At 66.6% G+C, this 56,365-nt stretch carries 53 protein-coding genes (1 of these 53 only partly in view); 23 read left to right on the forward strand and 30 right to left on the reverse strand.

The genetic code is table 11. From position 1 onward, the window contains the following. The 4 genes from ACO6D5_RS05570 to ACO6D5_RS05585 form a co-directional block, all read left to right on the forward strand. Positions 1–1,371, forward strand: a 1,371-nt coding sequence (locus ACO6D5_RS05570; protein ID WP_485824818.1) for an aminotransferase-like domain-containing protein, incomplete at its 5' end; no start/stop codon positions are given. 75 nt (positions 1,372–1,446) lie between these two features. Beyond that, positions 1,447–1,959 (forward strand): sigma-70 family RNA polymerase sigma factor, encoded by a 513-nt coding sequence (locus ACO6D5_RS05575; protein ID WP_315526215.1) that lies wholly within the window; start codon positions 1,447–1,449, stop codon positions 1,957–1,959. Further along, positions 1,956–2,921 (forward strand): DUF4880 domain-containing protein, encoded by a 966-nt coding sequence (locus tag ACO6D5_RS05580; protein WP_485824819.1) that lies wholly within the window; start codon positions 1,956–1,958, stop codon positions 2,919–2,921. Before ACO6D5_RS05575 ends, ACO6D5_RS05580 begins: the two co-directional genes overlap by 4 nt. A 105-nt stretch (positions 2,922–3,026) precedes the next feature. Further along, on the forward strand, positions 3,027–5,474 hold the full coding sequence (locus tag ACO6D5_RS05585; RefSeq protein WP_485824820.1) for a TonB-dependent siderophore receptor: 2,448 nt from the start codon (positions 3,027–3,029) through the stop codon (positions 5,472–5,474). Positions 5,475–5,481: 7 nt separating this feature from the next. Here the strand turns inward: ACO6D5_RS05585 and ACO6D5_RS05590 are convergent, their stop codons facing one another. The 9 genes from ACO6D5_RS05590 to ACO6D5_RS05630 all read right to left on the reverse strand — a co-directional run bounded on the left by ACO6D5_RS05590 (position 5,482) and on the right by ACO6D5_RS05630 (position 14,614). Then, positions 5,482–6,072 carry a hypothetical protein gene (locus tag ACO6D5_RS05590; protein ID WP_485824821.1) on the reverse strand — a complete coding sequence of 197 codons (591 nt, stop codon included), beginning with the start codon at positions 6,070–6,072 and terminating at the stop codon, positions 5,482–5,484. 63 nt (positions 6,073–6,135) lie between these two features. Further along, a complete protein-coding gene (locus ACO6D5_RS05595) occupies positions 6,136–7,113 on the reverse strand; it encodes a Bug family tripartite tricarboxylate transporter substrate binding protein (protein WP_485824822.1) in 978 nt (325 codons plus the stop codon). A gap of 73 nt (positions 7,114–7,186) precedes the next feature. After that, a complete protein-coding gene (gene tcuB, locus ACO6D5_RS05600; protein WP_485824823.1) occupies positions 7,187–8,416 on the reverse strand; it encodes a tricarballylate utilization 4Fe-4S protein TcuB in 1,230 nt (409 codons plus the stop codon). Next, positions 8,413–9,819, reverse strand: a complete 1,407-nt coding sequence (tcuA, locus tag ACO6D5_RS05605) for an FAD-dependent tricarballylate dehydrogenase TcuA (protein ID WP_485824824.1) — start codon at positions 9,817–9,819, stop codon at positions 8,413–8,415. The genes tcuB and tcuA overlap by 4 nt, the downstream gene beginning before the upstream one ends. A 77-nt stretch (positions 9,820–9,896) precedes the next feature. After that, positions 9,897–10,823 carry a LysR family transcriptional regulator gene (locus tag ACO6D5_RS05610; RefSeq protein ID WP_485824825.1) on the reverse strand — a complete coding sequence of 309 codons (927 nt, stop codon included), beginning with the start codon at positions 10,821–10,823 and terminating at the stop codon, positions 9,897–9,899. A 46-nt stretch (positions 10,824–10,869) separates the two neighbouring features. Continuing rightward, a complete protein-coding gene (locus ACO6D5_RS05615) occupies positions 10,870–11,790 on the reverse strand; it encodes a c-type cytochrome (protein ID WP_485824826.1) in 921 nt (306 codons plus the stop codon). After that, entirely contained in the window at positions 11,783–13,132 is a 1,350-nt protein-coding gene (locus ACO6D5_RS05620) for a c-type cytochrome (protein ID WP_485824827.1), read from the reverse strand. Before ACO6D5_RS05620 ends, ACO6D5_RS05615 begins: the two co-directional genes overlap by 8 nt. Positions 13,133–13,349: 217 nt before the next feature. Further along, positions 13,350–14,051, reverse strand: coding sequence for a glutathione S-transferase N-terminal domain-containing protein (locus ACO6D5_RS05625; protein WP_315526188.1), 702 nt, complete (start codon positions 14,049–14,051; stop codon positions 13,350–13,352). A gap of 119 nt (positions 14,052–14,170) precedes the next feature. Further along, the gene (locus tag ACO6D5_RS05630; protein ID WP_485824828.1) at positions 14,171–14,614 is read right to left on the reverse strand and encodes a hypothetical protein; all 444 of its coding nucleotides are present in this window, start codon (positions 14,612–14,614) and stop codon (positions 14,171–14,173) included. Between the two features lie 137 nt (positions 14,615–14,751). On the opposite strand from ACO6D5_RS05630, the gene ACO6D5_RS05635 reads away from it, so the two are divergent. After that, positions 14,752–15,579, forward strand: coding sequence for an alpha/beta hydrolase (locus ACO6D5_RS05635; RefSeq protein ID WP_485824829.1), 828 nt, complete (start codon positions 14,752–14,754; stop codon positions 15,577–15,579). Positions 15,580–15,660: 81 nt separating this feature from the next. Then, positions 15,661–17,082: a tetratricopeptide repeat protein gene (locus ACO6D5_RS05640; RefSeq protein ID WP_485824830.1), complete on the forward strand. Its 1,422-nt coding sequence runs from the start codon at positions 15,661–15,663 to the stop codon at positions 17,080–17,082. Here the strand turns inward: ACO6D5_RS05640 and ACO6D5_RS05645 are convergent. After that, positions 17,079–18,029: a LysR family transcriptional regulator gene (locus tag ACO6D5_RS05645; protein WP_485824831.1), complete on the reverse strand. Its 951-nt coding sequence runs from the start codon at positions 18,027–18,029 to the stop codon at positions 17,079–17,081. The two genes, ACO6D5_RS05640 and ACO6D5_RS05645, sit on opposite strands and share 4 nt — an antisense overlap. Before the next feature lie 79 nt (positions 18,030–18,108). Between ACO6D5_RS05645 and ACO6D5_RS05650 the strand changes: the two genes are divergently transcribed. From ACO6D5_RS05650 to ACO6D5_RS05665, 4 genes are all read left to right on the forward strand, one after another. After that, on the forward strand, positions 18,109–19,266 hold the full coding sequence (locus tag ACO6D5_RS05650) for an ABC transporter substrate-binding protein (RefSeq protein ID WP_485824832.1): 1,158 nt from the start codon (positions 18,109–18,111) through the stop codon (positions 19,264–19,266). A 10-nt stretch (positions 19,267–19,276) separates the two neighbouring features. Then, positions 19,277–20,341 (forward strand): aromatic ring-hydroxylating dioxygenase subunit alpha, encoded by a 1,065-nt coding sequence (locus ACO6D5_RS05655; protein WP_485824833.1) that lies wholly within the window; start codon positions 19,277–19,279, stop codon positions 20,339–20,341. Between the two features lies 1 nt (position 20,342). Further along, on the forward strand, positions 20,343–21,293 hold the full coding sequence (locus ACO6D5_RS05660; protein ID WP_485824834.1) for a PDR/VanB family oxidoreductase: 951 nt from the start codon (positions 20,343–20,345) through the stop codon (positions 21,291–21,293). Between the two features lie 72 nt (positions 21,294–21,365). Continuing rightward, the gene (locus ACO6D5_RS05665) at positions 21,366–21,530 is read left to right on the forward strand and encodes a hypothetical protein (protein WP_088590680.1); all 165 of its coding nucleotides are present in this window, start codon (positions 21,366–21,368) and stop codon (positions 21,528–21,530) included. Positions 21,531–21,539: 9 nt separating this feature from the next. Here the strand turns inward: ACO6D5_RS05665 and ACO6D5_RS05670 are convergent, their stop codons facing one another. Continuing rightward, a complete protein-coding gene (locus ACO6D5_RS05670) occupies positions 21,540–22,724 on the reverse strand; it encodes a serine hydrolase domain-containing protein (RefSeq protein ID WP_485824835.1) in 1,185 nt (394 codons plus the stop codon). 64 nt (positions 22,725–22,788) lie between these two features. Then, complete coding sequence (locus ACO6D5_RS05675; protein WP_485824836.1) at positions 22,789–23,823, reverse strand: Bug family tripartite tricarboxylate transporter substrate binding protein; 1,035 nt, start codon at positions 23,821–23,823, stop codon at positions 22,789–22,791. A gap of 129 nt (positions 23,824–23,952) precedes the next feature. Here ACO6D5_RS05675 and ACO6D5_RS05680 point away from each other — a divergent pair, with 129 nt between their 5' ends. Further along, a complete protein-coding gene (locus ACO6D5_RS05680) occupies positions 23,953–24,855 on the forward strand; it encodes a LysR substrate-binding domain-containing protein (protein WP_315526159.1) in 903 nt (300 codons plus the stop codon). 8 nt (positions 24,856–24,863) lie between these two features. Here ACO6D5_RS05680 and ACO6D5_RS05685 read toward each other — a convergent pair whose 3' ends face one another. Both ACO6D5_RS05685 and ACO6D5_RS05690 read right to left on the reverse strand, forming a co-directional pair. Further along, positions 24,864–25,400, reverse strand: coding sequence for a thioredoxin family protein (locus tag ACO6D5_RS05685; protein ID WP_315526156.1), 537 nt, complete (start codon positions 25,398–25,400; stop codon positions 24,864–24,866). A 45-nt stretch (positions 25,401–25,445) separates the two neighbouring features. Continuing rightward, positions 25,446–26,135: a cytochrome c biogenesis CcdA family protein gene (locus ACO6D5_RS05690; protein ID WP_485824837.1), complete on the reverse strand. Its 690-nt coding sequence runs from the start codon at positions 26,133–26,135 to the stop codon at positions 25,446–25,448. 173 nt (positions 26,136–26,308) lie between these two features. On the opposite strand from ACO6D5_RS05690, the gene ACO6D5_RS05695 reads away from it, so the two are divergent. From ACO6D5_RS05695 to ACO6D5_RS05710, 4 genes are read left to right on the forward strand one after another with little or no spacing between them, the layout of a single operon-like run. Further along, on the forward strand, positions 26,309–26,437 hold the full coding sequence (locus tag ACO6D5_RS05695) for a hypothetical protein (RefSeq protein ID WP_272938472.1): 129 nt from the start codon (positions 26,309–26,311) through the stop codon (positions 26,435–26,437). Positions 26,438–26,473: 36 nt separating this feature from the next. Next, positions 26,474–27,214 (forward strand): response regulator, encoded by a 741-nt coding sequence (locus tag ACO6D5_RS05700; protein ID WP_485824838.1) that lies wholly within the window; start codon positions 26,474–26,476, stop codon positions 27,212–27,214. Further along, positions 27,211–28,527: a sensor histidine kinase gene (locus ACO6D5_RS05705; RefSeq protein WP_485824839.1), complete on the forward strand. Its 1,317-nt coding sequence runs from the start codon at positions 27,211–27,213 to the stop codon at positions 28,525–28,527. The genes ACO6D5_RS05700 and ACO6D5_RS05705 overlap by 4 nt, the downstream gene beginning before the upstream one ends. A 25-nt stretch (positions 28,528–28,552) precedes the next feature. Next, positions 28,553–29,452 (forward strand): SMP-30/gluconolactonase/LRE family protein, encoded by a 900-nt coding sequence (locus ACO6D5_RS05710; RefSeq protein WP_485824840.1) that lies wholly within the window; start codon positions 28,553–28,555, stop codon positions 29,450–29,452. Here ACO6D5_RS05710 and ACO6D5_RS05715 read toward each other — a convergent pair. Beyond that, positions 29,441–30,202, reverse strand: coding sequence for a 5'-methylthioadenosine/adenosylhomocysteine nucleosidase (locus ACO6D5_RS05715; protein ID WP_485824841.1), 762 nt, complete (start codon positions 30,200–30,202; stop codon positions 29,441–29,443). The two genes, ACO6D5_RS05710 and ACO6D5_RS05715, sit on opposite strands and share 12 nt — an antisense overlap. A gap of 289 nt (positions 30,203–30,491) precedes the next feature. Between ACO6D5_RS05715 and ACO6D5_RS05720 the strand changes: the two genes are divergently transcribed. Further along, positions 30,492–30,917, forward strand: a complete 426-nt coding sequence (locus tag ACO6D5_RS05720) for an organic hydroperoxide resistance protein (RefSeq protein ID WP_485824842.1) — start codon at positions 30,492–30,494, stop codon at positions 30,915–30,917. Between the two features lie 60 nt (positions 30,918–30,977). On the opposite strand, the gene ACO6D5_RS05725 is transcribed toward ACO6D5_RS05720, so the two are convergent. The 14 genes from ACO6D5_RS05725 to ACO6D5_RS05790 all read right to left on the reverse strand — a co-directional run bounded on the left by ACO6D5_RS05725 (position 30,978) and on the right by ACO6D5_RS05790 (position 47,700). After that, a complete protein-coding gene (locus ACO6D5_RS05725; RefSeq protein WP_315526139.1) occupies positions 30,978–32,282 on the reverse strand; it encodes an ABC transporter substrate-binding protein in 1,305 nt (434 codons plus the stop codon). 36 nt (positions 32,283–32,318) lie between these two features. Continuing rightward, positions 32,319–33,443 carry a zinc-dependent alcohol dehydrogenase family protein gene (locus ACO6D5_RS05730; protein ID WP_485824843.1) on the reverse strand — a complete coding sequence of 375 codons (1,125 nt, stop codon included), beginning with the start codon at positions 33,441–33,443 and terminating at the stop codon, positions 32,319–32,321. Positions 33,444–33,504: 61 nt separating this feature from the next. Further along, positions 33,505–34,257: a glucose 1-dehydrogenase gene (locus ACO6D5_RS05735; protein ID WP_485824844.1), complete on the reverse strand. Its 753-nt coding sequence runs from the start codon at positions 34,255–34,257 to the stop codon at positions 33,505–33,507. A 25-nt stretch (positions 34,258–34,282) separates the two neighbouring features. Beyond that, a complete protein-coding gene (locus ACO6D5_RS05740) occupies positions 34,283–35,719 on the reverse strand; it encodes an aldehyde dehydrogenase family protein (RefSeq protein ID WP_485824845.1) in 1,437 nt (478 codons plus the stop codon). Between the two features lie 17 nt (positions 35,720–35,736). After that, positions 35,737–36,393, reverse strand: coding sequence for an ABC transporter ATP-binding protein (locus ACO6D5_RS05745; RefSeq protein ID WP_315526128.1), 657 nt, complete (start codon positions 36,391–36,393; stop codon positions 35,737–35,739). A gap of 3 nt (positions 36,394–36,396) precedes the next feature. Continuing rightward, the gene (locus ACO6D5_RS05750) at positions 36,397–37,137 is read right to left on the reverse strand and encodes an ABC transporter ATP-binding protein (RefSeq protein WP_006222332.1); all 741 of its coding nucleotides are present in this window, start codon (positions 37,135–37,137) and stop codon (positions 36,397–36,399) included. A 2-nt stretch (positions 37,138–37,139) separates the two neighbouring features. Further along, positions 37,140–38,156: a branched-chain amino acid ABC transporter permease gene (locus ACO6D5_RS05755; protein WP_485824846.1), complete on the reverse strand. Its 1,017-nt coding sequence runs from the start codon at positions 38,154–38,156 to the stop codon at positions 37,140–37,142. Continuing rightward, positions 38,156–39,061, reverse strand: a complete 906-nt coding sequence (locus tag ACO6D5_RS05760) for a branched-chain amino acid ABC transporter permease (protein ID WP_006222334.1) — start codon at positions 39,059–39,061, stop codon at positions 38,156–38,158. The genes ACO6D5_RS05755 and ACO6D5_RS05760 overlap by 1 nt, the downstream gene beginning before the upstream one ends. Positions 39,062–39,380: 319 nt before the next feature. Beyond that, a complete protein-coding gene (locus tag ACO6D5_RS05765; RefSeq protein WP_485824847.1) occupies positions 39,381–39,935 on the reverse strand; it encodes an electron transporter SenC in 555 nt (184 codons plus the stop codon). Then, a complete protein-coding gene (locus ACO6D5_RS05770) occupies positions 39,932–41,317 on the reverse strand; it encodes a GldG family protein (RefSeq protein WP_485824848.1) in 1,386 nt (461 codons plus the stop codon). Before ACO6D5_RS05770 ends, ACO6D5_RS05765 begins: the two co-directional genes overlap by 4 nt. Continuing rightward, the gene (locus ACO6D5_RS05775; RefSeq protein ID WP_485824849.1) at positions 41,314–42,027 is read right to left on the reverse strand and encodes an ABC transporter permease; all 714 of its coding nucleotides are present in this window, start codon (positions 42,025–42,027) and stop codon (positions 41,314–41,316) included. The genes ACO6D5_RS05770 and ACO6D5_RS05775 overlap by 4 nt, the downstream gene beginning before the upstream one ends. Further along, a complete protein-coding gene (locus ACO6D5_RS05780) occupies positions 42,024–42,980 on the reverse strand; it encodes an ABC transporter ATP-binding protein (RefSeq protein ID WP_485824850.1) in 957 nt (318 codons plus the stop codon). The genes ACO6D5_RS05775 and ACO6D5_RS05780 overlap by 4 nt, the downstream gene beginning before the upstream one ends. An 11-nt stretch (positions 42,981–42,991) precedes the next feature. After that, positions 42,992–43,858, reverse strand: a complete 867-nt coding sequence (locus ACO6D5_RS05785) for an N-acyl homoserine lactonase family protein (RefSeq protein WP_485824851.1) — start codon at positions 43,856–43,858, stop codon at positions 42,992–42,994. Between the two features lie 296 nt (positions 43,859–44,154). Next, on the reverse strand, positions 44,155–47,700 hold the full coding sequence (locus ACO6D5_RS05790; protein WP_485824852.1) for an indolepyruvate ferredoxin oxidoreductase family protein: 3,546 nt from the start codon (positions 47,698–47,700) through the stop codon (positions 44,155–44,157). Positions 47,701–47,805: 105 nt separating this feature from the next. On the opposite strand from ACO6D5_RS05790, the gene ACO6D5_RS05795 reads away from it, so the two are divergent. Beyond that, a complete protein-coding gene (locus ACO6D5_RS05795) occupies positions 47,806–48,711 on the forward strand; it encodes a LysR substrate-binding domain-containing protein (RefSeq protein ID WP_315526105.1) in 906 nt (301 codons plus the stop codon). 29 nt (positions 48,712–48,740) lie between these two features. Here the strand turns inward: ACO6D5_RS05795 and ACO6D5_RS05800 are convergent, their stop codons facing one another. Next, positions 48,741–49,649, reverse strand: a complete 909-nt coding sequence (locus ACO6D5_RS05800; RefSeq protein WP_485824853.1) for a LysR family transcriptional regulator — start codon at positions 49,647–49,649, stop codon at positions 48,741–48,743. 122 nt (positions 49,650–49,771) lie between these two features. On the opposite strand from ACO6D5_RS05800, the gene ACO6D5_RS05805 reads away from it, so the two are divergent. The 6 genes from ACO6D5_RS05805 to ACO6D5_RS05830 form a co-directional block, all read left to right on the forward strand. After that, entirely contained in the window at positions 49,772–50,365 is a 594-nt protein-coding gene (locus ACO6D5_RS05805; RefSeq protein WP_315526099.1) for an amino acid synthesis family protein, read from the forward strand. Further along, complete coding sequence (locus ACO6D5_RS05810) at positions 50,362–51,147, forward strand: alpha/beta fold hydrolase (protein WP_485824854.1); 786 nt, start codon at positions 50,362–50,364, stop codon at positions 51,145–51,147. Before ACO6D5_RS05805 ends, ACO6D5_RS05810 begins: the two co-directional genes overlap by 4 nt. A gap of 50 nt (positions 51,148–51,197) precedes the next feature. After that, positions 51,198–52,169, forward strand: coding sequence for a Bug family tripartite tricarboxylate transporter substrate binding protein (locus ACO6D5_RS05815; RefSeq protein ID WP_485824855.1), 972 nt, complete (start codon positions 51,198–51,200; stop codon positions 52,167–52,169). A gap of 87 nt (positions 52,170–52,256) precedes the next feature. Beyond that, positions 52,257–53,111, forward strand: coding sequence for a PA3715 family protein (locus ACO6D5_RS05820; RefSeq protein WP_315526090.1), 855 nt, complete (start codon positions 52,257–52,259; stop codon positions 53,109–53,111). A 79-nt stretch (positions 53,112–53,190) separates the two neighbouring features. Further along, positions 53,191–55,083, forward strand: a complete 1,893-nt coding sequence (locus ACO6D5_RS05825; RefSeq protein ID WP_315526088.1) for a sigma 54-interacting transcriptional regulator — start codon at positions 53,191–53,193, stop codon at positions 55,081–55,083. A 211-nt stretch (positions 55,084–55,294) separates the two neighbouring features. Next, on the forward strand, positions 55,295–56,365 hold the 5' portion of the coding sequence (locus ACO6D5_RS05830) for an NAD(P)/FAD-dependent oxidoreductase (RefSeq protein ID WP_485824856.1). It continues 732 nt past the right edge of the window; 1,071 of the gene's 1,803 nt are visible here — the first part of the coding sequence; it begins with the start codon at positions 55,295–55,297; the stop codon falls past the right edge of the window.

Raw genomic sequence — 56,365 nt, forward strand, 5'->3', positions numbered from 1 at the left:
ATCCGATCGGGCCTGCTGCAAGTGGGCGACCGCTTGCCCTCGGTGCGGCAGACCAGCACCAGCCGCGGGGTCAGCCCGTCTACGGTGTTCAAGGCCTATTACCTGCTGGAAGCGCGCGGGCTGATCCGCGCGCGCGACCGCTCGGGCTATTACGTGCTGCGCGACCCGCATGGCGCCCTGCCCGAACCCGACGCGCTGTCGGCCGCCAGCGCGGGGCGCCACCCCGTGGACGTCAGCGACAACGTGCTGCAGGTGCTGAACGCCACCTTGCGCCGCGACATGATCCCCTTCGGCTCGGCCTTCCCCAGCCCGTCGCTGCTGCCCTACGGACGGTTGGCCAAGTTCATGGCGTCCACCGTGCAGCGGCTGGATCCGTGGGGCTCGATCGACGACCTCAGCCCCGGCGACCCCGCGCTGCGCCGCGCCATCGCGCTGCGCTACCTGGCCGACGGCGTGTCCGTGCCGGTGGACGACATCATCATCACCAACGGCGCGCTCGACGCGCTGAACCTGAGCCTGGCAGCGGTCACGAACCCGGGCGACGCGGTGATCGTGGAATCCCCCACGTTCTACGCCGCGCTGCAATCGCTGGAACGCAATCAACTGCACGCCATCGAAGTCGCCACGCATCCGCGCGAAGGCATCGACCTGCAGGCACTGGAGCAGGCCATCCTGCAGCACCGCCCGCGCGCCTGCTGGCTGATGACGACTTTCCAGAATCCGTTGGGCAGCCTGATGCCCGACAGCAAGAAGGAAGCGCTGGTCAAGCTGTTGACCAAGCATGGCGTGGCGCTGATCGAAGACGACGTCTACGGCGAACTCTACTTCGGCGAAACGCGGCCACGCCCGGCCAAAGCGTTCGACAAGGAAGGCATCGTGATGCACTGCTCGTCTTTTTCGAAGACGCTGGCGCCAGGCTATCGCGTGGGCTGGGTAGCGGCCGGGCGCTACACGCGCAAGATCATGCGCAATAAGCTGACCACCAGCCTGGCCACCGCCGCCCCCACGCAAGCCGCCATCGCGGCCTACCTGGAAAAAGGCGGCTTCGACCGCCACCTGCGCCAATTCCGGCAGGCGCTGGCGTTGCAGCAGGGCGAACTGCTGCAAGCCGTGGCCCGCTATTTTCCCAAAGGCACGCGCGCGACCCGGCCGTCGGGCGGCTACTTCGTGTGGGTGGAACTGCCCGCGCATATCGACACGCTGAAAGTGCACCGCGCCGCGCTGGACCATGGCATCAGCATCGCGCCGGGCCCCCTGTTCTCGTCGTCGGGCGCGTTCGGGAATTTCCTGCGGCTGAACCACGGCCACCCATGGAGCGTGGACCTGGAACAGGGGATGGCGACGCTGGGCAAACTGTTGGCGAGCGGATAGCCGCGATTGTCTAGAAGGGCGTTCCAAGTTATAAATGAGTGTTATTCCCATCAACACCCATTTCCTCGCCCGTCCATGGACTCCCCCGCGTACCAGAACGTCCAACGGCTTTACGCGGAACACCACGATTGGCTGCTGGGCTGGTTGAACCGGCGCGTGAACAACCGCGCCGACGCCGCCGACCTGACGCAAGACACGTTCTGCCGGGTGCTGACGTCGCCCGCCGCCACGCCCATCGCCGAGCCCCGCGCCTACCTGCTGACGCTGGCGCGACGCCTGACAATCGATCTATGGCGCGCCCGCGATGTTGAAGCGCGCTACCTGCAAGCGTTGGCGCACGAACAAGAACCCGTCGCCGCCTCGCCCGAGACCCTGGCCATGCTGAAGCAAGCCGTCATGGAAATAGACAGCTTGCTGGACGGCCTGCCCGTGCCGGTCAAGCACGCCTTCCTGCTGAATCGGCTGGACGGCTTGACGCACCCCGCCATCGCCCAGGCCCTGGGCCTGTCGCTCGCGACGGTGGAACGGCATGTGAAGCGCGCCTACCTGCACTGCCTGGCCGCGCGCCGCGGATCCGGCGCCGCATGAGTGCGCCCTCCGCCGACGACGTGTTGATGGAACGGGCGGTCGACTGGATCGTGCTGTTGACCTCGGGACAGGCGTCCGATCAAGACCGCCAGCGTTTTGAACACTGGCTGGCCAGCCATCCCGAACACGCACGCGCGTGGGCCGACGTCGATGGCCTGATGCGCCAGCCGCTGTCGCGCTTGCGTGGCGCCTCGGCGGATGCGCCTGGCCCCGCGCGCGCCGCCCGCGCCGCCCTGCTGCAGACCAGCGGCCTGGACCGCAGACGCGTGCTGAAGCTGGCCATGTTGATGGGTGGGGTCGGCATTGGCGCGCTGGTCACCGACCGCTATGTTCCGCTGGCGGGCCTTTCCGCCACCTACTCCACCCGCATGGGCGAACGCCATACCTATACGCTGGAAGATGGCAGCCTGCTGACCCTGAACGCCCGTTCCGCCGCCGACGTCAGGTTTGACGACACGCAGCGCACCATCGTGCTGCGTCAGGGCGGCTTGTATGCCGAGACAAAGCCCGACCTCAGGCCGTTTATCGTACGGACCCGCTATGGCGATGTGGCGGCAGGCCCGTCGCGCCTGGCCGTCAACCAATTCGACGCCTATGCGGTCGCCAGCGCCATCGAGAACGCGCTGACGTTGCGTACCGCGCATGGCCGGACGCTGGCGGTGCCCCCCGCCAGTTCGGCGGCGTTCGACATGGACCATGCCTGGGCACGCGACGACGCGGCCGACGCAAGTTGGCGCAACGGGATCCTGAGCGTGCGCGACGCCCGCCTGGACGAGGTCATCACGCAACTGCGCGCCTACCAGCCCGGCCTGATCCGCCTGTCGTCCCAAGCCGCCGCGCTGCGGGTTTTCGGCGTCTTCCCACTGGACGACCCGCGCCGGACCTTGCAGGCGATGGCCGAGACGCTGCCGATCCGCGTGCAACGCTACGGGCCCTGGTTGACGGTGGTGGACGTGGCCTGAAGCGGCGGCGAAACATTTTTTCCCGGTAATGAGGGGATTGCAGGCAGGGATCCGTCATGACTGATGACGCAACCGAAATCCTCTTTCTGCCGGACCTCCTCAACCATGAATTTCCCCTTGACCCGTGGCGCCGCGCTTGTCGCAGGCGCCCTCGGCGCCAGCCTGCTGATGCAGCCCGCACATGCCCAGGACTTGCCCGCTGCCGCACAGCAAGCCGTCCTGGCTTTCGACCTTCCCGCCGCACCGCTACACGACACCCTGAGCCGGATATCGCTGCAAAGCGGCCGCACCATCTCGGCCAGCGCCGAACTGGTCTCGGGCAAGCAAGCCGCGCCGGTACGCGGCGCGCTGGACGCCGAAGCGGCGGCGCGGCAGGCCCTGGCCGGCACGGGGCTGGAACTGGTCGTGACGCGGGCCGGCGCGCTGACGGTGCGACCGTTGCCGCCAGCGGGCGCGGTCACGTCGTTGGAGCCAGTGCTGGTCACCGGCTCCACCGTGATTCCAGCCAGCGAAGGCACGGGCTCCTACACCGTGCCCGAGTCCGCTTCCGCCACGCGCTTGCGGCTGTCGCTGCGAGAAACGCCGCAGTCCGTGACGGTCATCACGCGTCAACAGATGGACGACCAAGGCATCACCACGGTGGCCGGCGCGCTGGAGCAAGCGCCAGGCATCGTGGTCGCACGCGGAAATTCGGAAGGCTACAGCTTCTATTCGCGCGGCTTCCAGTTGCAGAACTTCCAGTTCGACGGCCTGCCCAGCCTGTCCAGCGACGGCGGCAACGTGCGCGACAACTACAGCATCACCAGTTCGGTCATCTATGACCGGGTCGAGATCCTGAAAGGCGCAACGGGCCTGGTCAACGGCGCGGGGTATCCGTCCGGCGTCATCAACCTGATCCGCAAGCGGCCCACCCGGGAATTCCAAGGCAGCGTCACCGCCGGCGCGGGGTCGTGGGACCAGTATCGCGGCGAACTCGACCTGAGCGGCCCGCTTGCCGAGAACGGCCGGATCCGAGGCCGCATGGTCGCGGCGGTCAACGACGCCAACAGTTTCATCGACTACACGAAGACGCGCGAAGACGTGCTGTACGGCATCCTGGAAGCCGACATCACGCCGCGCACCACGGCATCGCTGGGCATCGAATATCAAAAGAACAAGAACAACGCGTCGTCCAACATCCATCTGCCCGCGTTCTACACGGACGGCACCCAGGCCAGCTTTCCGCGTTCGACGAACCCGGCCGACAAGTGGACGTGGCGCACGCATGAAACCACGCGCTATTTCGCCGACATCACCCATACGTTCGAGAACGACTGGCAATTGAAGGTCGCTGCGGGGCATCGGGGCTATCAGTCGCGCGAACTCATGGCCGGCATGGGCAGTTCGTTCATCGACGTCGACACGCACAGCATCAGCCACAGCTTGGGCCAGGCCAGCCTGTTCGACACGGACTCGCGCGAGAACAGCATCGACGTGCAGGCATCCGGCATGTTCTCGTTGCTGGGCAGACGGCACGATCTGGTCTTCGGTTACAACGCCGCGCGCACCCATTCGACATCGGCGCGCGACGACGGGCTAAGCGACCTGCGAATCCCCGACGCCTTCAATTGGGACAACAACAGCTTCAAACCCACCGTCTACAAGCACTTGCTGGACTTTGACGTCGAGGCGTCGCAGAAGATCCTCTACGGCGCGACGGTGCTCCGGCCCACGGACAGCTTCGCGGTGATCCTGGGCGGACGGTTGACCGACTACAGCTGGGAGCAGAAATCCGCGTTCAGCAGCGGATCGCGCGCCGGCTACGGCACGACGGTGGACGACAAGTTCATTCCCTATGCGGGGGTGACGTTCGACGTGGATGCCCATCACACGGTCTACGCCAGCTACACAGATGTCTTCAAGCCGCAAGCCTTCAATTTCGATGCGAGCAATCGACAGCTGGATCCGTTGACCGGAAAGAGCATGGAAGTGGGGGCCAAAGGCGAGTATTGGGATGGCAAGCTGAATACCAGCATCGCCCTCTTCCAGCTCAAGCAGGAAAACGTGGCGGAGCTGGATCCCAGCGGTGCCACGCTTCCTAACGGCAGCGTGGCCTACGTGGCGGTGCCCGGGGTGACCACGCGCGGCATCGAGCTGGAAGTTTCAGGAGAGCTGCTGCCTGGCTGGCAGCTCCATGCCGGCTACACCTACAGCCGGTCGCGAGACCGTGCCGGTGAACGTGTCAGCACCACGCAACCCGAACAGATGTTCAAACTTGCCACAACCTACCGCATGCCAGGGGATTGGCACCGGCTGACGGTGGGCGGCAACGTGCACTGGCAAAGCGGGACTTATTTTGCGCAGACCGTAAACGGCGCCAGCCGCCGCTTCATCCAGGACGGCTATGGCGTCCTGGGGTTGATGGCCGCCTACGATTTCAATAAGGATCTTCGGCTGACGGTGAACGTGAACAACGTGCTGGACAAGACCTATTACTCTGGCATCGGCACCTACAACTCTGTCTACTACGGCGCCCCTCGCAACATGCTGGCGCAGTTGCGGTACAAATTCTAGGCCCGGTTTATCGTGCCGTGGACGGGGCGGCAGTGCGCGCCGCCTCGACCTCGCGCAGCAGGGACGCCGCGTCCGGCCGCAGCGGCAGGACAAGCCGGCCCTGACGGTCGATCGCGCCCCACTCGCCGCCCGACATGAAGCTGTGTTCGCCGTCCGGCGTGAACGTCTTGCGGCAGCCTTCGCACACCACGGCCAGGCCGCCGCTGTAGCGGTCGACCCATTCAAACGGCGTGGTCAGCACGCGGTTCAGATCGGTGTCGTAGTAGGCCATGCCGCCGGACCACGGCCCGCGCGTGAGGCCGGCTTCGAAGTCGTCGGCGAAGTTGTCGTAGGTCAGCACCGGCACCGACTTGCCGTCCGGCCGTACCCAGTGCCAGGAACGGTGTGCGAACACCGGCGACAAGCCATCGTCGTTGAAATCCATCACGCGCAGGATGTCGGGCTGGAACACCAGTCCATCGCCCTCCACGCGGGCGCAATGCTCGGCGGATTCGATCATTCCGCCGGCATCTTTCTGGGCGTAGTGGCAGGGCAGGTCGAACGTGGTGCCGCCGCCCGGGGCGGCCGCCAGCAGTGAAAACAGCAAGGTCGTCAGCATGCCGGGAATCCTAGCATGCAGCAGTCACGGCCCGAGGTGGGCCGCATGCAAGCCCGCCTGTCCTCAGTTCGCCGTCGCGCCCGAGTCCTTGACGGCTTGCGCCCACGTCGCGATTTCCGACTGGATGAACGTGCCGAATGCCGCCGTGTGCACGCTGGATGCCTGCGCGCCCTCTTCCATCAGGCGTTGCTTGACGGCCGGCGCGGCCAAGGCGCCGCCCAGCGCCGCATTCAGCGTGGCGACCACCGCGTCCGGCGTGCCCGCGGGCGCCACGATGCCGTGCCAAGATACCGCCTGGAAGCCGGGCAAACCGGACTCGGCCATGGTCGGCACGTCGGGCATGGCCGGCGACCGCTGGGGCGAGGTCACGGCCAACGCGCGCAAGGTGCCCGCCTTCACGTGCGGCAACACGCCGGGAATGGTGGTGAACATGAAATCGATCTGGCCGCCGATCAGATCGGTGATGGCCGGGCTGCCGCCCTTGTACGGCACGTGCGTGAACTGCAGCTTGGCCGCGCTCTTGAACATCTCGCCGGCCAGATGGCCCGGTGTGCCGGCGCCCGCCGATCCCATGTTGGTCTTGTCGCCCTGCGAACGGATGTACGCGATCAGTTCCTGCACATTGGCGGCTTTGACATTGGGGCCGATGACCAGCACGTTCGGCACGGTCGCCAACAGCGTGACGGGCTTGAAGTCCTTCACCGCATCGTAAGAAATGCGCGAGTACAGCGAAGGATTGATGCCGTGCGTGCTGGCGGTGGCCAGCAGCAGCGTGTAGCCGTCCGGCGCGGAGGACGCCACCTGCTTGGCGGCGATGGTGCCGTTGGCCCCGCCCTTGTTGTCGATGACGATGGTCTGGCCCAGCGTCTTGGCGGCTTCAGCCGCGACCGTTCTTGCCAGGATGTCGGACGTGCCGCCAGCTGAATGCGGCACCACGAGCGTGATGGGCTTGGTGGGGAAGGATTGCGCGTGCGCCGCCGGCAATGCCGGCGACAGACAGGCGGCCAGCGCAACGCGCGCCAGCAGTCGGGTACGGAACATGGAAGTCTCCTGGGTTGTTGTTGAATGCGGCGCCTTCAAAGGACGCCGTCATGCCCGCGCGGGACGGGTCCGGTCAATCGGACCCCAGTTGCAGCTTGTTGGGCTGGCGCTTTTCAATGGACCACTTGAGCAGCGCCGCAGACCGGTAGATGCCGTGCGCGAACTTGCCGTAGGGCAGCGTCAGGAACAGCGCCATCACCACCCCCAGGTGTATCGCCAGCAGCAAGGCCATCGCACTGCCGTCGCGTCCGGCCAGCAATGCCAGGCCCGTGGCGCTGGTCAGGAACAGCAGCAGGATGAAGCCGCGGTCCATCGGCTTTTGCGCCGCGTCGCCTTGTTGCGGGTGCCGCTTGACGTTCAGCCACAGCAGGCCCGCCGGCCCGATCAGAAGGCCGATGCCGCCCGCCGTGCCCAACAGCACCGGCGCGCTCCAGAACGGATATGGCGCCTGCTGGCCCAACAGGTAGTGGTAGAGCGTCGCCACGCAGGTGGCCGCGAAACACAGCATGAAGCCGTAGAACGTGAAGTGGTGGAAGCGTCGGCGCCACAGGGTGAAGGCGTCATCCGCGTTGTTGCAGCCTTTGCCGTGCCCGCCGTCCAGATAGCGCAGGCGCAGCGCGTCGTGCGCCGCTTCCGCCACCGCGGCGCCGGACGCCGCCCCCGGACTGACGTCGCGCCAGAAACGTGTGACCCCTACGCCCAGCGCCAGCATCGAAAAACCAAACACCACGCCAAACATCAGCGCCAGCGTGTTGTGCGGGAACACGGCGTAGAAGTTACCCGCCATCGGCGCGTGGAACAGGCCACCCGCCATCAGCACCGCCAGCACCAGGAACAGCGCCAGGCCACCTGCCGTGGCCAAGGACAAGGCCAGGCCGTTGCGCTTGTACAGCGCGCCCAGGGCGGCGGGCCAGGCATAGTCGGTATAGGTCTGCACCCGGACGCGGGCCATGGCCTGCGGCACGTTCACCGCGAATTCATGCGGCGGCGCGTACTGGCAGGCGTGCAGACAGGCGCCGCAGTTGTGGCACAGGTTGGCCAGGTAGTTCAGGTCGGCCTTGCCGAATTCCAGGCGGCGGGTCATGGCCGGGAACACGGCACAGAAGCCTTCGCAATAGCGGCAGGCGTTGCAGATCTGCATGACGCGGGCGACTTCGGTTTCGTCGTCGGTCAGCAGGTCCGGTTGGGGCTTTGCCTGCTTGCCCAGCCAGCGTACCGGCTGCTCGGTCATGGCGGACGCGGCCTCGGCATGCGGTGTGGAGAAAGACTGCGCCTCGCGGGCCAGGGCTTCAAGCTGCTTCATGGGGTGCTCTTCGCAAGGGTCTGGGCGCGCGCGGCCGCGGCGGCCCGGGTGCCGGCAATGCGGCCGAACGCCGTGCCGATGGACATGCCCACCCCGGCCGTGTAGCCCTTGCCCAGCACGTTGCCGGCCATCATTTCGCCGGCCACGAACAGGTTGTCGCTGGGCACGTCGTTGAACCGGACCGCGGCGGTGTCATCCACTTTCAGGCCCAGGTAGGTAAACGTGATGCCCGGGCGCAGCGCGTAACCGTAGAACGGCGCGGTGTCGATGGGCCGCGCCCAGTGCGTCTTGGCGGGCGTGACGCCCTCGGTATGGCAATCGTCCAGCGCGGTGTGGTCGAACGTGCCGACCCGGCAGGACGCGTTGTAATCTGCCAGGGTCCGCGCGAACGTGGCCGGGTCCAGGCCCAGCTTTTCGGCCAGTTCGGGCAGGGTATCGGCCTGCACCCCCGGAAACACCGGCGGCATGAAACGGCCGATGGCCTTGGCATCGATGATGGAATAGGCGATCTGACCGGGCTGCATGGCGGTCAGGCGCCCCCAGATGGCGTAGCGCTTGGGCCAGAAGTCCTCGCCTTCGTCGTAGAAGCGCACGGCGTCGCGGTTGACCACCACGCCCAGCGATACGCAATCGATGCGGGTACAGATGCCGCCGTCGTACAGCGGCGCGCGCGCATCGATTGCCACGCAATGCGATTGGGACGGGTCGCCGATACTATCGGCGCCCGCGTCCAGCATGAATTTCAACAGCACACCCATGTTGAAGCGCGTGCCACGGATCAGGAAATTGTCTGCCGGCCATTCACCGCGCTCGTTCTGGCCCCATGCTTCGCGCAGCCATTGCCGGTTGGACTCGAAGCCGCCCGCGGCCAGCACACAGGCGCGCGCCTCGATGCGTTCGTCGCCGATGCGCGCCGCCTTGAAACGGCCGTCTTCAAGCTCCAGCGCGTCGACCGGGGCGTTGTAGCGGATCTGCACGCCCAGCGCCTCGGCGCTGCGGTAATAGGCGTTCACCAGCGCCTTGCCGCCGCCCATGAAGAAAGCGTTGGTGCGCGCCACATGCAACGCGCCCGACAGCGGCGGCTGGAAGTTCACGCCATGGCGGCGCATCCAGTCGCGGCAAGTCGCCGATTCGCGGATGACCAGACGCGCCAGATGCTCATTGGTCAGCCCGCCGGTGACCTTCAGCAGGTCCTGCCAGTATTCCTCTTCGGGATAAGCGTCGGTCAGCACGTCCTGCGGCGCATCGTGCATGCAGCGCAGGTTGCGCGTGTGCTGCGAATTGCCGCCACGCCATTCGCGCGGCGCCGCCTCCAGCAGCATCACGCTTGCGCCGGCCTCGCGCGCCATCAGGGCCGCGCACAGCGCCGCATTTCCCCCTCCCACCACCAAGACGTCCACCATGCCATCGTCCCCGAATCAAGGGACCGACTGTACCCAGCGAGTGGCGGTTGCGATATCAGGCGGGCGTCAACGGGTGTTCACGATTCGTGAAGGGCCACCACCGCCCATTTGCCGTCGCGCGCCAGCGTGCGCGACACGTCGGCCAGCACCAGGCGGGCGGCCAAGCCGGCAGGCGAGAGCTCATCGTCGGACAGGCTGGCCAGCAGATTGGGGCGGAACAGGTGCGCGTCGTCGAGGCGCGCCATGTGCAGTTGGCCGGGCGCGATGCGTGCCGTGGCCGAACTGGGCTGGATGGTGGCGGCGTTGCCCAGCTGCACCACGTCCATCAACAACGACAGGCCGTCGACTTCAGCCACCACGCGCGGCGTCTGCCCCATTTGCTGGAACGCGTTGTTGACCAGCGCGCGCAAGCCGTGGCGGCCGCTGGGCAGCACCAGCGGCAGATGCGCAATGGCGTCCAGCCGCGTCGTGTCGCCATCGGGCACGCCCGGCATGTCGCGCCGGGCGCACAGGTACAGCGGTTCGTCCAGCAGCGGCATGATGCTCCAGCGCCGCGCGGACTCGGCGTGGAACACGATGGCCAGATCCAGCAGGCGGCCATTGAGCATGTCGGCAAGGTGGCCCGACAGCGCCTCGACCAGATGCAGGCGGATGTCGGGATAGCGCTCGTTCATGGCTTGCAGGAACGGGGCGCCCAGAATGGCCGCCGTGGTGGACGGCAAGCCGACGCTGACGTGCCCGGCCAACCGCGCCTGCTGGGCGGCCGTCACGGCATCGTCGGCGTGGCGCAGGGCCAGCTGGGCCTGGCGGAAGAACGCCAGCCCGGCGTCCGTCGGCACGACGCCGCTGGCGCTGCGCTGCAGCAGGCGGGTCGAGAGTTCGCCTTCCAGCCGGCTGATCTGCTGGCTGAGGGCCGAGGTGACCATGCCCAGGGACATGGCCGCCCGGCCGATGCTGCCCGCCTCGACGACACGGACGAAGTAACGCAACTGGCGGAGTTCCATGGCGGCCCCGGGTTCCTGGAAGAATGACAGGGCCGATTGTAGAAGCTCAGTAGCGCGAGTCCTTCGGTTTCTTGCCGTTGGGGAAATCCTTCTCCTTGCCGGCGAAGTCCGGACGCGGCATATGGGTGAAGTATTCGGCCACGTCCACGGCGTCCTGGTCGGACAGCACGTCGCCCTCGCCCCAGTTGCCGTGCGTATTCACGCCCATCGGCATGCTGTTGCGGATGAATGCCGCAGCCTTGTAGGTGCGCGCCAGGCCGGCCCCGATGTTGAACGATTCGTCGCCCCACAACGGCGGGAACACGATGTCGCCGGCGCGATCCTTCTTGCCTTCGCCGTTTGCGCCGTGGCAGGCCGCGCACTGCGCCGCATACAGGCCTTTGCCCCGCACCGGATCAGGCACGAGCTTGGTATCGATCGGCCAGGCGTTTTCGATCTGCACCTTTGCGCCATGCGGCACGTCCTGGGCCAGCCACTTCATGTAGGCAATCATCGCCTTCATTTCGGCAGAATCCTTCTCTAGCGGCTTGCCGTTCATCGACCGCATGAAGCAGCCGTTGATGCGGTCTTCCAGCGACACCACGCGGTTCGCGCGCGGGTTGAACTGCGGGAAGGAATTGACCGTGTTGATGTAGGGCGCGCCCATCGGCTTCTTGCCTTCCTGCACGTGGCAACTGTTGCAGTTCATGCTGGCCCCCGTGTTCTGCGGCAGCAGGCGGCGGGTTTCGTTCAAGAGGCGCTTGCCGTAGTTGATCTGGTCCGCGTTGGGTTCGCCGGCGATCTGCGTGTCCGACGGAATCGTGTAGTCGGGCAGGCGTTTGCCATCCTTGGCGATCACCGCATAGGTGTTGCGGGCGCCGGCCTGCGCGCCCGGCGCCGGCGTATCGGGCGCGGCGCTTGCGGCCATCCAACCGCCGGCGGCGACGGCAAGCGCCAACAGCGTGGCGATTCGGGTGTGCTTACTCATGCTTGCCTCCGGCGACGATGTTGGGATTTTTGCTGGCCAGGAAATCGCGGATATGCGCGACATCGTCGTCGGCGATCGGCGGCGCCTGGTTCGTCCATGCCGTGCGGATGAAATTGATGACGTCGGTGACGTCCTGATTGCTCAAGTGCTTGAAGCCGGGCATCGCGAACGCCATCGCGTCCGTGTCGTTGGCCGGCATCTTGCCGCCTTCGAGCGTGATCTGGATGATGGACTGCGGGTTCTGCGCGTACACCGCCGAATTGCCCGCCAGCGCGGGGAAAATGCGCGGCATGCCCTGCCCGTCCGCCCGATGGCAGACCACGCATTGCTCCATGTAGATGACCGCCCCGCGCGTATCGTAACGGCCGTCGCGCAAGGCCGCGGTGGTGCTGTCGGTCTTGGGCGGGAACGCCGCAAGCTTGCCCGCTACCGGGGGCAACTGCTTCAGATAGGCCGCGATGCTGGCCAGGTCGACGTCCGTGAAGTAGCGCGTGCTGTGCTCGACCACATCGGCCATCGCGCCAAACGCGGCGACACGGTCGGTGCGGCCCGTCTTCAGGAACATCACGATCTCTTCGGTGCTCCAGGACTGCAGGCCTTGCGCTTCGCCGCGCAGGCTCTTGGCGCGCCAGCCGTCGATGACGGCGCCCGACAGGAAGGCATCACCGTCCGCCAGCGACAGCGCCTTTTCCTGATAGGCCAGGCCACGCGGGGTATGGCAGGCGCCGCAGTGGCCGGGACCTTCCACCAGGTAGGCGCCGCGCACCAGTTTTTCATCGGCGCCGGCCAGTGCCGCGAAGTCGCGCTTGCCGGCGAACAGCAGTTGCCACCAAGCCATGGGCCAGCGCATGTTCAGCGGCCAGGGGATGGTGGAATCGGCGCTGGGCTGGCTGACGGGCTCGACTTGCGACATGAAGTACGCATACAGCGCCTGGACATCCGCATCCGGCATGATGGCGTATGACGGATACGGCATGGCCGGGTACAGGGGCGTGCCGTCCTTGCGAATGCCCAGCTGCACCGCGTTCTTGAAATCGGCGTAACCGTAGTTGCCGATGCCCGACTGCTTGTCGGGCGTGATATTCGACGAATAGATCGTGCCGACCGGCGTCTGCATCGCCAGGCCGCCCGCGAAGGGCTTGCCGCCGGGCACGCTGTGACAGGCCACGCAATCGCCCGTGCGCGCGATGTAGGCGCCGGCCTCGATCAGCCGCCGGTCCTGGATGTCGACCGATGCCGCCGTGTCCACCTTGCGATTCGCGGTCAGCAGCTGCGCACCGCCGATTGCCAGGCCTGCGGCCACCAGCAGGCCGGCCACCGCCTTGATCCCGAACTTCCTCATTACTACCCTCCGTATCCGCTGGGCAGCGTGCACGTCGGGGAGTTCGTACGGCCTGTCCAGCTTATGGAGGAAGCTTACGCTTTTCAGTAATAAGCTTATGACCGAAAAGCATAACTTCTGCGGGCTTGTTTGATCTCTCGCAAACCCGCGTCAGGCGGCCCGTAAAGGAGCCATGCCGCGGCCACCGGAGTAGGCGGCCGCAGCGATCCGCCTGCCGTCAGGCAGCAGGAATCGTCAGGCCCTTCACCACGGCCGGACGCGCCACGAAGGCTTCCAGCACGCGGGCCACGTTCTTGAACTGCGAGAACCCGACCAGGTCGCCGGCATCGTAGAAGCCGACCAGGTTGCGCACCCAGGGCAGGATGGCGATGTCGGCAATGGTGTATTCATCGCCCATGACCCAGTCGCGGCCTTCCAGGCGCTGGTCCAGCACGCCCAAGAGGCGCTTGGATTCGGCCACGTAGCGGTCGCGCGGACGCTTGTCTTCGTAGTCCTTGCCGGCGAACCGGTGGAAGAAGCCCAACTGACCGAACATGGGGCCGATGCCGCCCATCTGGAACATGACCCACTGCAGCGTCTCGTAGCGCCCCGCCGTATCGGCCGGAATGAACTGGCCCGTCTTGCTGGCCAGATAGACCAGGATGGCGCCGGATTCGAACAGCGCCAGCGGCTTGCCGTCCGGGCCATTGGGATCCAGGATGGCGGGAATCTTATTGTTCGGGCTGAGCGACAGGAATTCGGGCGAGAACTGGTCCTGCGTATCGAAACTGACGCGGTGCGGCTCATAGGGCAGCCCCAGCTCTTCCAGCAGGATCGACACTTTCACGCCATTGGGCGTGGGCAGCGAATACAGCTGGATGCGGTCGGGATGCGCGGCGGGCCACTTCTTGGTGATGGCAAACGAATCAAGGGAGGTCATGCGAGGGGTTCTCCAGGGGAGCGGAAATTTGCAGCGGGGATTTGCGCGGTAATCCTAGCGCAAATACGGCGATTTCCGCGATATTCCCGGGTTGCCAACCCGGCTGAACGCTGGCTGTCCTAGCCCGCTCGCGGCGCGCACAGACGCCAAAGCACGCCCCGCAGCGCCACCACCGCCAGCGCGATGGGCAACACGAGGCGCCACTGCGCCAGGAACAGCTCCCGCGTCGCCTCGCCCGGCGCCCAGGTATTGCCGAACACCAGGGGCGCGGGCGGCGCCAGATAGAGCGCGAGGAGCGCGGCGGCCAGGGTTGCCGCCAACCGCCCGCCGCGCAGCCGGCGCACCACCTGGAAGCGTTCGGCCAGCATCAGCCCGATCAACCCGGCCAGCCCTGCCATGATGGCGTCGGCGTAGAAGTCGCGGGGCCCGTACAGGTATGGCGCGTCGGGGACCACCCAGCCGTAGGCGTCGGTCGTCAGGATCGAGGTCAGGCAGGCGCCGAAAGACGCCGCGGCGGCAGCCAGCAGCAGCAGGTCACACAGACGTAGCAGGAAAGTTCGCATTTGCGGAAGGGACGTTGTTGCGCGGGAAAGAGGACCGGCCGCAGCATGCCACAGGCCGCCCGCCGGCGCTGCCCGCGGCACAGCCGCCCGTCCCGGGCTACAGTGAGCGGCACCCCATCTTCCTGCCCCGGACGTCCATGCTCGCGCCCCGCCTGCTGCCAGCCTTGTTCCTGACCGCCACCCTGCTCGGGCCGGCATCGGCCGCCCCGTTGATGGACCAGCGCTACGGGCCGGATGCCGCCCAGATCGCCGACGTCTATCTGCCCGGAACTCCGGCCTCCGGCGGCGCCCCGGTGCTTGTCATCGTCCATGGCGGGTCGTGGAAGACCGGCGACAAGGCCGCGCCCGAGGTCGTCCAGAACAAGCTGACCCACTGGTTGCCGCAAGGCTATGTCATCGTGTCGGTGAACACGCGATTGCTGCCGCAGGCTCGCCCTGAAGCGCAGGCCGAGGACCTGGGCCGCGCATTGGCGTGGATCGGCCAGCGCGCCCAAACCTGGGGCGCCGACCCGGACCGGATCATCGTCATGGGGCATTCCTCCGGCGGCCACCTGCTGACGCTGCTGGCCGCCGACGAAGCCATGCGGCAACGCACGGGCGCGCGTCCCTGGCTGGCCAGCGTCGTCCTGGACGGAGCAGGCTTCGACCTGCTGGACGTCATGCCCCGCCCGCACGCCCCCTTCTATGACGAGGCCTTTGGCGCCGACCCCGCGCAATGGGCGGCGGCATCACCGGCCGCGCAACTACGCGGCCCGCAGCCGCCCGCCCTGTTCGTGTGTTCGACGCTACGCCCCGATCCCTGCCGCCGATCGCAGCGTTATGCCGATCTGCTGAAAGCGCACGGCGGCCAGGCGGAACTGGTGAGCATTGCGCGCAACCACGCCCAGATCAACGCCGACGTGGGCGCCGACAACGACGAAACGCGCGCGATCCGCGCGTTCATCGAGGCGCAGCTGCGTCGATAGCGTCAAGCAGATTCGCCCCGGCACGCGTTGTCGTGCACAATCCGGCCACGCGACCCTTCCCGCGGCCCCCACGCAGTCCCCATGACGCCTTTGCAGCACACTCCGATTACCGCGCTCGCGTTCGCCGCCGCCCTGTGGCTGCTGACGCCGGGCGTCCACGCCGCCGACACCGCCGCGCCTGAAAAATCCGTCGTCCGTTCGACGTCGCCGCCTGCCGGTATGCCCCAATATGGCGTGGGCACGCACGGCCGCAGCCTGACGCTGGCCTTGCCCGACAGACGGTCCATCGCGCTCGCCCCCAACACGCCGTACCGCCTGTTCCTGACCGGCAAGAACGACGCAATCCAGAACACCCCCAGCAACGACGGCATCCTGCACGGCGTCACCGACGCGCAAGGCCGCACCGCCTGGGTCTGGACCGAGCAGCCGCACGCCGCCACCGACTTCACGCTGATCCGTCGCGTCGGCGACGGCGCGTGGGGCCACTTCTTCCAACTGAATTCCAGTGGCGACAACACGCCGCTGCCAGCCTGGCCGTACATCCTGACGCTGCGCCAACGCTGGGGCGAACAGTGGGTCGACCTGGGCTACACCACCCGCCAGGGCGCCACGGCCTACTTCAGCCACGACGTGCCCGCCAGCCCCCTGTCCCTGTCGATCGACGGCGCGGTCACCGACAACGCGGCATGCTTTGCCGAGCTGGACGCCCTCAATCTCAAGTTCGCGCAGAAGGACGTGGACGGCGCCAAGCAATTGATCAGCACCATGCGCTGCGCCGACACCCCGCAACAACAACTGGACCTGGCCCACCTGCTGTTGATGGTCGGCCAGCAAGACCAAGCCCGGCAATGGATACAGCGCGCTCGCCAATGGCGCTTCCCGGAATCGCTAAAACGCCCCACGAAGGCCGTGCTGCAAGACCGCCTGAACCTGGAACGCCTGCTGGGCATGCCGGATCTTGCGCTGGCCGACACGCAGGTGCTGCAGCAACGCCAAGCCAGACGCGGCCGCGCACGGCAGCCCGACGAACCGGATCTGGCCAACGAAATCGCCTATTACCTGGCGGACTTTCCCGGCTTTTTGCCGCAGGCCGAAGCGCAGGTGCGCGAGTCCATCCGCCGCACCGGCACCAACCCGTACAACCAGGGAACGCTGGGTTGGATCCTGGCGCTGCGAGGCGACACGGACGAAGGCCTGCGCCTGATGCACGAGTCCTACCGCGACATTCCGCGCAACGAAGAAATCGTGGCCGACTATGGCCTGACGCTGTGGCGGCACGGCCAGCCGGAACGGGCGGCGCGGCTGTGGGATCAAGCGCAAGCGCAGTGCGTGTGGGGCCGGCGCATGTTTGACGCGATGCGCCAGGTCGGATATCCGCATCCGTACTTCCAAGCGACCAGTTCCCCCGCCGTGGAAGGCTATCGGCAGCGCTGCGACCGGCCGTGGAGCAAACCGAAAACCCAGGCAGCCGCTTCCCGCGACGGCACGGGCAAGTCCGGTTAGTCCGGGATCACCGGATACGTATCGAAGGTCTCTTTCACCAATTCCCGTAGCCAGACGATGGCGGGATCTTGATGAAAGCGCGGATGCCAATGCTGCCGCAACGCGAAAGACGGCAAAGGCATCGGGGGCTCAAGCACCCGGACCGATCCGTAGCCGGCGAACACGTTGCCCAATTCGTGGGGCACGGTCGCGATCAGGTCAGGGTGCTGGTCGATCAGCAGCGGCACCACCAGGAAATGCGGCGTTGACAGGTAGATGTTGCGTTTGATCCCCTGCTCTTCAATCGCGCTGTCGTAGGCTTCGGACGACCTTCCCGCCAGCGTCACGACGATCTGCGGCATCCGCTGGAACTGCTCCAGCGTCATCGTGTCCCCTACCTCTGTGTTCTTGACGCTGACCAACGTGACGAACTTGTGCATGAACAGCTGCTGCTGGAACAAGCCGGACGGCGCGGCCCGCAGCGACCCCAGCACCAAATCGACTTCCCCGGATGCCAGCAGGGGTTCGATCTGCGCCACGGGCACCTGCCTGGACCGCAGCGTGCAATGCGGCGCCAGCTTGCGCAGGCGCTTTATCAGGGGCGGCAGGAAGACCAGCTCGCCCATGTCGGTCATGCACAGCGTGAAAGCGCGTCTGGCGACCGCAGGGTCGAACTGCGCCTGAGACAGCACCTGCGCCCTGATCGTCGCCATCAGATCCAGCACGGTCGGCGCCAGGCTTTCTGATTTAGGGGTGGGTTGCATGCCCTGCCCCGTCTTCACGAACAACGGGTCGTCGAAAAACGACCGCAGCCGGTTGACTGCGTGGCTCATGGCGCTTTGCGACAGGCCCAGCTGTTCGCCCGCGCGCGTCACGCTGCGTTCGCGCAGCAGGCTGTCAAAAACCGCCAGCAGATTCAGGTCGAACTTCTCGTTATGCATGACGTGCATTTCCAGTATTAGACCCATGACATTGACGCATATTCGGCGTCTGCCTATCTTGCTGTCAAGCGCCGCGCAGATCGGCGTTCCGACAAGGAGACAAATCTTGAACCCCCAAAATCGCCTCATCTCAGGGGCGCTGTTTTCCTGCGCCCTGCTTTCCTGTAGCCCCGCTATCGCCGACATCAACGTCGGCGTCGTCCTATCCCTGACCGGACCCGCGGCGTCGCTGGGCGTGCCGGCGAAAAATGCCATCGACCTGCTGCCCCGCGAACTCGCCGGCGAGGCGATCCGCTACATCGTCCTGGACGATGCCTCCGATACGACCCAAGCCTCCCGCGCCTTTCGCCGCCTGGTCGACGAACACAAGGTGGACGTGATCCTGGGCACCTCGGTCACGCCTTCGACCTTGGCGCTGGTGCCCATCGCGCTGGAAAAGCAGGTGCCGCTGCTCAGCCTGGCTGCCAGCGTCAAGATCGTAGAGCCGATGGACCCGCAACGGCGCTGGGTGTTCAAGGCCATCCAGAACGAAAACCTCATGGTCGCCGCCACGCTTGCCCACATGAAAGCCCAAGGCGTCAAGACGTTGGGCTACATCGGCTTTGCAGATGCCTATGGCGATAGCTGGTTGGCTGAAACGCGCGCGCAAGCCGAACCCGCCGGCATCAAGGTGGTGGCGGCAGAGCGTTACGTGAAAACCGACACCAGCGTCACCGCGCAGACCTTGAAACTGCTGGGCGCACGCCCTGACGCCGTGTTGGTGGCGGCCTCCGGTACGCCCGGCGCCCTGCCCCAGAAGTCGCTACGCGAACGCGGCTATCAAGGGGGGATCTATCAAACCTATGGCATCGCCAACCGCGAGTTCCTGCGCATCACCGGCAAGGATGCCGAAGGCGCGGTCTTCGCCGTCGGCCCGGTGGTGGTCGCCAGCCAGCTGGACCCCGCCAACCCGATCCGCGCGGTCGCCACCGACCTGACTCAACGCTACGAGGCCGCCTACGGCAAGGATTCCATGTCGGTCTTCGCCGCCAATGCCTGGGATGCCAGCATCGTGCTCCAACATGCGTTGAAGACCGCAATGGGCACGGCAAAGCCCGGCACCGCCGAATTCAGGTCCGCTTTGCGGGACGCGTTGGAGGGCACGCGCGACGTCGTGACGTCGCAAGGCGTATCCACCATGTCACCCAACGACCACGTCGGATACGACGCGCGCGCCGCCGTCATGGTCCAGATCAAAAACGGCGCTTGGCGCTACGTGCAATAGGAGCAGGATCATGTTCGTCAAAAACACCTGGTATGTGGCCGCCTGGGACAACGAAGTCCGCACGGAGGGGCTCTTCTCGCGCACCATCATCGGCGTCCCGGTGCTGATGTATCGAGATAGCGCCGGCCGGCTGGTAGCGTTGGAGGACCGCTGCTGCCACCGAGGCGCACCGCTGTCCGTGGGGCGGCGCGAAGGCGACTGCGTGCGCTGCCTGTACCACGGCCTGAAATTCGACGCGACCGGCGCGTGCGTGGAAGCGCCCGCCCAGCCCCGCATCCCGCCGCAGGCCCGCGTGCGGACCTTTCCCGTCGAAGAACGGCACCGCTGGATCTGGATCTGGATGGGCGACCCGGAGCGCGCCGACAGGTCGCTGATTCCGGACACGCAGTGGCTGGACCATCCCGACTGGCGCAGCCAGGACGGCTACATTCACTATGACGTCAACTACCTGCTGATCGCCGACAACCTGCTGGACTTCTCGCATCTGCCGTTCGTCCACCCCACGACGCTTGGCGGCAGCGAAGACTACGCGGCGGTGTCGCCCAAGGTGGAGCGGCTGGCCGACGGCGTGCGCATCACACGCTGGACCATCGACACGGAGGCGCCCGCGTTCGCCACCAAGGTCAAGCAGTGGCCCGGCCGGGTCGACCGCTGGAACATCTACAACTTCACCATTCCCGGCATCCTGCTGATGGATTCCGGCATGGCGCCCACCGGCACCGGCGCGCAGGAAGGCAAACGCGTGGATGCCGCCGAATTCCGAGGCTGTCAGGCATTGACACCGGAAACGGAAAACTCGACCCACTATTTCTTCGCGCACCCGCACAATTTCGCGATCGATCAGCCCGAGGTGACCGCGTCCATTCATCAAAGCGTAGTCGCCGCGTTCGACGAAGACCGCGACATCATCACCGCGCAGCAACGCTCCTTGTCGCTGGCGCCGGACTTCAAGATGGTGCCGCTGTCCATCGACGCCGCGCTGTCGCAATTCCGCTGGGCCGTGTCACGGCTGCTGGAGCAAGAGCAGCAGCAGCCCGCCGTCATTCCGATTTCTCCGTCACGGGAAGTGGCCTGACATGGTGCCGCTGATCATCACCCGCATTACGCGTGAGGCCGACGGCGTGCGGGGATTGGAACTGCGCAGCCCCGACGCCGCCGACCTGCCCGCCTATGCCGCGGGCGCCCACGTCGACGTGGATCTGGGCAACGGCCTTATTCGGCAGTATTCGTTGTGCGGCGATCCAGCCGATCGGGGCGCCTACCGGCTGGCCGTCGGACTAGCCGCCGATTCGCGTGGGGGGTCGCGCCATATCCACGAGGCGTTGCGCGAAGGCGACGTGCTGAACGTCGGCGTCCCGCGCCAGCTTTTCGGACTGCACGCGCCGGCCGCCGCACACCATTTCATTGCGGGCGGCATCGGCATCACTCCCATCCTCAGCATGATCCTCGCCTGCGAACAACGACGGGAACCCTGGACGCTGCTGTACTGCGCGCGAAGCCGCAAGCACGCTGCTTTCCTGAGCGAGCTAGCCGCCTACGGCGATCGCGTCCACTTGCACTTCGACGACGAGCAAAGCGGCGCGCGTTGCGATCTGGACAGGCATCTGTCCAATACCCTGCAGATGGCTTCCCATGTCTATTGCTGCGGGCCCGGGCCCTTGATGGATGCGGTCGCGCGGGCCTGCGAACGCCAGCGCATACCCGAAGAGAAGCTGCATGTTGAACGCTTTTCCGCACCTGCAGCGCATGCCGACGCCCGCGATTCGGCGTTCACCGTCGTGCTGGCCCGAAGCGGCGGGCGCTACGAGGTGTCCGCCGGAGAATCGGTGCTGGATGTGCTGGAGGCAGCTGGCGTCGCCTGGCCGCATGCCTGCCGTGAAGGGCTTTGCCGCAGCTGTGAAGCGGGCGTGCTGTCCGGCAAGGTAGATCACCGCGACTATGTGCTGAGCGATGAGGAGCGCGCCGGCAACCGCAGCATAATGGTTTGTGTATCCCGCGGCTGCGGCACGCTGGAGTTGGACATCTAGCGCTGCGCCCTATAATCGTCTTCATACGCTGCACGCTACGCGCCTGCTGAGGGGCAGCCGCAGGAGACCGTCATGAATTCCCCGTTCAAGCACCTGATCGCCCTGCTTGCCGCCGCTTTCCTGCTTGGCGGCTGCGCCTCTGGCAACGGGGGCCCGCCCCACCCGGGCGCCGTCAATCCCTACAGCAGCGGCGGCTTCCACGATGCCGGGCCCAATTACCCGGATACCGGCCGCTAGGCCACCCGATCAAGCCCCGTCCCGGATTGCCGCGATCACGCTGTTCAGCTCCGCGTCGCGATCCGGTTCGTTCGCGCTGGCGTAGCGCGGTTCCGGGTAGGCTGCCAGCTGCACCACCACCAGCGCGTGGCGGCGGTCGATGTAGATGCGCTGGCCGGAATGCCCCATGGCCATCATCGCGCCGTCGTCGCGCAGCCACCAGCTATAGCCGTACGCCGTCAGCCCCAGCGCCTGGCGGCTGGCCGAATGAAAGGCCTCGGGCACCCTGTGGGCCACGGCGCCCGCCTGATCAATCCAGCCTTCGGGCAGCACCCGCTGGCCACCGATCACGCCGTCGTCCAGCACGAATTGCCCCACCCGGCCCAGATCCCGCAACGTCATCCCGGCTCGGCTGCCGCCGATCTCCTGGCCCCCTTCGGACTCCAGCGTGTAGAAGGCGTCGAACTCCATCCCGTAGGGCTGCCAGATTTTCTGCGACAGATAGTCGGCCAGCGTCCTGCCGGTGGCGGCGGAAAGCAATGCACCCAGCAGATAGGTATCGCCCGTGTTGTAGTGCCACACGGCGCCCGGCGCATGCAGCCGCCGGCACGCCCGCAACAACGCCAGCACGCCCCCCGGCACCTTGTCCGCCAGCGACTTGCTGTAGCGGTTCACGTCCGATTGCTTGTCCGTGTAATCCTCGGTCCACTCCATGCCCGACGACATCGTCAGCAGATGGCGCACGGTCACCTGATCGTAGGCGCAGCCCTGCATGGCGGGCAGGTAGCGCGTGACGGGATCATCGATGCTGTGGATGGCGCCGTCCTGCACGGCCGCGCCTACCAGCAGCGACGTCACCGACTTGATGGTGGACATCGTGGACCAGCGGTCGTGCGGCTGCAGGCCCAGGCCGTAGCGTTCCAGCACCACCCGGCCTGCGCGCATCGCCAGCAGCCCGGCCACGTTGTTGCGGTCCATGAATTCCGGCAGCCCACGCCGCACGCCATCGGATTCGTACTGCACGCGCGCTTCGGGGCCGCGCTCCAATTCGCGGGTCACCGAGCCACGCGCCACGCCGCGGGTGGCGAACAACTGATCGACGATGCGGTAGCCATAAGCTTGCAGGCACGGCGGCCACAGCAGGAAGTCTTCGCTGCGGGGCAGGTGGATGGCAGGCTGGGCGATGGCGGCGGAAGGAAAAGACAGGTCGGTCATGGGCAAGGTGCGATGCGTGACTTCCCGCCGGCGATGCGGCGGTGCGGATGGGAGCGGACGGGGGTCAATCGTTCTGGATGCCCAGCCGCTTGATGATCGGCCCCCAGGTCGCGGATTCGCGCTGCATGGCTTGCGCCACGGCCTGCCCGCCGAAGTCGGCCGGCGGCAGCATATAGATCTGCGCCATCTGCGCCCGCGCGTCGGGGTCGGCCCAGAATTTCTGCGTGGCCTCGGTCAGCTGTGCAAGCACGGCGGGCGGCGTCCCTTTGGGAGCCATCAGGCCATACCAGCCGTCGCTGGGAAAATCGGTGGCGCCCACTTCGTAGATGGTGGGCACATCGGGAAGCTCGGCCACGCGCTGGCTGCCGAAAACCACCAGCGGCACCGCCTTGCCCGTCTTGATCTGCGGAATCGCTCCCGAAAGCGCATCCGCCGTCAGATCGATCTGCCCACCCACCAGGTCCATCATGGCGGGCGCCGCGCCCTTGTAAGGCACGTGCGACATCTCCAACCCGAAATGCTGCGCCAGGAAGGCCACGTTCAAATGCGTGGAATTGCCCATCCCGGCCGAGCCGTAGTTCAAGACGCCGGGCTTGCTCTTGGCGACCTTGACCAGATCCTGGACGCTCTTGATGCCGCTGGCCGGGTTCGTCACCAGCACCTGCGAAGTACCGGCGATCATCGTCACCGGATCAAAGTCGCGCACCGGGTTGTAGGCCAGGGTCTTATACGAGAACGGGTTCAAGGACATGTTCGACGTGCTGCCGAACAGCAGCGAATAGCCATCCGCGGGCTGCTTGGCGACGAAGGCCGCGGCAATGCTGCCGTTGGCGCCCGGCTTGTTCTCGACGATCACCGTGCCGCCGATCGCCTTGGCCACATAGCTGGCCCAGGCGCGCGCCAATGCGTCCGCCGCACCGCCGGCGGACACCGGCACCACCACGGACACCGGCTTGGCCGGAAAGCTCGCCTGCGCCGATGCCGGCCCGGCCAGGACGACGCCCAGGCCTGCCGCCACCAGGAATCGGCACAGCGCCACCCGCAGAAAGCTGAGGGGCGCAGCCGGGGCAGCAAAACGGGGTGACAGCGTGGGGACCATGGCGGCTCACAGAATGGCGGGTGTGGGAATGCGGCGAATGAGCAGCGATGTTAGGAGCGCCACTAATTGCCGTCCAATGCATAATTGGCTTACCTTCCATAATCAAAATGAATAATTCTGGCAGGCCGCATGAATCTTCAGCAGTTGGACCATTTCCTGGCCGTCGTGGAAACCCAATCCTTTAGCCGCGCCGCCGACAAGCTGCACCTGACCCAGCCCGCGCTTAGCCGCAGCATCCAGGCACTGGAAGAGGAATTGGGCGGCCCGCTGCTGGAGCGCGGCAAGAACAAGACGCTGACCGCCCTGGGCGAGTTGGCGTTGGCCCGCGCGCGCCGGGTGCGCGTCGAACTGGCCGAACTGCGGCGCAGCGCCAAGATCCTGGCGAACGTGGAAGCCGGCACGCTGCGCCTGGGGCTGGGCCCTGCCCCGACGGCGATGCTGTCCGTGCGCCTGCTGCAGCACATGATGCAGCGCTATCCCGCCATCAAGGTGCAGCTAAGCGGCGGCACCGCCGACATGCAATTGCAGGAACTGCGCGAAGGCGCCGTCGACGCGCTGATCCTGCACCGTAGCCAGGTCCCGCCGGACGACGACCTGAACCTGGACCTGTTCCCGCGCACCCCGCTGGGCTTCGTCTGCCGCGCGGGGCATCCGCTGGAGCACCGCCACGCGCTCAGCTTCGCCGAACTGCGCAAGTACCCGCTGGCGGCCAGCGGCCGCGCGATGAGCAATGACGTTATCCACCGCTTGAATGAATACTTCGGCAACCGCACGCACTTCTACGATGCGATCCAGTATCAGTCGAACGATGTGAACGCCCTGGTGGAAGTGGTGCGCCGCACGGACGCCGTGTTCTTCGGTGTGCTGCAGGTGGCGCGCGCCTTGCTGGACCGCGGCGAGCTGGTGCTGCTGCACCTGTCGCCGCCGCTGCCGCTGAGTTCGGAATTCATGTTCGTGACGCTGGACGGCAAGACGCCGCCGCCCGCGCTGGAGAAGGTCCGGGACTGGTGCGCGGCGCAGATGGCGGGCTAGGGCTAGGCCTAGCCCGGCTGCGCCAGCAGGCGCTGGATCTCGGCCTCGGTCTCGGCATAGTTGCCCTCGCCAAAATGGCGGTAGACGATCTGGCCCTGCTTGTCGATCAGGTAGACCGCCGGCCAGTACTGGTTGCGGTAGGCCTCCCAGGTGGCGTAGCGGTTGTCCTGCGCGACCGGGTACGTGATGCCAAAGCGCTCCAGCGCCTTCTGGACATTGGGCGTGGAGCGTTCGAAGGGGAACTCGGGCGTGTGCACGCCCACCACGACCAGGCCCTGGTCCTTGTATTTCTGATGCCAGCTGGTGACGTACGGCAGCGTGCGGATGCAGTTGATGCAGGTGTAGGTCCAGAAATCCACCAGCACCACCTTGCCGCGCTGCGACGCCAGCGTCAGCGGCGGACTATTGAGCCAGTTTTCGATACCGGTGAATTCAGGCGCGGGGACCGGCGTGGCGGCGGCCTGCGCGGCGCCGGGCACTACCGAGGCCGCCAGCGACGTGGCCAGCAACGCGCCCAGCGCGATCTTCTTCATGGAAGCAAACATGGTCGGACTCCTTGGGGTCAGTGAAGATAGGTCAACAACAATCGTTCAGTTGAAAAGGTTGCTGATCCAGGCATAGGCCAGGATGTCGTACTGGAAATAGATGGCGGCCGCGGTCAGGACCAGCAGCACGCCGAAGCCCTGTTGCAAGCGATGCGTGTAGCGCGACAGCCCACGCACCCGGACGGCGATGGCCTGGCCGCCATAGGCGATGGCCAGCATGGGAATGCCGGCGCCGATGGCGAACACCAGCAGCAAGGTGCTGGATTGCGTCAGGTCCTGCGCCTTGGCGGCCAGCACCAGGATCGACGCCAGCACCGGGCCCGCGCAGGGCGTCCACACGGCGCCCAGCGACAGCCCCAACAGAAAGCCGCCGGCATTCCCGCTGCCGGCCCCCCCGGCGCGGAACGCCAGCTGCTGCAACGGTCCGCCAAAGCGGGCGATCAGGCGGTCATAGGGTTGCGGCCAGATGCGCACCAGCCCGAACAGCGCCAGCAACGCCACCGAGGTGGACCGCACGGCTTCATGCACCGAGGCATTTAGGTTCGACAGCAGACTGAGCGCGATGCCCAGGCCGGCGAACGCCAGCACAAAACCGGACACGACAAACAAGGGACGCATCCGGTCGGGACGTTCCAGCGACGTGCCAAGCAGCACCGGCAACAAGGGCAGCACGCACGGCGACGCGATGGTCAGCATGCCGGCCAACAGGGCGATGGGGGTGTTGATCAGGTCCATGGGGTGTCCTTTGGAAAGAGGCCCCATTGCACCCGCGGCACGTATCCGGCTTGTGCCGGTTTAGCGCCGTTTTTCCCGCTTATGTATCTGCCGCCGGCGCGTATACAGTGCGACACACATCCCGGCTCGGGCGGCGCTATAAACCGTTCATCGCAGTCTGTGGAGACCCTCCGATGAAACGCTTTCTTGCCGTCCTGTTGCTGCTGTTCGGCGGCTTTACCGCCGAAGCCGCCAAGCCGTTCCAGTGCCAATTGATCGCCAATTCCCGCCCGCGCCGGGATCCCCTGCCCCCGGTATCATGAACGGCACGCCCTCCCATCCCAGAAAGGCATCCGCAGATGGATCACGTTGATCACGTCATGATCGTCGACGACGATCGCGAAATACGCGAACTGGCCGGCAACTTCCTGAAGAAGAACGGCCTGGCCGTCACGCTGGCGGCCGACGGCCGGCAGATGCGGACGCTGCTGGAAGGCCTGTCCGTCGACCTGATCGTGCTGGACATCATGATGCCCGGCGACGACGGCCTGGTGCTGTGCCGCGAGTTGCGCAGCGGCAAGCATCGTCGCATCCCCATCCTGCTGCTGACGGCGCGCAGCGACGACATGGACCGCGTCCTCGGCCTGGAAATGGGCGCCGACGACTACCTGGTCAAACCCTTCGTCGCGCGCGAACTGCTGGCCCGCATCAAGGCGATCTTGCGGCGCACGCGCATGCTGCCGCCCAACTTCCAGGTGACGGAACCGGGGCGCGAGATCACGTTCGGCGCCTGGCGCCTGGACACCACCGCGCGCCACCTGCTGGACGCCGACGGCACCATCGTGTCGCTCAGCGGCGCTGAATACCGGCTGCTGCGCGTCTTTCTCGACCATCCGCAACGCGTGCTGAACCGCGACCAGCTGCTGAACCTGACGCAAGGCCGCGACGCCGACTTCTTTGGCCGGTCCATCGACCTGCTGGTCAGCCGGCTGCGCCAGCGCCTGCGCGAAGACGCGCGCGAACCGATGTACATCAAGACCGTGCGCAGCGAAGGCTATGTGTTCTCGGCCGCGGTCGACGTCTCGGAACCCGATCAGTGAACACTGCCGCCCCGCGCCGTTTCGGATGGCCCGGCACGCTGGTCGCGCGCCTGTTCCTGATCTTCCTGGCCGGCCTGCTGCTGGCGTACGGCCTGTCTTTCGCCTCGTTGTTCTACGAACGCTACAGCGCCACCAAAAGCATGATGCTGGGCGACCTGGAGCGCGACGTCGCCATCGCCATGGACATCCTGGACCGCCTGCCCGCCGCGGAACGCCCCGCCTGGCTACCCCGCCTGTCCAGCGGCAACCGCGAATACCGCCTGGGCAACGGCGACGCAGACCGGCCGCTTGAACTGGATGCGGCCCGCAGCGTCGCGCAGTCCATTCAGGCAGCGCTGGGCAACGCGCGCCCCGCAACGATACGGGCCATGGCGGACGACCCCCGCCATATCCAGGCGCGCGTCGTCTTGTCCGATGGGCAGCCCGTGATCCTGGACATCCACCTGTCGTCAATGCGCCCTGCGCCATGGCTGGGCATCGTGCTGGCGGTGCAACTGCTGCTGTTGATCGGCTGCGCCTGGCTGGCCGTGCGCCTGGCGGTGCGTCCGCTGACGCGGCTGGCGCGCGCCGCCGAAGCGCTGGATCCGAATGCCAAAAGCCCCCTGCTTAGCGAGCATGGGCCCGCCGAGGTGGCGCACGCCGCCGTCGCGTTCAACGCCATGCAGTCACGCATCGCCGCCCACGTGGCCGAACGCATGCAAATACTGGGCGCCATCTCGCATGACCTGCAGACGCCGATTACCCGCATGAAGCTGCGCACGGAATTCATGGATGCCTCTGTCGACCGCGACAAGCTGGCGCAAGACCTGAATGAAGTAGAGCGCCTGGTGCGCGAAGGCATCGACTACGCGCGCAGCGCCCACGGCAAGGTGGAAACGCCTGCGCGCGTGGAGCTTGCCGCATTTCTGGAAAGCCTGGTCTATGACTACCAGGACACCGGCAAGGCGGTCAGCCTGTCGGGCGACCGTGCCGGGCCGCTGTCGACCCGGCCACACGCCTTGCGGCGCGTGTTGGGCAACCTGATCGACAACGCCCTGAAGTTCGCGGGTGCGGCAGAGGTCCGCGTCGAGGCTCCCGAAGGCGGCCCCGTGTCGATCTACGTGCTGGACCGCGGGCCTGGCATTCCCGCGCATGAACTGGACGCCGTGCTGCAACCCTTCTATCGCCTGGAAAGTTCGCGCAACCGCGACACGGGCGGCACCGGACTGGGCCTGGCCATTGCGCAGCAATTGGCGGAAGTCCTAGGTGCCAAGCTGATCCTGAGCCCCCGCGATGGCGGTGGCTTATCCGTTGAACTGCGCATCGCCCGCTGACGCCATCCCTGCCCTGGAGCCTCCCATGAAACGCCTCTTCGCCATCGCGCTACTGGTAGCGGCATCCACGGCGGGCGCCGCGCCCGCCACCACGGTTGAAATCCTGTCGACCGGCCAGCAATTTGCCGAAGGCACTATCTTCGTCGGCCCAACGCTCTACTACGTGGACTACGGCCGCTCGGCCGTCTACCGCCTGGAGGACAAGCAGCCCCGGCAAGTGTGGCGGCACGCCGGCAGCGGCGCCAACGGCTTGGTCCAGGATGGGGAAGACCTGCTGGTGGCCGGCTACGACAACGGCACCATCGTGCGCATCAGCCTCACGGGAGACACCCTCGCCGTCTATGACCACGACGATGCCGAACGCCCCTTTGTGCTGCCCAACGACCTGGCGTCGGACGGACGCGGCGGCATCTACTTCACCGCGTCAGGCGATGAGGGCGACACGCTGGGCAAGGTCTACTGCCTGGCGCCGGGCGCACTGCCCCATGAGGTCGCCGGCGGCATCCACAACGCCAACGGCGTGGTGGTTTCGCCCGACGGCAAGACGCTGTATGTGGCCGAGAGCAGCACCGACCGCCTGTTCCGCTTTGATATCGGCGCCGATGGCATGCTGTCCCATAAGCAGGAATTCCTGGCGCTGGATACCGTGCTGGCCGACGGCGTCAACCCGCGCCACACGCCCGACGGCGTCCGCATCGACCGCCAAGGCCGGCTGTTCGTCAGCCTGTATCACGGCGGCGGGTTCGCCGTGTTCGCGCCTGACGGAAAGCTGCTGGCGCGGGTGGACCTGCCCGGCCAGCATCATGCGAACCTGGCCTTGACGCCCGATGAAAAGTTCGTGGAAGGCACCATCGCCAACGACGGCGAGGTCGATGGTTACCTTGGCGCGTTGTACCGCGTCGCCAATCCCGTATCAGGCGGCTGACAACGCGCCCGACTTCAAGAGGGGCGCCAGAATACCCGCCGTGTAGACCCGCGCCACCTTCTCCAGAAACGCCGTGAAGTCGGTCTTTGCGGCATGGTCGGCGCGGTCCGAGATCACGCGCATCACCGCAAACGGAATGCCGAACTCATAGCAAACCTGCGCCATCGCCGCGCCTTCCATCTCGACGCACAGCGCATCAGGCAAGCGCTTGCGCAACGCCTGGGCTTCGTCATTGTGGCTGACGAAGATGTCGCCGGTCGCGATCAACCCCGCATGGACTTTGGGCTGGGCAAACGTGGCGCCCGCGGTATCGCCCGCTGCCCCGTAGCGCCGGACGAATTCCTGGGCGCTGTCGTGCAGCAGCCTGCTCAGGGCGGCATCTGATTCGAACTGCACCCGACCCAGCAAGGGGATCTCGTGCTGGCCGAATAGGGGCCTGGCATCCATGTCGTGCTGCATCAGGGTAGTGGCCACCACCACGTCGCCCACGTCCACCTCCGCATGCAGGCCGCCGGCCAACCCCGTGAAGATCACCTTCGACACCTGGAACTCCCGGATGACGATAGACGCCGTGGCAGCCGCCGCCACCTTGCCGATGCGGCTGAGCGCAATGACGCACGGCGTGCCCCACAACGTGCCCACGTGAAAATCGCGCATGGCGATACGGTGAATCGTCGCGCCCGGATCCATCGCCGCCAGCAGGTCGGCGATTTCTTCGTGCAACGCGCCGAGGATGGCGAGACGTTCCATGGTGTCCTTTGAGATGTCTGGCGACATGGCTGAATGCCGCGCAGGGGGAACATACTTTAAACGGCGTCTGGGTATCAACAGGCGGCGGTGCGTTCTGTCTGTTGCGTGCTTCGTTCTATGTGGGGTGTGCGATGCGCGGAGTTCTGTACCCCAACGTATCCAATCGGCCGGGCGATACAAGGCTGTGCATTATCGCCACCCAGGCGACACAAGCCGGATACAGGCACTTGTTGCAATGCAGGCTCCATTCCAACCCTGCGGTCACGCCGCAGCATCACCCGGAGTCATCATGGCCAAGCAACTTGAAGAAGTCCTCTATACCGCCAACACCCACACCACCAGCGGCCGCGACGGCACGGGCCGCAGCAGCGACGGCGCGCTGGACGTGCAACTGAGCCCGCCCGGGTCCGGCAAGCCGGGCACGAATCCTGAACAACTGTTTGCGGTGGGGTATTCCGCCTGCTTCATGGGAGCCATGACGCGGGCGGGAGCTGCGAATGGCATCGCCGTTCCGAAGGACGTGGCAATTGATGCCAGCGTGTCACTGGGCAAGGTCGACAACGGCGAGAACTTTGCGCTGGGCGTGGTGTTGGCGGTGTCGCTGCCCGGCTTGGAAGAGGACCAGAAGCGGCTGCTGGTGGAAGCCGCGCATCAGATGTGCCCGTACTCGCGCGCGATCAAGGACAACGTGGACGTGCGGTTCAAGATCATTTAAGGCAAAAAAACCCCGGCGATCGCTCGCCGGGGACGTCCCTGCACACACAACACAGCTTGCTCAGTTCGCGAACACCTTGATCTGGTCGCTTTTCAGCACATCCGGCGTCAGGCTCTTTTCGATCCAGGCCATTGACGTGTCCTCCACGCCCGGGGTGACCAGTTCGGCCGGCACGATGGTGATGTCGGCCAGCACCTTGAACGGGTACTTGTCGCTCTTCTTGGTCACGCCGAACAGTTGCGCTTCCAGGCCCTGACCGTCGGCGCGGTGCATCTTGACGTCGCGGCCGTAGCCCTTGAAGGTCACGTCGTGCATGGCGGCGGCCACTTGTTCGGGGCTGGGCCAGGCGCCGCCGTTGTCCTTGATGGCTTTTTCGTAACCGGCTTTCAGGCCCTGGATGGCTTGCACCATGTGGTAGACCGAGTAGATCGGGTAGGCGCCGGTCTTGTCGTGGAATTTCTTCACGAAAGCCTGGTGCTGCGGATCGTCCTTGGTTTCCGGATGCAGGAAGTAGTGATCGCCGCGGGCGCCCACGTACACGCCTTCAGGCAGGGCATTGCCCAGGCGCTCCAGCGAGCTTTCGGCCAGCGACAGCACGAAGGTCGAGTTCTTGAACAGGTTGCGCTGCGACGCCTGGCGCACGAAGTTGTCCAGGTCGCCGCCCCACGAGGTGGACACGATGACGTCCGGGCGCAGCGCTTGCAGGCGGCTGATCTCGGTGGAGAAGTCGGCGGCGCCGAACTTGGGGAACATCTCGGCCACGACCTTGACGTCCGGCTTGAACTTCTTCAGCGCGGCCAGGAAGATGTCGCGCGAATCGCGGCCCCAGGCATAGTCCTGGTTGACGATGGCGATGGTCTTGAAGTCGGGCTTGACCTTCATCAGGTACAGGACCTGGGCGACCATTTCTGTGGTGGCGTTGGCCTGGGTGCGGACGACGTACTTGTATTTCTTGCCCTCCAGCGCCTTTTCCGTGCCGCAGTCCCACAGCACGTTCAGCACCTTCAGGTCTTCGGCCACGGGCGCGACGATGTTGCAGTGGCCGCTTGAGATGGCTGACAGCATGACGCGGGTGCCGCCTTCGGCCAGCCGGCGGTATTCGGACAACAGCTTTTCACCGCCGCCGCCTTCGTCGATGTAGCTGGGCACCAGTTTGACGCCGTCGATGCCGCCCGCGGCGTTGATGTCCTGGATCAGGATTTCGGCCGCGTCGCGGGCCGGCACGCCGAACACCGACGCCGACCCCGACAGGAAGGTCGAAATGCCGATGTTCAGTTCCTTGGGCTTGTCGGCGGCGCCCGCAAGCGCCGTGAAGCCTGACAGCAGGGTGGCGCCCAACAGGGCAGCCAGTCTTGAGGTTTTCATGGTCTTGTCTCCAGTGTTGTAGTCGGGTCTATGCCCTTAGAAAACGATGGCGTCGCGCAGGCTGCCGCCGGTAGCGAGGTGATCGAACCCCTCGTTGATATGGTCCAGCGAAAAGGACTTTCCCATCATCCGGTCCACCGGCAACTGGCCGGCTTTGTACAAGTCGATGTACCGGCTGATGTCGATGGCGGGCACGCCCGACCCCAGATAGCTGCCGCGGATGTCGCGCTCTTCGCCCACCATCTGCGACAGCGACAAGGGGAAGCTGAACTTCGGGTTGGGCAGGCCCGACGTGACGGTGGCCCCGCCACGCCGGGTCAGTTTGTAGGCGGTCTCGAAGGCGGGCACGGCGCCGGCCATGTCGAAGCCATAGTCGACGCGGCCGCCGGCCAGGTCGAACAGGTCGTCGTCCGTCTTCACCTGCTTCGGGTTGACGGTATGGGTCGCGCCCAACTCCCGGGCCAAGGCCAGCTTTTCGTCGCTGAGGTCGACGGCGACCACGCGGCGCGCACCGGCGGCCACCGCCGCCAGCAAGGCGCTCAGCCCCACGCCGCCCAGCCCCACGATGGCGGCGGTGTCGCCGGCCTTGATGCGGGCACGGTTCAGCACCGCACCCGCGCCAGTCAGCACGGCGCAGCCGAAGAGCGCGGCTTCGCGATGGCTGAGTTCAACGTTGACCTTCACGCAGGACCGGCGCGAGACCACCGCGTATTCCGCGAAGCAGGACACGCCGGTATGGTGGTTGATGTATTCGCTGCCGATGTGCAGGCGGCGGTCGCCGCTCAGCAGCGTGCCTTGGGTATTGGCGGCGGCGCCCGGCTCGCACAGCGCGGGCCGGCCTTCCATGCAGGGGTTGCAGCAGCCGCAGCTGGGCACGAACACCATGGCGACGTGGTCGCCGGGCTTCAGGTCGGTGACGCCGGGGCCGGTTTCCACGACCTCGCCGGACGATTCGTGGCCCAGCACAATGGGCACCCCGCGCGGGCGGTCGCCATTGATCACCGACAGGTCGGAATGGCACAGCCCCGCCGCTTTGATCTTCACCAGCACTTCGCCCGTGCCGGGCGGGTCCAGTTCGATCTCGGTGATGCTCAATGGCCGGGTCTGGGCGTAGGGGCCTTCCACCCCTACGTTACGCAACAACGCCGCTTTGATTTTCATGCGCCTGACACCCACGGTAGAGAGAAGGCGGCCCGGCGTGCGCCGGGCCTGTCGAAAACGATCAGACGGTACGGCCGCCGTCCACGGGGAATTCCACGCCAGTGATGAATTCCGCCGCATCGCTGGCCAGGAACAGCGCTGCCGCCGCCACGTCGGACGGTTGGCAGAAGCGGCCCAGCGGAATGGTGGAGACGAACTTGGCGCGGTTCTCTGGCGTGTCGGGCAAGCCCATGAACAGTTCGAACATGCCGGTGATGCCCATCACGGGGCAGATGGCGTTGACGCGGATGCCGTCGGGCCCCAGCTCCACCGCCATGGACTTCGACAGCACGTTGACCGCGCCTTTGGACGCGTTGTACCAGCTCAGGCCCGGACGCGGACGGATGCCGGCCGTCGACCCCACGTTCAGGATCACGCCGCGCTTTTGCTTGCGCATCACGGGCACCACGGCTTGCGCCATGTGATAGATCGACTTCACGTTGATGTCGAACATGCGGTCGAACATGGCCTCGTCCACGTCCAGCATCGGCTGGTTCTTGTGGGTGATGGCGGCATTGTTGACGACGATGTCGACCGAGCCGAATTTTTCCTGGCAGACGCGCACGACGTTGTCGATGTCGGCGCGACTGGACACGTCGGCCTTCACGGCCAGCGCCGCGCCCCCGACTTCGGCCGCCACGCGGTCTGCGGCTACCTGGTTGATGTCGGCGATGACGACCTTCGCGCCTTCCTTGGCGTACAGCTTGACGATGCCTTCGCCGAAACCACTGCCCCCGCCCGTGACGATGGCGACCTTGCCTTGCAACTGACTCATGACTTGTCTCCGGATAGCTTGGCGATCACTCGCCATAGAATTGGATGATCGTTTTGGTCGTGCTCATTTCTTCCAGGGCGATGAAGCCCTTCTCGCGCCCGTGGCCGCTTTTCTTGACGCCGCCGAACGGCAGTTCCACGCCGCCGCCCGCGCCGAAACCGTTGATGTAGACCTGGCCGCACTTGATGCCGCGCGCGATGCGCTGCTGGCGCCCGCCGTTTTCGGTCCAGACGGCGCCCAGCAGGCCGTAGTCGGTGGCGTTGGCCAGCCGGATGGCGTCGGCCTCGGTATCGAAGGGCAGCGCCACCAGCACGGGTCCGAAGATTTCTTCGGTCAGCAGCGTGCTGTCATGCGACGGGGCGCTGAACAGGGTCGGTTTGACGAAGTAGCCGCCCGCCGGCACGCCGTCGGCGATGGCGCCTTCGGCCGCCACCTTCAGGCCGTCCGCGAGGCCCTTGGCGATATAGCGGTTGACGCGGTCGAACTGCGCCTTGTTGACGACGGGCCCGCAAGTCAGGTCCATGTCCGGCGTACCCGCGCGCACCTTGGAGAACGCCTCGGCCAGCGCCTTCATGAAATCGGCATAGATGCCCTTTTGCACCAGCAGGCGGCTGCCGGCCGTGCAGGTCTGGCCCGCGTTGTGGACGATGCCTTTCACGATGGCGGGGATGGCCAGCTTGTAGTTCGCGTCGTCGAACACGATATGGGCGGACTTGCCGCCCAGCTCCAGCACGCACTTGACCGCATTGACGGCCGCGGCCTGCTGGATCAGCACGCCGACCTCGTTGGACCCCGTGAAGGTGATGAAGTTGATGTCGGGATGGCGCGACAGGCTTGCGCCCGCCTCTTCGCCCAGGCCCGTGACGATGTTCAGCGCGCCGGCCGGAAAGCCCACTTCCAGCGCCAGTTCGGCCACGCGGACGATCGACAGGCACGCATCTTCGGCCGGCTTGACCACGCTGGCGTTGCCCATGGCCAGCGCCGGCGCGACGCTGCGGCCGAACATCTGCGCCGGATAGTTCCACGGGATGATGTGGGCGGTGACGCCCAGCGGTTCACGGATCAGCTGGACCGAATAGTCCTTCTGGAACGGGATGGTCTGGCCGTGCACCTTGTCGGCCGCGCCGCCGTAGAACTCGAAGTAGCGGGCCAGCACAGTGATGTCGGCGCGCGCGGTGGACATGGGTTTGCCGGTGTCGCGCGATTCCAGCTGCGACAACTCTTCGTGGTGCGCCAGCACGGACTCACCCAGGCGCAGCAGCAGGCGGCCGCGTTCAAGCGCCGTCATGCGGCCCCAGTCGCCCTCCAGCGCGGCGCGCGCGGCCTGCACGGCGGCGTTCACGTCGGCCTGCTGGCCGCGCGGGATGGTGGTGAACACCTTGCCGTCCACGGGCGACACCACGTCGATGGTGCGTCCGTCTGCGGCATCGGCCTGGCGGCCGTCGATAATCATCTGCGTCATGGAAAGTCTCCGGGAATTCAATTCAAGGTGATCGAGCCGCGCTCGATCGTCCAGATCTGATCGGGGATGTCGCCAAGCAACTTCACGTTGGACTCGGTGATCACCACGCATAGGTCGGGTTGCAGCTCTTTCAGCCGCGCCAGCGCTTCGGTGTAGTCGCGCGCCAGCTTTGGGGCCAGGCCCTGGAAGGGCTCGTCCAGCATCAAGAGGCGGGTGCCGACCATGATGGCGCGCGCCAACGCCACCATCTTTCCCTGGCCGCCCGACAGCGCGGACCCGGACCGGCCCAGCATCGGCTCAAGCTGCGGCACCACCTTCAGCACCGTGGCGATGCGCGCGGCGATCTCGGCCTTGGACTGGCCCTGCACTTCGCACGGCAGGTTCAGGTTTTCTTCCACCGTCATGGTCGGGAAGATCACGCGGTCTTCGGGCGCGTAGCCCACTTTCAACGCGGCGCGCTTGTGGCCGGGCAAGGCGGTCAGGTCCGTGCCGTCGAAGGCGATCTTGCCGGACTTGATCCGGGTCAGGCCCATGATGGTGCGCAGCAGCGTGGTCTTGCCCGCGCCGTTGCGGCCCACGATGCCGATGGTCTTTGACGGTTCGAAGCTGGCGCTGACATCGCGCAGGATGCGGTTGCCCGCCAGGTCGACATTGATGGCCGATAGATTCAACATGGTTCAGGCCCCCAGCACTTCACTTTTGATCTGCGGATTGTTCAAGACCTCCGCCGGCGTGCCATCGGCGGCCACCTTGCCCGCGATCCAGGCCGCGACCCGGGTCGCATAGCGCGACACGATGTCCACATCGTGCTCGACGAACCAGCTGGTAACACGGCGTTCATCCAGCGCGTGCATCACGGTTTCCATCAGCGCGAACTTGTCTTCGGAAGCGACTCCGCTGGTGGGCTCGTCCATGATCAGCAGCTTGGGCTGCAGGGCCAGCGCCATGGCCACGTCCAGCAGCTTGCGCTTGCCTTCGGGCAGTTCGATGGATGCTTCGTCGGCTTCAGGCAGCAGGCCCACCAGGTCCAGCGTGGCATCCACTTCCTTCTCATCGATGGTGCTTTCCAGCGAACGGAACCAGCTGAGCTCCTTGTTGCGGCGGGCAGCGGCGATCTGCACGCACTGGCGCACGGTGTGCTCGGTGAACAGCTGCGGCAGCTGGAACGACCGGCCCAGCCCCAGGCGCACGATCTTGCGCGGCGCCATGGCGGTGACGTCGCGCCCGTCGAAATACACCTTTCCCTTGGACGGCGCCAGATAGCCCGTGCAGATGTTGATGAAAGTGGTCTTGCCGGCGCCGTTTTGCCCGATCACGGCCAGCCGTTCGCCTTCGTGCAATTCGAAATCGATGTTGTCGGCCGCGACGACGCCGCCGAAGGCCAGATACAGGCCGGTGGTTTGAATGAGGGGTTTCATCTTCAGTTCCTCACCGAGGCTTGCGCATTGGCCCGGACCCGGCCCGCTACGGTCTCATTGGCGCGCGTCTGTGCACGGGCCAGGTCCCGCTTCCGCGTGGCGACGCGCTTCATGATCTGGCCCACGAATCCGGTGGGGAACATGAAGATCACCAGGATCAGCGTCAGGCCCAGCAAGAACTGCCACAGGCCGGGGAAGTACGCGGCAGACACCAGTTTGACCGTTTCGAAGCCCACCGCGCCCAGAAACGCGCCCGCCGCATGGCCGGCCCCGCCCAGGATGGTGATGAACACGAACTCGCCCGAACGCAGCCACGAACCTATCTCCGGGGTCACCAGGCCCTGCATCAAGGCCAGGATGGCGCCCGAGAAGCCCACCACCACGGCCGACAGCAGATAGCCCTTCCACATGATGAAGTACGCGGAAAAGCCCAGGTATTCGATGCGCGTTTCGTTCGTCTTGATGGCCGAGAGCGCCTGGCCGCTGCCCGACCGGAAGTAGCGCTGCACCCACCAGGCCAACGCCATCGACAGCACCAGCGTCAACACCAGCAGCGCGCGTTCGAACGATTCGCGCTCCATCAGGACGCCCGCCATGGACGGGCGCACGATGCGCAGGCCGTCCGAGCCGCCCGTCAAGGTGTAGAGCTTGCCCAGCAGCGCGAACAGCACCATGCTCAGCGCCAGGTTCAGCATGCCGAAGAAGATGCCGCGGTAGCGCACCACGAACAGCCCGATCACGATGGCCGCCACGAAACTGGCTGCGACGCCCGCCAGGATCAGCACCAGCGCATCGGTGCCCGGCATGGCGCGCGCCAGGAAGGCCACGGTATAGGCCGAGATGCAGGAGTACATCGCGTGGCCGAAAGAGATCTGGCCGGCGCGTGCCATCACCGACACGCCAAGCGCGGCAATGGCGTAGGTCAGGCCGATGACGATCGGCGTGATGGTCCAGGAATAGGTATAGCCCAGGAATAGCGTGGCCAGCGCGGCCACGAGGCTGAGTACGGCGACTTTCATCAGATCCTCCGGGCCTGGGCAACGGTGAACAGGCCATGCGGCCGGATGATCAGCACCAGCACCATGATGATGTAAGGCACCGCCACTTCCAGTTCAGGCGCGGCGTACACGGCGATGGCGCGGATGATGCCGATCAGCAGCGCGGCGATCAGCGCGCCGGTGATCTGGCCCAGCCCTGCGGTGGCGACCACCGCGAACGACAGCACCGTCATGTCCGTGCCGGCGCCGGGCACCAGCGACGTGGTGGGAGCCGCCAGCGCGCCGCCCAGGGCGCCCAGGATGGTGGCGATCACAAACGTGACATAGCCGATCTTCTTGGCGTTGATGCCCAGCGAGGTCGCGACCTCGCGGTTGTGCGTGGTGGCCACCGTCTGCTTGCCCAGCTTGGTGTGGCGCAGGAAGAACTCCAGGCACACGTAGGCCAGCACGGCCGTCACCGGCACCACCACCAATTGGTAGGTCGTGTAGGTGATGTCGCCGATCTCGATGTTGCCCAGCCGGTTGACGACCTCGCTGGCGCTGTAGGGCTGCGCGCCCCAGAGCAGGCGCTGGATGTCTTCCAGCATCAGGAAGCCGCCAAAGGTGATCAGCAGTTTCAGGATGGGGTCGTAGTTTTGCGCGCGGCGGATCAGCACGAATTCCATGATGCTGCCCAGCGCCAGGCCGACGGCGATGGCGGCCACGAACAGGGCGGCGAACAGCAGGATGGGGGAATCGGTCTTGGGCGCCAGAAACATCACGAGGCTGGCCGCGGCGTAACCGCCGAATGCGTAGAAGGCGCCGTGGGCAACGTTCAGGATGCCCATCACGCCGAACACCAGGGTTAACCCCATCGACACCAGGAACAGCAGACTGGCGTACGCCACGCCGTCCACCAAGGCGAGAGGCAGTAGATCCAAGGTCAAGCGTCTTCTCCCAATACGCTAAGCACCTGCCGCGCGGGTCAATGCGTTGCCGCGGCAACGTCGTTCCCCTGCACGGCGGTACGGGCATGTCGCCCTGGACGCGCCTGGCGCGCCCTTGTCTCGTTATGGACCTTGCCGTGCCTGTCTCCGATGCGACGCGGAGCAGGCAGGAAGGCGTTTATGTGGACGGCTCCGCCGGCGGTTGAGGTCGCCGATTCGTACCCGTCCGATAATGGAATCGAAGTATAGGTACGCCCCTATTCAGCGCCTATTTATCTTTGTGCAAGCCGGGTTTCACGAGCGATAGAGTGGGTGCGGGCTATGGGCCTTCGGCATCCGGGTTTACCTGAAGCATCGCCGCCATCGGCGCCCGCGTCTGGTAGTCGGGGATGATGCGGATGTGCGGCTCATCGGGCAATTGCACATAACGGCCTAGCCCATCCGGCGCAAGCGCGCCCACCTCCATTCGGGCAAGCCGCAGGCCTTTTGCGTCGCGGATGTCGATACGCAATTGAGGCGGGTTCAGTCCATAAGACTGATCGTCGTGCGGCGTCAGGACGCGGTCGCTGCGTGCCTGCGAAAACAGGGCCAGGAACTGGGCGGCGTCGAACCCTGCCGCGCGGTCCGCCGGCGCTGCCGCCCAGCCTTGGCCGCGGCGCGTCAACGTCACCGCCGCGGCAGACGTCGCAAGCGTGACTTCAACGGCCTGTCCGGCATCCCATGAATACAGGCGTGCCGGCTTGCCGGCGTCATCGTGCAGATGCGTGTGGCCGCCGTGCCCGGCCGGCGCTTCGGCGGCCTCGTGCCACTGCCAGGCCGACAGCCCCACACCGGCCGCCAGCAACAGCGGCCACACGGCGCGCCCCGGCCTCATCGGCGCCTCCACCACAGCAATAGCCCGGTCATCAGCGCCAGCAGGGGCAAGGCCACCGTGCTGGTCCAGAACACCGTGCGCATCTGCCGGTTGGTGAGTTCCACGCGGCGGCCTTCATAGTGGCGCGGCCGGATCGTCAGCAGCGCGTCCTGGCCCGCCAGCAACGTCACCGCGCTGGTGAACAGCGCGCCGTTGCCCAGCGTGGCGAAATGCCGGTTGGTGGCGAAATCGCTGTCGCCCGCCACCAGCAACACCGGGTGCGCGGCCCCGTCGGCGCTGGCCGCCTGCGCGTTGCGCGTGGCCAGCGCCATCAGGGTGTAGCGCATAGCGGGCTGCCCGGGCAGATGCGCCTGGTTCGACGTCTGCGCCAAGGGAGTCACGACGACGCCCGGGGGCAGGCCGTCGCCTGCGGGCTCCAGGCCTGCCGCACCGGGAAAGAAGCTCAAGGGCAGGCCGCGCGTCATCTTGTGGCGGGTGTAGTCGCTGACGGCGGGGCTGCCCGGATCATTGCGGTAATGGCTGCCCGGATCCGCCAACGCTCCGGGCGGACGCGCGATGCCAAAGTCGGCCAGCAACGCGTCCAGGCCATGGCGCGTGTCCGGCTCTAGCAGCAGCAGGGTCTTGCCGCCCGCGGCCGTCCAGCCGCGCAAGGCCTGCGCGTCGTCGTCGCCGAACGGCGTGCGCGGTCCGGCCGCCACGACGACCGCGCAGGCAGGCAGCGCTTGCGCCAGGCTGCCGGCATTCACGCCGCGGGTGGCGAACCCCAATGTCTGCAAGGCGTTGCGGGCCATCGCCATGCCGTGCTGTTCGTGGACTTCGACGCGCGCCACCAGGTTTTCATCGTCGCCATGGTCTTCCAGGTCGTCCAGCGACGTCAGGCTGTCCAGCGTGGCTTCGCGGTGCCCCTGCGTGAAGCAGACGGTTTGAGCGCCGCGCTGGCTGATGCGGATCAGCGCATTGGTGAAATCCGTTTCCGTTCCGCCGTTGATCGTCAGCTTGCGGCGGTCGGCGGTCAGCACGGCGCTGCCCGCGAACTGGATGCCGGCCGCGCGCGCCTCGGCCGGTCGCAGCGCCGGATCCACCCCGCGCACCTGGATCAGCGGATTGGCATGCTCGTACTGGCGCAGCAGTTCCAGCGCGTCAACCATGCTTTTGTTGCGCAAGTCGTAGAACCAGGTCACTTCCACGGGCTGCTTCACCTGGCGCGCCACCTCGATGCTTTCCGGCGCCAGGCTGTAAAGCCGCTGCGCCGTCAGGTCGATGCGCCCCAGGTTGCGGGCCGCCCACAGGTTCAGCGCCAGCAGCAGCGCGGCCACGGCCAGCACGGGCAGCCACAGCGACAAGCGCTTGCCCGCGCGGCGCCACTGCACGCGCGGCATCATCGCAACCTCCAGCGTTTCAGATTGACGGCCGCGATCATCAACGCCAGCACGGCAACACTGGCCAAGGTCAAGACAGCCGGGCCGGGCAGGACGCCGCGGATGAAATCCACATGCTGCGCCGACAACGACAAGGCCTGAAAGAACGGCGACAGCGCCGGGAACGCGTCAAGGGCCGCGGGGTAGTCGATGAACCACAGCAGCACCAGGATGCCCCAGGTGGCGCTGGCCGCCACGATCTGGTTGGTGCAGGCGCTGGATACCGCGATGCCGATCGCCAGGAACAGCGCCCCATAGAGGAACACGCCGATGTATCCGCCCAGGATCGGGCCATAGTCCGGCTGCCCGTACCAAGCCAGCGGCAACACCGCGGCAGTCGTGCCCGCCAGCATCAGCGCCAGCACCGTCAGCCCTGCCGCGTACTTGGCCGCCACCAGCGCCGCATCCGACAACGGCAGCGTCAGCAACAGTTCCAGCGTGCCCTGGCGCGCTTCTTCGGCGAATGCCCGCATGCTGACCAGCGGCATCACCAGGATCAGCAAGATCGTCATGTTGTGAAATGCCGTCACCATCTGGCCGGTGCTGACGAAAAACAGGTTGAAGCTGAACAGGTAGCCCGACAAGGCCCAGAATACGGCCACCACCACCAGCGCCACCGGTGATCCGAAATCCGTGCGCAGCTCTTTCCGGTACAACGCGGCAAACCCGCTCATGCCCGCCTCCGCATCAAGGCGTCGTTGGGCGCCAACGCGGCCAGCAGACGGGTCTCCACCGCATCGTGCAGCGACAGCACGGCGCGCAGCTCCGCATGCGCCAGCGCAATGCGCAGCACCGCGTCGCAAGGGGCGCCGCCCGCGTCCGTGTCCCAACTGATGCGCCACTTGCTCAGCCCGCCGTCCAGCGGAACCGCGTCCACGCCCCGCACGCCCGGGCAGACCGAGAAGGCGGCATGCAGGGCGGCGTGGCGGTCCGTCGGCAGGGCCAGTTGCAATTGCAGCGCCGCTTGCGCCCCGCCCAACGCCGCGTCTTCCACCAGCCGGCCCTGGCGCAGGATGGCGATGCGCGTGCACAGCGCCTCCACTTCTTGCATCAGGTGGCTGCTGAACACGACGGCACGGCCTTCGGCGCAACGGCGGATCATGGCGCGCGCCTCCACGATCTGCACCGGGTCCAGGCCATTGGTGGCCTCGTCCAGCAGCAGCACCGGCGGGTCGTTCAGCACGGCCTGCGCCAAGCCCACGCGCTGGCGCTGGCCTTTGGACAGCCGGCCGATCACCGTGCGCGCCACGCCTTGCAGATCAAAGCCGTCGATGGCGCGTTCGATCGCCTGGCGGCGCGCACGCGCCCCGCCCGCCACCTTGACGCCCGCGCCGAACTCCAGGTACTGCGTCACCGTCAACGTGTCGTACAGCGGCGCGCGTTCCGGCAGATAGCCGATGTCCGCGTTGCCGCGTCCCGGCGCGGGCTCCCGCCCGCGAATCGTGATGCGGCCGCTGTCCGGCGCATGGAATCCCGCCATCAGGCGCAGGGTCGTGGTCTTGCCGCTGCCGTTCGGCCCCAGCAGGCCCACGATTTCACCGGGCCTGACCGACAGGCTCAATGAATGCAGGACCTGGCGGGGCCCGAACGACTTGCGGACCTCGTGCAAGGCAATTGCGGGCTGCATGGCGCGGGCCGTCAGTCGAAGACTTTCGTCTTGGCGTTCTGCGCGTGCTGCTCCGCGTCGTGGCTGTACCAGAGCTGGCCCTGGCGCGCATCGCGGATCTGCTTCAAGCGGTCGATGGCCTGCATGGACGCCGCCGTGTTCCACGTGATGCCGGGAATCACCCCCGCTTCGTTCTCGCCCGTGTAGATGGCGTCCGCCGCCAGCAGCACCGTGCCCGTGTTCTTCAGCTTCACCTGCAGGGACTGATGGCCCTGCGTGTGCCCCTTGGTGTCCAGCAGCACGATGGTGCCGTCGCCGAACAGGTCGAAGTCGCCTTCCACCTGGATGAAGTCGTAGTCGCGCGTGGTGTCGAAGTCCTTCATCACATAGGCGGCGCGCTGGAATTTTTCGGGCCACCAGGCGGCGCGCAATTCCGCCTTCTGCACGACGTGCTTGGCCTTGGGGAACATCTTGATGTTGCCGGCGTGGTCCAGGTGGAAGTGCGAGTAGACGACGTATTTCACGTCGCTGACGTCAAAGCCCGCGGCCTTCAACTGACGGTCCACGACTTCGTCGCGCCCCTGGATGGAATTGAAGGCGCCGCACAGGCCCTGCCCCCAATAGTTGGCGCAGTTGCCATCGGCGGTGGCCTGGTTCATGCCGGTGTCGAAGAGCACCAGCCCGCGCGGGTGCTGGATCACATAGGCCGGCACCGGGATCTTGATCTTCGTGCCCACATCCACCATCGCGGTCATGAAGCCCTTGTCCAGCTCGATCTTGCCGACCGAAAGCTGCATCAGCTTGATGTCCGGCGGCGCATCGGCGGCCTGCGCACCGCCCGCCGCCATGACCGCCACCGCACCTGCTGCACCCACAAACGCCTTCCAGCTCTTGCTCATTGTTGTCTCCTCGGACCAACAGGGGGAGCCGACGCCTGATGGCGCCAGCCGATAGCAAGCAACCCGGTGTGTCCCGGGTTCCGTCATTGATAGGGTTGTCTGTGCGGGGTCTGCGGCAGGCTGCGGAAAGGCCCGCAACCGGAGTCGGCGTCTGGCGGCCGTTTACTCTGTTGCGCACTCTGACGCAGCGCCGATAGGCTGCCAATTAAGGAATTATTAAGCTGGGCTTCGCGGCCACCAAAGGGGGTAGGAACCCTTAGAGGGTCCCTCGGTCCTTTGGCGCGCGAACCCGGGTCCTACGCCGCCAGCGAATCCCGCTCCGGATGGCGGTAGCGCTGCAGCAGCACGTCCTGGCGCGCTCGCGCCTGGTCCACGCTTTTCTCCTTCACATGCCCATATCCGCGGATCGCATCCGGCAGATTGGCCAGCGCCAACGCCGCCTCGCGGTTGCCCGCGTTCAACGTTTGCGAGAACTCGACGGCCAGCGTCAGGTAGTCGGCGGCCAGTTGGCGCTCCATGCGGCGTTCGGCGGTCTTGCCGAACACGTCCAGCCACGTGCCGCGCACCCGCTTCATGGGCGCCAGCAGGCGGAACGCCACGCCCATCCACGCCCCGAACGCGCGTTTCTGCAAGCGGCCCTGCGCGTCGCGGCGCGCGAAGGCCGGCGGCGCCAGGTAGTAGCGCACGCGATAGTCGCGCCCGGGCTCGCCTTCAAACTGCGCTTGCAGCTTGGCCTTGAACGCAGGGTCGGCGTACAGGCGCGCCACCTCGTACTCATCCTTGTAGGTCATCAATTTGGCCAGGTTGCGCGCCACGGCGCGCGTCACCTCGTAGCGTTGTCCTTCTGGCAAGACGGATTCCCGCGCGCGCACCGCATCCACCGCCGCGCGGAAACGGGCCGCGTAGGCGGCGTCTTGATACCCGCCGACGTGCGCCTCCAGCCGTTGTACCAATCCGTCCAGCGATTCCGGCAGCGCCACCACTTGCGCGGCCTTGGCCGGACGCAGCGCCGCGACGCCGCGGTACGCGGCCTGCCGGCCGAGCTCGAACGCGGCCAGGTTCTTGTCCACGGAGACGCCATTGATCTCGATGGCGCGTCGCAGGCTGTCGCGGCTTAGCGGCAGGCCGCCCTTTTGCCATGCGTAGCCCAACAGCAGCGGGTTGGCGTAGATCGTGTCGCCCAGCAAGGCTTCAGCCAGCGGCCCCGCGTCGATGAAGTCGCAATTGCCGCCCGTGCTTGCCGCGACCGCCGCTTCCGCCTGCGCGCCGGGAAAGCGCCAGGCCGGTTGCGACAGGAATGCCGCCGTCGGCGCCGCCGCGCTGTTCACCACGGCGCGCCCATGATCAGGCCGCAACCGCGACAGCACTTCGGGCGAGGCCGACACCAACGCGTCGCAGCCGATGACCAGGTCGGCCTCGCCCAGCGCCACGCGGGTGGCGTGCAGGTCTTCCGGCCGGTTGGCCAGCTGCACATGGCTGAGCACGGCGCCGCCCTTTTGCGCCAGGCCCGCCATGTCCAGCACGGTGACGCCCTTGCCTTCGATATGGGCGGCCGCGCCCAGCAAGGCGCCGATCGTCACGACGCCGGTGCCGCCCACGCCCGCGATCACGACGCGGTACGCGGCGCCCCCGGCGATGGATGCGGACGCCGGCAAGGGCGCATCGGGCAACGGCGGCTCGCCCGCGCCCGACCGCGCCGGCTTGCGCAGCACGGCGCCTTCGGCCGTCACGAAACTGGGGCAGAACCCTTCGACGCAGGAAAAGTCCTTATTGCACGACGACTGGTTGATGCGGCGCTTGGTGCCCAGCGGCGTGTCCAGCGGTTCGACCGACAAGCAGTTCGACTTGACCGAGCAGTCGCCGCAACCTTCGCACACGGCGTCGTTGATGAAGGCCCGGCGCAGCGGATCGGGGTAGTCGCCGCGCTTGCGGCGACGCCGCTTCTCCGTCGCGCAGGTCTGGTCGTAGATCAGCACCGTCGTGCCTTCGATGTCGCGCAGGGCGCGCTGCACGTCGTCCAGCGCCTTGCGGTGGTGCACCTCGATCGCGCCGGGCAGCGCCGCCGCACCGGTGTATTTATCCGGCTCGTCGGTGACCACCACGGTTTTCACGACCCCTTCGGCCTGCATCTGCGCCGCGATCTGCGGCACCGTCAGCACGCCGTCCACCGGCTGCCCGCCCGTCATGGCGACGGCGTCGTTGTAGAGGATCTTGTAAGTGATCGATGCGCGCGCCGCGACCGCCGCGCGGATCGCCAGCAGCCCCGAATGGAAATAGGTGCCATCGCCCAGATTGGCGAAGATATGGCGTTCGCGGGTGAAGTCCTTCTGCCCCAGCCACGCCACGCCCTCGCCCCCCATCTGGCTGAAGGTGTCGGTATCGCGGTTCATCCACATGGCCATGTAATGGCAGCCGATACCGGCCACCGCGCGCGATCCTTCCGGTACGCGGGTGGAGGTATTGTGCGGGCAGCCTGAACAGAACCAGGGCTTGCGCTCTTCGACCAGCGTGGGCCTCGCGGCCTCGCGTTCCTTGGCGTCGATCACGGCCAGGCGCGCGGCGATGCGGGCCCGCAACGCGTCGGACAGGCCTGCCTTGTCCAGCCGCGCGGCGATGGCGCGCGCGATCAGCGCGGGCGACAGTTCGTAGCGCGCCGGCAACAACCAGCCGCCACGCGGCGTGGACCATTCGCCGCCACCATGCTCGCGCTCGTCGAACTTGCCGTACACGCGGGGACGCACGTCGTCGCGCCAGTTGTAGAGCTCTTCCTTCAGCGCGTATTCCAGGATCTGGCGCTTTTCCTCGACGACCAGGATCTCTTTCAGGCCCGTCGCGAAGTCCCGCGCGCCTTGGGCGTCCAGCGGCCAGATACAGCCGACCTTCATCACCCGGATGCCGGCTTCGGCACAGGCGGCCTCGTCCAGCCCCAGGTCGTTCAGCGCCTGCCGCACGTCCAGATAGGCCTTGCCCGCCGTCATGATGCCGAAGTTCGCGCGGGGTGAATCCAGCACCACGCGGTTGAGCTTGTTCGCGCGCACATAGGCCAGCGCGGCATACCACTTGTGGTCCAACAGCCGCGCCTCTTGCGCCAGCGGCGAATCCGGCCAGCGGATGTTCAGCCCGCCGTCGGGCAGCGCGTCCTCAGGCAGCACGATCTGCACGCGCGCCGGGTCCACGTCGACCGAGGCGCTGGACTCCACCACATCCGTCACGCACTTCATCGCCACCCACAAGCCGGTGTAGCGGCTCATGGCCCAGCCGTGCAGCCCGTAGTCCAGATACTCCTGCACGTTGGATGGGTACAGCACCGGGATGCCGCTGGCGATCAGCACGTGTTCGGACTGGTGGGCCACGGACGAGGACTTTGCCGCGTGGTCATCGCCCGCCAGCATCAGCACGCCGCCGTGGGCGGATGAACCCGCGGAGTTGGCGTGCTTGAGCACATCCACCGACCGGTCCACGCCTGGTCCCTTGCCGTACCACATGCCGAACACGCCATCGCGCGTGGCCCCCGGGAACAGGTTCAGCTGCTGCGTGCCCCACACGGCCGTCGCGGCCAGGTCTTCGTTCACGCCGGGCTGAAACACCACGTCGTGCGACTTCAGGTGCTTCTTGGCCTTCCACAGCGCCTGATCCAGGCCGCCCAGCGGCGAACCTCGATAGCCCGAGACATACCCGGCCGTGTTCAGGCCCGCCTGCTGGTCGCGCAGCTTCTGCAACAGCGGCAAGCGGACAAGCGCCTGGGTGCCGCTCAGGTAGATGCGTCCGGTCGTCTGGGTGTACTTGTCGTCGAGCGTCAGGCCATGGGTATCGGCCACGCCAGGGGGTAGTGGGGCGTTCACGCGTTTGTCTCCTGCTGGGTGCGGATTTGAGTGTTTTCCGCAGTGTAGGAACGCCGCCCGTTATCGTATATTCATAGTTTCAGGTAGCAGGTATTCGAAAATCAGATGGCAAACGACGTCACCCTGAGGCAGTTGCGCTACTTCGCGGCGGCCGCCCGCACGGGCCGGTTTTCGATGGCGGCGGCCGACGAGCATGTCTCGCAGTCCGCCGTCACCAATGCCGTGCTGGCGCTGGAAGCGCAGCTGGGCGTGCGCCTGTTCGACCGCCATCCGCATGGCGTCACCCTGACCCCGGAAGGCCACAACTTCCATCGGCGCACGCAGGACATCCTGGATTCGCTGGACGACGCCATACGCGAACCCGGCTTCCAACGCTACGCGTTGCGCGGCACGGTGCGGATCGCGGCGTCCTATACGGTGCTGGGCTATTTCCTGCCCGACCTGCTGGCGCGCTTTCGCCGGCGCTATCCCGAGGTGGTGCTGGACCTGGTGGACCTGGACCGCCCGGAGATCGAAGCGGCGGTGGCCAGTGGCGACGTGGAACTGGGCGTGGCGCTGCTGTCCAACGTGGAAAAGCGCGACCGCTTCGGTCACCAAGTGCTGGTGCGCTCGCGCCGGCAACTCTGGACGGCGTCGGGCCATCCGCTGCTGTCGGCCTCCGCGCCGTCGTTGGCCGACATCGCCCGCTATCCCTACATCCTGCTGGAAGTGGATGAAGGCGAGCGCTCGACGCTAGGCTATTGGCGCACCCACGGCCTGCAGCCCGACATCGCGCTGCGCACGCGGTCCATGGAGGCGCTGCGCGGACTGGTCGCGCATGGCTTCGGCGTCACCATGCTGTCGGACATGGTCTATCGCCCCTGGTCGCTGGAGGGCCGCAAGATTGAGGCGGTGCCGATCACCGATGCCGTCCCGCCCATGGAGGCGGGGCTGCTCTGGCATCCGCGGGCCACGCTGGCCAAGCCCGCCGACGCGTTCCGGCAATTCATGATGGTGGCCTGCGGCGTGTAGACGCAAAGCCTGGGACGGCCAAACCCCGGCTAAACCAGCACGGCCCCCTTGCGGCGCGTGAACTGCGCCAGCGACTGCAGCGCCAGCGCGTGCATGGCCGCCACCGATGGGAGCAAGGTTTCCTCCTTGCGCGTCAGCACGCCGACGATGCGTTGCACCGTCGGTTCGGCCAACGGCACAAAGGCCAGGCCTGATCCGACGGACGGCCGCGCCAGCACGGGCAACACCGTCACCCCGAGCCCGCTGACCACGCTGGCCAGCAGCGACGCGCGGTTGGACACCACCATCGCCGGGTCGTCGATACCCCCGCCCAACTGCCGGTTCCTCAAGGTGTCGAACGTGGCGTTTCCAATCAGCCGCTCGGCGTCCAGCGCCGACCAGGGCACGGGCCCGCGCCGGCGCGCCAAGGGATGCCCCTTGCGGCACACCAGCCCGAAGGCGTCGCGCGCAACGGGCGTGAATGCCACTTCGGCCGTGCGCGGCACCTGCCCGGCCACGCCCACCTGCACTTCGCCCGTCAGCACCAGCCGGTGCACATCCTGCGACGACTCATCCACCGCGCGGATACGGATGCCCGGGTGGCTGCGCGCATAGCGTTCCAGCAGCTTTGGCAGCCATTCATCCGCCAGCGACGGCATCACCGCCAACGACACCGGCCCGGTATGGCCCTGCCCCAACTGGCGCGCGGCATCCAGCACGCGGTCATGCGTGGCAAGCAATTCGCGCAGCAACGGCGCCACGGCGTGGCCCAACGGCGTCAGTTGCGCGCGCTTGCCGGCTTCGAACAGCGGCGCGCCCAGTTGCTGCTCCAGGTCCTGCATGGCGGCCGACACCGCCGCCTGAGAACGGTGCGTACCCTCGGCCGCCAACCGGAAGCTGCCGTGGTCGGCTGCCAGCAGGAACTGGCGCAAGTGTTGGATCTTCAAGGGCTGGGGCATGACGGCTGGCCAATCAAATTCAGGTTTTCCGAAATTAACTTACGTTAATTTGGATTGTCAAAATTCCATGCCCGCTTCAACAATGCATCCATCGTTCATCACGTATGCATTGGAGCAATGGAATGGCTTTGCAAGTGCGCAAAATTGTCAGTTACGTCGAGAAGACCTGCATTGAAGGCGGCAAGGCGGCCGAGCGGCCGCTGATCATGATCGTGGCGGCTGCCGTGATCCGCAACCCTTGGGCCGGCCTGCCCTTCCAGGAAGACCTGCGCCCGCAGATCCTGGAAGCCGCGCCGCCGCTGGGCGAACTGCTGGTCGAAGAAATCCTGCGCCAGGCCGGCTCCGCCGACCAGATCGAAGCCTACGGCAAGGCCGCGGTAGTGGGCACGGCCGGCGAAGTCGAACATGCGTCGGCGCTGATCCACACGCTGCGCTTCGGCAACGCCTACCGCAACGCCGTGGGCGGCACCAGCTACCTCAGCTTTACGAATACGCGCGGCGGCCCGGGCTGCGTGATTTCGGTGCCGCTGATGCACAAGCACGACGAAGGCCTGCGGTCGCACTACCTGACCGTGCAGACCAACATCAATGACGCTCCGGCCCCGGACGAGATCGTCATCGCATTGGGCGCCGCCACCTCGGGCCGGCCGCACCACCGCATCGGCAACCGCTATTCCGATCTGCAGGAACTGGCGCAAGAGGCGCAATCGAAATGAGCCCGCCGCGCCGCCGTTCCGGCCAGGGCGCGCCGCTGGTGCTGTTGCACGGCGTCGGCCTGGACCACACGCTATGGGATGACCTGGCCCCGCTGCTGGAAGCGGATTTCGATGTGCTGCGCTATGACCTGCTGGGCCATGGCGCGGCGCCCGGCATCTCGGGCGAGGCCCACGTGCACGACTTCGTCGCGCAGTTGGACGCCGAACTGGATCAGGCCGCCTGGCCCCAAGCCAACGTGCTGGGCTATTCCATGGGCGGCTTGATTGCAGGAGCCTATGCGGCCGCCCGGCCGCGGCGCGTGAGCCGCCTGGTGTTGCTGAGCACGGTATTCCAACGGACGCCGGAAGAAGTCCGCGCCGTGACGGCCCGTCTGGCCGCCGCCGCGACCCAGGACGTGGAGGCCGCCGCCGAGATCTCGCTGCAGCGCTGGTTCACGCCCGGCTTCCAGGCCGCGCGCCCCGAGCGGGTAGCGGCCATCGGCCGGCGCCTGGTGCGCAACGACCGCGCGAATTTCCTGGCGGCATACCGGCTGTTCGCGCAGGGCGATCCGATCCTGGCGCAGGCCGCGCCCGATATCGCTTGCCCGGCGCTCGCCATGACCGGCGAGGAAGACGTCGGATCCACCGCCCGCATGACGCGCGGCCTGGCACGCGCGCTGCCCGACGGCCGCGCCCGCGTCGTGGCCGGCCAACGGCATATGCTGCCGGTGGAAGCTCCGGCCGTGGTGGCTGCGGCGCTGCAAGCCTTTTTACTGCCGACAACCGCTGAATCGTCCGCCTGACAGAGACGATCGGCCAACGCCCCGGAAGGGGTGGAGAGGGAGACAAACCCATGCACCGCAGAACCGTACTGAAACACCTGGCCATTGCCGCAGCGGCGCCGGCCGCCCTATCCCTGACCCGCCTTGCCGCCGCGCGCGAAGCGCCCTTGCGCGTGATCGTGCCATTCCCGCCGGGCGGCGGCACGGACGTGCTGGGGCGCGTCATCGCCGCCACGCTGGAAGGCGCGCTGGACCGGTCCGTCGTCGTCGAAAACAAACCCGGCGCCAGCGGCATGCTGGGCGCGGACTACACCGCCAACGGCGCCAAGGACGGCAGCGTGCTGCTGTTCGCGGGGCTGGTGCCGTCGGTGCGCTACTACGCCCGCCCGCCGGAAGACGTACTCACGCAGTTGGCGCCCGTCTGCCCGATCGCGCGCTCGCCTTACATGGTGGCCGTCAATAGCGACCTGCCGGCCAAGACGATGGCGGAACTGGTGGCGCAGGCCAAACGGGAACCCAAGGGACTGACTTTCGGGTCCCCCGGCAACGCGACGCCGCAGCATCTGGCCACCGAGCTGTTACAAGCGGCCTGCGGCATCGACATGCTGCACGTCCCGTACCGGGGCACGGGTCCGATGATGACCGACCTGCTGGGCGGGCAGATCCAGCTCGTCGTGGCGACCGTGGCCGCGGTCGAGCCCTATCTGAAGGGCGGACGCCTGCGCGTGCTGGCGGTGACCAGCCCCGAACGCCTGCCGAAGTATCCGGACATTCCCACCGTCGCCGAAAGCGGCTATGCGGGTTTTGACGCGCAGATTCGTTTCGGCACGTATTGCGCCGCCGGCACGCCAGAGGCAACGATCGCCGCGCTGAACCAGGGCATCAACCGCGCGCTGCAAACGGATGCCGTCCGCGTCAAGCTGGCCGAGCAGGGCTTCCAGCCCACCGGCGGCACGCCGGCGCAGCTGCAAGCGGCGCTGCTGGCCGAGATCCGCGACGTGGCCGGGCTGGTCCAGGCGGGCAAGGTGCGGGTGGACCTGTAGCGATCTGTAGCGGCCGGTTGCGAAGCGGCGCGACGCCGTGGGAAGGCGTGATTAGAATCCGGTCTTCTCCGTCCCTGCCCACCTACGATGCCCCGCCCCCTCTCCCTATTGACCGGCGCCCTGACCTTGTCCGCCCTGTTGACGGGTGGCGTGGCGCACGCCGCAAGCGGCCCTTGCCCCGAGGCGGCCGATATCGTGCGCAGCGTGTATCAAAACCAGGACAAGCCCGACCGCGAAGGCCGCATCCGCTTAAAGCAAGGCCACGCCATCGTGACGCTGTCCGACGCGGACGTCGGCGCGCCCTTCGCGGTGGCCTGCAAGGCCTGGCCGGCCAACCCGGACTTGCTGCTGGTGGCGGTGCCGTTGATGCAAGACACGCCCGACCCCGAAAACGGCCACGAAGGCGATCTTGAAGTGCTGGTGCTGGACCGCCAGACGCTGCAAGTGCGGCAGCGCCGCACGCTGGTGGATCTGATGTCGGACGATGCCTTGCGCATTGCCAGCCTGTCGTTCGACACGGCGCGCTACGACATCACGGCCGACCGCCGAGCGTTTGGTATCCGCATCGAACGCGAAGGCGCCTCGCGCGCCAACCCCATGGACGAAACCAGCTTGCGGCTCTTCACCGTGGAAGACAACGCATTGCGCCTGGTGCTTGACGGCCTGATCGTCAACCACTCGTCCGGCCAATGGGACACCAGCTGCGCGGGAAAATTCACGGAACTTGCGGTGAGCCTGGCAATCGGCACGGCGCAAACCAAGGGCTACCGCGACGTGATTGCCACGGCATCGCACTCGTCCAGCCGTGCCGCAGTGCAGCAAGGCGGCTGCGAGGAGAAAACCGTCAGCCAGGGCAAGACGCGCCACACATTGCGCTTCGACGGCACGCGTTATCGGATTCCCAAGGGCTTGCGTTCGATAGACAGCGAGACCGCTGGATAACCACCATTTACAAGCGGGTCCGTCTCTGTGCATGCTGCCAAGCTGATCCGGCGTAGATCGGGCGCACCATGGAGACGACATGCCTAGTCAGGAATCCCTGCATTCCGCCCATATCCGCGAGATCGAACAGGTAGGCCAGGGCCGCCCCACGCAGCGCGACGCGCATGTGGTGCGCAGTTGGCTGCGCTGCCTGGACCAATACCGCCTGGATCCTGCGCAAGCGTGCGAAGCCTACATCGTGCCCGACGGCCGGCTGCGCGAACACCGCCAGCAATCCGAAGCGCTGATCAACATTGCGCGCAGCGGGCTGGATCATCTATTCAAGCAAGTGGCGGGCCAGAACTACGTGCTGCTGCTGGCCGACCGCCAGGGCGTCACCGTGGAATTTCTGGGTGATCCTTTACAGACCGACAAGCTGCGCAAAGCGGGCCTGTACCTGGGGTCGGAATGGTCGGAGCCGCGCGCCGGCACCTGCGCCGTAGGCGCTTGCCTGGAAACGGGCGAAGCGCTGACCATCCACCAGACCGACCACTTCGACAACACGCACACGCCGCTGTCCTGCACCGCCGCACCCATCTACAACGCCGATGGTGAGCTGGCGGCCGTGCTGGATATCTCGCTCTTGAGTTCACCCAGCCTGAAGGCCAGCCAGAACCTGGCGCTGCACCTGGTCAACAGCACCACGCGCCGCATCGAACTGGCCAACCTGATGGCGCGCACGCGCAACGAATGGGTGCTGCGCTTTGCACGTTCGCCGGAGTTCCTGGACGTGGATCCCGAGGCCGCGATCTCGCTGGACGGCGCCGGCCGCATCCTGGGCATGACGCATTCCGGCGCCAAGCTGCTGGCCCGCGCCGCCGGGCTGGACTGGCGCAATCCGGCCAACCTGATCGGCCAATCGGTCACGCGCTTCTTCGAGGTGCAGTTGGACGACCTGCCCCAATTCACCCGCGGCCATGCGCCGCAGGACCGCCTGATCGTCGCGCGCGACGGCAATGCGCTGTTCGCGCACGCCATCGAGCCCAACCGGCACGCGCGCGGCGCCACCGTTGCCGTGCGCGCTACGCCATCCGCGTTGCGCGGCCTGGACGGCGGCGATGCCAGAATGGAAGCGCTGCAGACCCGAGCCGCCAAGCTGGCCCGCCAGGGCTTGCCCATTCTGCTGCAAGGCGAAACCGGCGTCGGCAAGGAATACCTGGCGCGTGCCATTCATGAAGACAGCCGCCGGCCCGGCCGCTTCGTGGCGGTGAACTGCGCGGCCATCCCTGAATCGCTGATCGAAAGCGAATTGTTCGGCTACGTGCCGGGCGCCTACACCGGGGCCGCGCCCAAGGGCCGCAAGGGCCTGATCGAGGAATCCGACGGCGGCACGCTGTTCCTGGACGAGATCGGCGACATGCCGCTGAACCTGCAGAGCCGCTTGCTGCGCGTGCTGGCGGAGTCTGAAGTCACTCCCATCGGCGCCAACGCGCCGCGCGCCCTGCGGCTGACCTTGGTGTCGGCCTCGCACCGCGACCTGGGCGCGCTGGTGCGCGAAGGCCGGTTCCGCGAAGACCTGTACTACCGCATCAACGCAGCCACCCTGACCGTGCCGCCGCTGCGCGAGCGGCAGGACCTGGACTGGCTGATCAACCGGATACTGGCGCGGCACCAGGACGAATCCGGCGCCCCCGTGCTGTCGCCCGCGGCGTTGCTGGCGCTGAAGGCGCACACATGGCCCGGCAATATCCGCGAATTGGCCAATGTGATCGCCGTGGCGGCGGCATTGTCCGAGCATGGCGTGATCGCCCCCCAGGATCTGCCCGACACCCTGGCGCCCGCGGGCCAAGCCACCACGGCCGAAGAGGCCGCGTTGCGGTCCACGCTGGCCAGTTGCGCGGGCAACGTCTCGGAAGCCGCCAGGCGGATGGGCGTCGACCGTTCCACCGTGCATCGCCAGATGCGCCGCTACGGACTGACACCGAGGCGATAGCGCCGCCACACTGCGCTGCCACAGGTGTGGCGCACGCCACAGTCGTGACAGGCCGCCGCCCCCATGGCGCCCAGCGGCCACGGGCCTCGCCCGCCGATTTGCGAGTTGGCACGGCAATTGCGTGTTGATCCATGACGCCCACCGGCCGGCACAGGCCGGGGCCGCCACCGGAACACTACGACGAAGCCCGCCATGGGCAAGGAGACAAGACATGCCGAACGACCACGCCGACGCCGCCCTGGACGCGGTGCTAGAACGCCTGAACACCGCACTGGGCAACAAGCACATCGATGGCGTCGCCCAGCTGTTCCAGGAAGACAGCTATTGGCGCGACCTGGTGCTGTTCAGTTGGAACCTGCGCACGCTGGAAGGCCCCGAGCAGATCCGCAACATGCTCGCGCAACAGCTGCCGCAGGTCGAACCCGTGCGCTTCACCCGCGACGACCGCGAAGCCGTGACCGACGAGGGCGGCCTGTTGCAGGGCTGGCTGCACATCGACACCAACCTGGCGCGCGGCTATGGCCACATCCGGGTGAAGGACGGCAAGATCTGGACCTTGCTCACCACCATGTCCGAACTCAAGGGGCATGAAGAACCCAGCGGCACACGCCGCCCCAAGGGCGCCGAACACGGCCACCAACGCGAACGCCAGACCTGGCTGGAAAAGCGCGAGCAGGAAGCGGCCGAACTGGGCTACAAGGCGCAGCCCTACGTGCTCATCATCGGCGGCGGACAAGGCGGCATCGCCCTGGGCGCGCGGTTGCGCCAGTTGGACGTGCCCACCATCATCATCGAAAAGAACGAGCGCGCGGGCGACAGCTGGAGAAAGCGCTACAAGTCGCTATGCCTGCACGACCCGGTCTGGTACGACCACCTGCCCTACATCCCCTTCCCCGACAACTGGCCCGTCTTCGCGCCGAAGGACAAGGTCGGCGACTGGCTGGAGATGTACACCAAGGTGATGGAACTGAACTACTGGACCTCCAGCGTCTGCCAGTCGGCCCGCTACGACGAACAGAAAAAGGAATGGGAGGTCACCGTGCTGCGCGAGGGCAAGCCCGTGGTGCTGCGGCCCAAGCAACTGGTGCTGGCCACCGGCATGTCGGGCAAGCCGAACATTCCGCGCTTTCCAGGCCAGGACGAATTCCAGGGCGAGCAGCAACACTCGTCGCAACACCCGGGGCCTGACGCCTACCGGGGCAAGAACGTGGTGGTCATCGGCGCCAACAATTCGGCCCACGACATCTGCGCCGCCCTCTGGGAAGGCGGCGCCAACGTGACG

The sequence above is a fragment of the Achromobacter sp. genome, from assembly GCF_057314935.1.

Excerpts from the sequence above, each read along its gene's own strand:
- ACO6D5_RS05665 (WP_088590680.1), top strand. The coding sequence starts at position 21,366 with ATGAATTCCCCGTTCAAGCACCTGATCGCCCTGCTTGCCGCCGCTTTC.
- ACO6D5_RS05660 (WP_485824834.1), top strand. The coding sequence starts at position 20,343 with ATGGTGCCGCTGATCATCACCCGCATTACGCGTGAGGCCGACGGCGTG.
- ACO6D5_RS05680 (WP_315526159.1), top strand. The coding sequence starts at position 23,953 with ATGAATCTTCAGCAGTTGGACCATTTCCTGGCCGTCGTGGAAACCCAA.
- ACO6D5_RS05745 (WP_315526128.1), bottom strand. The coding sequence starts at position 36,393 with ATGTTGAATCTATCGGCCATCAATGTCGACCTGGCGGGCAACCGCATC.
- ACO6D5_RS05610 (WP_485824825.1), bottom strand. The coding sequence starts at position 10,823 with ATGGAACTCCGCCAGTTGCGTTACTTCGTCCGTGTCGTCGAGGCGGGC.
- ACO6D5_RS05795 (WP_315526105.1), top strand. The coding sequence starts at position 47,806 with ATGGCAAACGACGTCACCCTGAGGCAGTTGCGCTACTTCGCGGCGGCC.
- ACO6D5_RS05585 (WP_485824820.1), top strand. The coding sequence starts at position 3,027 with ATGAATTTCCCCTTGACCCGTGGCGCCGCGCTTGTCGCAGGCGCCCTC.
- ACO6D5_RS05620 (WP_485824827.1), bottom strand. The coding sequence starts at position 13,132 with ATGAGGAAGTTCGGGATCAAGGCGGTGGCCGGCCTGCTGGTGGCCGCA.
- ACO6D5_RS05685 (WP_315526156.1), bottom strand. The coding sequence starts at position 25,400 with ATGTTTGCTTCCATGAAGAAGATCGCGCTGGGCGCGTTGCTGGCCACG.
- ACO6D5_RS05645 (WP_485824831.1), bottom strand. The coding sequence starts at position 18,029 with ATGGGTCTAATACTGGAAATGCACGTCATGCATAACGAGAAGTTCGAC.
- ACO6D5_RS05750 (WP_006222332.1), bottom strand. The coding sequence starts at position 37,137 with ATGAAACCCCTCATTCAAACCACCGGCCTGTATCTGGCCTTCGGCGGC.
- ACO6D5_RS05690 (WP_485824837.1), bottom strand. The coding sequence starts at position 26,135 with ATGGACCTGATCAACACCCCCATCGCCCTGTTGGCCGGCATGCTGACC.
- ACO6D5_RS05675 (WP_485824836.1), bottom strand. The coding sequence starts at position 23,823 with ATGGTCCCCACGCTGTCACCCCGTTTTGCTGCCCCGGCTGCGCCCCTC.
- ACO6D5_RS05630 (WP_485824828.1), bottom strand. The coding sequence starts at position 14,614 with ATGCGAACTTTCCTGCTACGTCTGTGTGACCTGCTGCTGCTGGCTGCC.
- tcuA (WP_485824824.1), bottom strand. The coding sequence starts at position 9,819 with ATGGTGGACGTCTTGGTGGTGGGAGGGGGAAATGCGGCGCTGTGCGCG.
- ACO6D5_RS05640 (WP_485824830.1), top strand. The coding sequence starts at position 15,661 with ATGACGCCTTTGCAGCACACTCCGATTACCGCGCTCGCGTTCGCCGCC.
- ACO6D5_RS05800 (WP_485824853.1), bottom strand. The coding sequence starts at position 49,649 with ATGCCCCAGCCCTTGAAGATCCAACACTTGCGCCAGTTCCTGCTGGCA.
- ACO6D5_RS05710 (WP_485824840.1), top strand. The coding sequence starts at position 28,553 with ATGAAACGCCTCTTCGCCATCGCGCTACTGGTAGCGGCATCCACGGCG.
- ACO6D5_RS05785 (WP_485824851.1), bottom strand. The coding sequence starts at position 43,858 with ATGAGCAAGAGCTGGAAGGCGTTTGTGGGTGCAGCAGGTGCGGTGGCG.
- ACO6D5_RS05825 (WP_315526088.1), top strand. The coding sequence starts at position 53,191 with ATGCCTAGTCAGGAATCCCTGCATTCCGCCCATATCCGCGAGATCGAA.
- ACO6D5_RS05695 (WP_272938472.1), top strand. The coding sequence starts at position 26,309 with ATGAAACGCTTTCTTGCCGTCCTGTTGCTGCTGTTCGGCGGCTTTACC.
- tcuB (WP_485824823.1), bottom strand. The coding sequence starts at position 8,416 with ATGAAGCAGCTTGAAGCCCTGGCCCGCGAGGCGCAGTCTTTCTCCACA.
- ACO6D5_RS05625 (WP_315526188.1), bottom strand. The coding sequence starts at position 14,051 with ATGACCTCCCTTGATTCGTTTGCCATCACCAAGAAGTGGCCCGCCGCG.
- ACO6D5_RS05740 (WP_485824845.1), bottom strand. The coding sequence starts at position 35,719 with ATGACGCAGATGATTATCGACGGCCGCCAGGCCGATGCCGCAGACGGA.
- ACO6D5_RS05615 (WP_485824826.1), bottom strand. The coding sequence starts at position 11,790 with ATGAGTAAGCACACCCGAATCGCCACGCTGTTGGCGCTTGCCGTCGCC.
- ACO6D5_RS05820 (WP_315526090.1), top strand. The coding sequence starts at position 52,257 with ATGCCCCGCCCCCTCTCCCTATTGACCGGCGCCCTGACCTTGTCCGCC.
- ACO6D5_RS05700 (WP_485824838.1), top strand. The coding sequence starts at position 26,474 with ATGGATCACGTTGATCACGTCATGATCGTCGACGACGATCGCGAAATA.
- ACO6D5_RS05805 (WP_315526099.1), top strand. The coding sequence starts at position 49,772 with ATGGCTTTGCAAGTGCGCAAAATTGTCAGTTACGTCGAGAAGACCTGC.
- ACO6D5_RS05775 (WP_485824849.1), bottom strand. The coding sequence starts at position 42,027 with ATGAGCGGGTTTGCCGCGTTGTACCGGAAAGAGCTGCGCACGGATTTC.
- ACO6D5_RS05780 (WP_485824850.1), bottom strand. The coding sequence starts at position 42,980 with ATGCAGCCCGCAATTGCCTTGCACGAGGTCCGCAAGTCGTTCGGGCCC.
- ACO6D5_RS05730 (WP_485824843.1), bottom strand. The coding sequence starts at position 33,443 with ATGAAAATCAAAGCGGCGTTGTTGCGTAACGTAGGGGTGGAAGGCCCC.
- ACO6D5_RS05670 (WP_485824835.1), bottom strand. The coding sequence starts at position 22,724 with ATGACCGACCTGTCTTTTCCTTCCGCCGCCATCGCCCAGCCTGCCATC.
- ACO6D5_RS05655 (WP_485824833.1), top strand. The coding sequence starts at position 19,277 with ATGTTCGTCAAAAACACCTGGTATGTGGCCGCCTGGGACAACGAAGTC.
- ACO6D5_RS05580 (WP_485824819.1), top strand. The coding sequence starts at position 1,956 with ATGAGTGCGCCCTCCGCCGACGACGTGTTGATGGAACGGGCGGTCGAC.
- ACO6D5_RS05635 (WP_485824829.1), top strand. The coding sequence starts at position 14,752 with ATGCTCGCGCCCCGCCTGCTGCCAGCCTTGTTCCTGACCGCCACCCTG.
- ACO6D5_RS05810 (WP_485824854.1), top strand. The coding sequence starts at position 50,362 with ATGAGCCCGCCGCGCCGCCGTTCCGGCCAGGGCGCGCCGCTGGTGCTG.
- ACO6D5_RS05715 (WP_485824841.1), bottom strand. The coding sequence starts at position 30,202 with ATGGAACGTCTCGCCATCCTCGGCGCGTTGCACGAAGAAATCGCCGAC.
- ACO6D5_RS05590 (WP_485824821.1), bottom strand. The coding sequence starts at position 6,072 with ATGCTGACGACCTTGCTGTTTTCACTGCTGGCGGCCGCCCCGGGCGGC.
- ACO6D5_RS05735 (WP_485824844.1), bottom strand. The coding sequence starts at position 34,257 with ATGAGTCAGTTGCAAGGCAAGGTCGCCATCGTCACGGGCGGGGGCAGT.
- ACO6D5_RS05575 (WP_315526215.1), top strand. The coding sequence starts at position 1,447 with ATGGACTCCCCCGCGTACCAGAACGTCCAACGGCTTTACGCGGAACAC.
- ACO6D5_RS05725 (WP_315526139.1), bottom strand. The coding sequence starts at position 32,282 with ATGAAAACCTCAAGACTGGCTGCCCTGTTGGGCGCCACCCTGCTGTCA.
- ACO6D5_RS05595 (WP_485824822.1), bottom strand. The coding sequence starts at position 7,113 with ATGTTCCGTACCCGACTGCTGGCGCGCGTTGCGCTGGCCGCCTGTCTG.
- ACO6D5_RS05815 (WP_485824855.1), top strand. The coding sequence starts at position 51,198 with ATGCACCGCAGAACCGTACTGAAACACCTGGCCATTGCCGCAGCGGCG.
- ACO6D5_RS05765 (WP_485824847.1), bottom strand. The coding sequence starts at position 39,935 with ATGAGGCCGGGGCGCGCCGTGTGGCCGCTGTTGCTGGCGGCCGGTGTG.
- ACO6D5_RS05755 (WP_485824846.1), bottom strand. The coding sequence starts at position 38,156 with ATGAAAGTCGCCGTACTCAGCCTCGTGGCCGCGCTGGCCACGCTATTC.
- ACO6D5_RS05720 (WP_485824842.1), top strand. The coding sequence starts at position 30,492 with ATGGCCAAGCAACTTGAAGAAGTCCTCTATACCGCCAACACCCACACC.
- ACO6D5_RS05770 (WP_485824848.1), bottom strand. The coding sequence starts at position 41,317 with ATGATGCCGCGCGTGCAGTGGCGCCGCGCGGGCAAGCGCTTGTCGCTG.